The following is a 57,671-nucleotide window of genomic DNA, read 5'->3' as shown; positions in this document are numbered from 1 at the left end:
AGCGCATCGACAGCGATGGCAAACGACCAGGACCAGTCCAAGGGTTTTATCGAAGACAGCCACCTGAACATCGCCGCACGTAATGCCTACATCAGCCGTGACTACAAAAATGGCAAGCAAGACAAAGCCGAATGGGGCCAAGGTTTCATCGGCAAGCTCGAGTCCGGTTTCACCCAAGGCACCGTCGGTGTGGGTGTTGACGTGATCGGCCAATACGCTATCCGTCTGGACGGTGGCAAAGGTCGCGCCGGCGCGGGCGGTATCGACTTCTTCAAGCCGGGCAATGGCACCACTGACAACCCTGGCTCGGCACCACACGACCTGGCCAAGGGCGGCGCAGCCGTGAAGTTCCGCGTTTCCAACACCGTGCTCAAGTACGGTGATCAGTTCCCGGCCGTGCCTGTGCTGCAGTACGACAACTCTCGCCTGTTGTCGGAAACCTACACCGGTACGTCGATCGTTTCCAAAGAGATCGCCGGTCTGCAACTGGACGCGGGTCACTTCACCAAAGAAGCGCGCAAGAGCATGGAAGGCACCGACAGCGGCCGCCTGAAAAGCATCGACTACATCGGTGGTAGCTACAAATTCACCGAGAGCCTGTCGGCTGCCTTGTACGCCTCCGACATGCAGGACGTGCTGAAGAAGCAATACGTCAACGTCAACTACGTGCTGGCCCTGCCAGAGAAGCAGTCGCTGACGTTTGACTTCAACGGCTACAAAACCAAGCTGGACAAGAGCTTCGCCCTGGAAAACCAAAAGGACGAAAACGCTCGCGACAACAAAATCTGGAGCCTGGGCGCCACGTGGGCCGTTGGCCCGCACAGCTTCACTGTCGCTCACCAGCGCAGCACCGGTGACACTGGCTACCTGTACGGCGGCTATCGCAACGCTGGCGGCATCGGTGACGGCGGTAACACCATCCTGCTGGCCAACTCCTACTGGTCTGACTTCAACGGTAAGGACGAGCGTTCGTGGCAAGTGGGCTACGGCATCGATTTCGCCACCTTCGGCGTACCGGGCCTGACCTACAACGTTGCCTATGTGCGCGGTACCAACATCGACGACGGTACCAACCGCGGCGACGGCACCGAGCGTGAAATCTGGAACCAGTTCAAGTACGTGGTCCAGAGCGGTCCGGCCAAAGACCTGAGCCTGCGTGCTCGTGCTTCGTGGCTGCGCGTTTCCAGCAACGCTGACCAGTACAACGTAGGCGGTAACGAAATCCGTCTGTTCGCCGACTACCCGATCAACGTTTTCTAATTGATCGCAGGTCGCGCCTGATCCTGGGCGATAGAAACCCCGACTGGTTCGGGGTTTTTTTATGCCTGGGGTTTCTACTGATCAATTCCGTGGCCGCGGCTTGCGGTGTGAATACGTAGGGAAGGGCCGTGAACACCTGTTACACCACGGCATTAATGAAGTACCCCAGCCCGTCTTTATCCTCTGTCGATGAACTTCTAAATTGGCCCCACTGCCCGCCCATCATCCCGATGGCCGGCCGCTGGAGTCTTCGTCATGCCCTTCGTCAGCCTGCGCATCACCCGTGACGGCGTTACCCCCGAGCAAAAAGCCCAGGTTATTGCCGAGTTCACCGAAACCCTCGAACGCGTCCTGCACAAACGCCCGGACCTGACCCACGTCGTCATCGAAGAAGTCGACACCGATAACTGGGGCTACGCCGGCATCACCACCACCGAATACCGCAAATCCGAAGCCTGAATCCCTACCGGAGAATCCTCATGAAAAAAGTCGTCATCGTCACCGGCGCGTCCCAAGGTATCGGCGCCGCCGTGGTCCAGGCTTACCGTGCCCTCGATTATCGCGTGGTCGCCACTTCGCGCTCGATCCAGCCGTCCACCGACCCGGACATCCTTGCCGTCGCTGGCGATATCGCCGACCCGGCCACTGCCCAGCGTGTCGTCCGCGAAGCAATGGCCACCTTCGGGCGTATCGACAGCCTGATCAACAACGCCGGCATTTTCATTGCCAAACCATTCACGGCCTACACCCAGGAGGACTACGCCAACGTCCTCGCGGTGAACCTCAACGGTTTTTTCTACATCACCCAACTCGCCCTCGCCGAGATGGAAAAGAACAACGCTGGCCATATCGTCAACGTCACCACCAGCCTGGCGGACCACGCCATCGATGGGGTGCCGTCGGTGCTCGCCAACCTCACCAAAGGCGGGCTGAATTCGGCGACCAAGTCGTTGGCGATTGAATACGCCAAGCGCGGCATTCGGGTAAATGCGGTGAGCCCCGGGATCATCAAGACGCCGATGCACGGCGAGGAAAGTCACGCGGCGTTGGGGCAATTGCACCCAGTTGGGCATATGGGGGAGGTGAGCGATATTGCCCAGGCGATCATCTACCTGGAGCACGCTGGGTTTGTGACGGGTGAGATTCTGCATGTGGACGGGGGGCAAAGCGCGGGTCATTGATACACAAGCCCCGGCCTAACCCGGCCGGGCGCTAGCCCCTCGTAGCGAGCACCTTCCCGACAATGTCGTAGACGACGCCGTCCTGGCGACAATCCACTCCCATCGCCCTTCATCGACCACCGCTGAAAACCGCGTCCGAACTCCCAGCCACGGCCGCCCCATCGTCCTCCCTCGACCGCCCTGTTCACCCACGATGCAGTGCCTGCGCCTGCCGTTCAGGTGGCGTCAGCAAGGCCGAATTGCGCGCTCCCTGCTCTATTAATGTCGTCAATTAAATGACTTTTTTGGGTGCGAAGTGCCGTCTGGCGGCAAAAGAGACAATACGTTGACAGTTCACTTGGGATCCAACATTATTCGCGACGATTTTGATGGCTCTAAGCCATTAAAATGATATTAGCGGCGCACCTTCGTCCCATGCTGTGGTTCTCGAAAATATAGGAATGTGGCTGCTTCGACTCGGATGACCAAGCGACGTTGGTCAGGGTAGCCCTTAAACACTGTCACCGTATTAGCAGGCTCGTTTCTTCGCGCCTGCTCGCGAGTCTTAAGGAAGTGAACTTCATGGCTGTAGGACGAATTCTGGTTACCGGTGGTGCAGGGTTTATTGGCTCACATCTGGTGGATGCTCTGCTGGGTAAAGGCTACAAGATTCGCGTACTGGACGACTTGTCGACGGGCAAAACGACGAATCTGCCTGTCGGTAATCCTGACCTGGAACTGGTGGTCGGCGATGTCGCGGACAGCGCCGCCGTTGAGCTGGCCATGGCAGGTTGCAGCGCGGTCGTGCACCTGGCTGCAGTGGCTTCGGTGCAGGCTTCGGTTGATGATCCTGTGGCCACCCACCAGGCCAATTTCGTCGGCACACTCAATGTGTGCCAAAGCATGTTGAAGGCCGGTGTGACACGCGTGGTGTTTGCGTCCAGCGCGGCGACCTATGGCAACAACGGTGAAGGCACTGCCATCGTGGAAGACACCCCCAAGTCTCCACTGACGCCTTATGCCAGCGACAAATTGGCCAGTGAATACTACCTGGACTTCTACCGTCGCGAGCATGGCCTGGAGCCGGTGATTTTCCGCTTCTTCAATATCTTCGGCCCACGCCAGGACCCTTCTTCGCCTTACTCCGGTGTGATCAGCATCTTCACCGAGCGCGCACTGGCGCGTAAGCCGATCACCGTGTTTGGTGATGGCGAGCAAACGCGCGACTTCGTCTACGTGCAAGACCTGGTGAGCATCCTTGTACAGGCCGTCGAGACTCGCGAGCCGGCGCCTGAGGCGATCAACGTAGGGCTTAGCCGTTCGACCAGTCTCAACGACCTGATTGCTGAGCTGGGCCATGCCACAGGTGCTCCGTTGAATGTGACGTACCAGGCGCCACGCCAAGGCGATATACGCCATTCGCGCGCCAACAACACCCGACTGCTGGAGCGCTTTGCACTCCCGGAACCGACCTCGATCGGCCAGGGTTTAGCGCAGCTTTTACGCAGTTTGTAGTTCGCCGGTCCATTCGCCCGACGTTAACGCAGTATTGGCTCAGTCATCTTCTAGAGTGAATTATGGAAATCGTTTTCCGCAGGACGCGTGTTCGCGCGATCGCCGAGCGGCTGTTGGCTGCTCTTGCATTGTTCGTGGGTGTGCCGGTTGTCCACGCAGCTGCTTTACCCCAACCGTCCAGCGTGGCCTTCTGGTACGCCGAGCAACCACCACTGCCCGAGCTGGCGCAGTTCGACTGGGCCGTGGTCGAGCCGGGCCACATGACGCCGGGCGATGTGAAAACCTTGCGGGCGCTGGGCAGCCAGCCGTTTGCGTACCTGTCCATTGGCGAGTTCGATGGCAACAAGGCTGAGATCGAGAAAGCGGGCTTGGGCAAAGCTGTTTCGCCTGTACGCAACGACGCCTGGAACAGTCAGGTCATGGACCTCACTTCGACGGCTTGGCGTGAGCATTTGTTCGGTCGCGCCAAGGCCTTGGAAGCGCAAGGCTATACGGGTCTGTTCCTCGACACCCTCGACAGTTTCCAGCTGGTGCCCCAAGCCCAGCGCGAAGCCCAGCGTGTAGGCTTGGCCAGTCTGCTGCGTGAGTTGCATAAGCGTCAGCCCACGCTGAAGCTGTTTTTCAACCGCGGCTTCGAAGTATTGCCGGACCTGGACGGCGTCGCCGCCGCCGTGGCGGTCGAATCGATCCATGCCGGTTGGGATGCCTCCGCCAAGCGTTATCGCCCGGTGTCGGAGTCCGACCGCCAGTGGCTTGAAACGCACCTGCAGCCGCTGCGTGCCAAGGGTATCCCGCTGGTGGCGATTGACTACTTGCCCCCCGAGCGTCGTGAGGAAGCACGCAAGCTCGCCAAGCGACTGCGCGACGAAGGTTTTATCCCGTACATCAGCACCCCTGACCTCAACACCCTGGGCATCAGCAGCATCGAAGTCCAGCCGCGCCGAATCGCGATGATCTACGACCCGCGCGAAGGTGCGCTGGAAGATGCCGCCGGCCATAGCAACCTGGGTGGGTTGCTGGAGTACCTCGGCTACCGTGTCGATTATTTGCCGGCCAACAGTGACCTGCCGCTTTACGGTTTCAGTGGGTTGTACGCGGGTGTCGTGACCTGGATGACCAGTGGCCCGCCCCAGGACGCACCGGCGTTCAATCGCTTTCTCAATGCGCGCCTGGACGAACAGGTGCCGGTGGTGTTTTTCAGTGGCCTGCCGGTTGAAGACAAGCTGTTGCTCAAGCGCCTGGGCCTCAAGCGCGATGTGCCGCCCGCCACCCAAGTGTTGACCATCACTCACCAGGACAAGGCCTTGCTGGGTGCGTTCGAGGCGCCAGTGGTGCCTCGCTCCCGTGATCTGGCGGCGGTGTCGGTCCTGCCCAACGGCCCGACACCGGCCTTGTCCTTGAGCGGTGCCGGTGGTGCCGTGTTCAACCCGGTGGTAGTCGGCAAATGGGGCGGCCTTGCGCTGGCGCCTTACCTGCTGGAAATCAACAACGAGCGCAGCCGCTGGATTCTCGATCCTTTCGCGTTTCTCCAAGCCAGCCTGAAACTGCCGGCACAGCCGCGCCCAGACACCACCACCGAAAACGGCCGGCGCATCGCGACCGTGCATATCGATGGTGACGGTTTCCCGTCCCGGGCCGAAGTGCGCGGTACGCCGTATGCCGGTCGCCACACCCTGGACGACTACATCAAGCCCAACCCGTTCCTGACCTCGGTGTCGATCATTGAAGGCGAGATCTCGCCGCGTGGCGCATTCCCGTTCCTGGCGCGTGAGCTTGAGCCGATTGCCCGTGAAATCTTCGACAACCCTAAAGTCGAAGTGGCCACGCACACCTACAGCCACCCTTTTTTCATGCAGCCTGACAAAGCCAAGAAGCGCGAGAATTTCAACCCGGAATACGGCTTGAACATGAAGATCGCCGGCTACGACAAAATTGATTTTCGTCGCGAGATCTTTGGCTCGCGCGATTACATCAACCAGAACCTGACCACCCCGCAGAAGCCAGTCAAGATGGTGTTCTGGCCAGGCGACGCGCTGCCATCGTCCGACACCATCAAGCTGGCCTACGACGCCGGCCTGAAGAACGTCAATGGCGCCGAAACCATCATGACCAAGGCCAACCCGTCGTTGACGGGCTTGAACCCGTTGCTGCGGCCGACCCCAGGCGGGTTGCAGTACTACGCGCCCATCATCAACGAAAACCTGTACACCAACCTGTGGAAAGGCCCGTATTACGGCTTTCGCGAGTTGATCGAGACCTTTGAGCTGACCGACAGCCCACGCCGCCTGCGTGGCCTGCACCTCTATTACCACTTCTACTCCAGCACCAAGCAGGCCTCGATCAAGGCCATGCACGAGATCTACGGCTACATGCGCGAGCAACAGCCGATGTCGTTGTGGATGACTGACTACGTCGACCGACTGCACGGCCTGTACCAGGCGAGTCTGGCGCGTACCGCCGACGGGGCCTGGCAGATCCGCGGGATGGATGCGCTGCGCACCGTGCGACTCGATGCACAAATGGGCTGGCCTGACTTGCTGCAATCACAAGGCGTTGCTGGCGTGCGCGACTTGCCGCAAGGCCGCTACGTAGCACTGAGCAGCGACAAGGCGTTGCTTGTGCTGCGCGCGGACAGAGACCCCAGGCCTGCCCTGGAGGAAGCCAACCTGCCGTTGCTGGATTGGCGCTACCTGGATGATCGGCGTGTGAGTTTTTCCTTCGCCGGTCAGTTTGACCTGTCCTTCTCCGTACGCTCGGCAACAGCCTGTCGCGTGGAAGTGGATGGGCAGCGCTTCGCGGGCAAGGCTTCGGCCGGCCTTTGGACTTTTCAATTACCTATGAAGCAGGTGAGTAATGCCCAGCTCCTCTGCAACTAAGAATAGCCGCCTGCTCAATCCCTGGGCGCTGGCGGTGGTCGCGGTTGCCGTAGGCGGTTTGCTATGGGCGACCTTTCAGCGCGAATCCGTGTTCCAGCCCGACGGGCGCGAGCCCGATGCGGTGTCGGCCAACTACGCCGAGCTGTTGCTGACAGCGCACCCGGACGACGACCACCTGCGCTTGCAGTTGGTCGATCTGCTGATTCGCCTCGGTGACTACGCCAAGGCGCGCGAGCACATTGAAGCCTGGCCCACGCCGCAGCTGGAAACCCAGGCCTACTACCGGCTGGAGCTGGATGCGCTGGTTGCCGCCAGCGGCAACGACCTGATCGCGCAGCAGGCATTGGTTGAGCGCCTGGAAAGCTTCGATCACCGTAAATTGCCGGTGGCGCAGCTGCAGAACCTGGCGAAGCTGGCGCTGACATTGCAGGCCCCGGCATTTGCCGCGAGTGTATTCGAAGAGATCGCCGGGCGTGATCCTGCGCAAAAGAGCGACGCGCTCAAGTCGGCCGCGCAGTGGTACCTGGCGGGTGAACAACCGGCACGTGCGGCGGCTATCTATTTGCAGCTCAAGCGTGATGCGCAGGACCCTGGCGAGCAACGTGAGTACGCGCAGTTGGCGTTCAACAGTTTGCTCTCGGCCGGCCGTGACGAACAGGCCGCACAGGTGCTCGCCGACCAGTTGCCGACGCTCACGAACCCGCAGACCGACGTGGCGTGGCTGAAGCAGGGCGTCGATGTCGCCGTGGCAACCAAGCAGTTCGAGCTCGCACAGCGTGTGCTTGAGCAGTGGCATGCCTTGGAGCCCGACAACCCGAGTATTGCGTTGAAGCAGTTCCACGTTCGCCTGGCCATCAATGACCTGGCGGGTGCGTGGGACACCGGTCAACAACTGACGGTCGACTATCCGGATGATATCGAGTTGCTCGAGCAGATGGCCAAGCTCGGTGAATGGCGCGGTGATAACGAGGCGGCGCTGGGTTACTGGATCCGCGTGCTCAAGATCAAGGAAGACGCCCAAGTCCGCGAGCATGCTTGGCGCCTCGCCAGCCAGCAGTTCGACTTTGACCGCTCTATCCCGTTGCTCGCTGAGATCATGCAGCAACGAGCGCTGACGGACATCGAGTTGGACGCGCTGATCTACGGCCACGAATCGCGCGGTACGCCCGCCGAAGCCGAGGCCTGGTTGCGCAGTTACCTGCGCAAATACCCGTCACATCGCCTGGCCTGGACGCGCCTGCTGCAAAACCTGGAAAACACCGGGCAGTTCGCCGCCAAGGGCAAGCTCTACAAGGATTATGCAAAACGCTACAGGTTGACCACGGCTGAATTGGTTGATTGGGCCAGCACTGAGATGAAGCTGTTCAATGAGCAGGCTGCATGGGACGTGGTGAAGTCCGATGACGCCTCCATCGATGACCCGGAGTATTGGCGTACCCGTGCTGCCCTGGCCTGGGACTTGGAGCGCGACGAAGACTTGCGCGTCTCACTGGAAAAACTGCTGTCCATCAATGGCAAGTTGGTCAGTGGTGACGAGAGCCAGTTGATCACGCTGTACCGCACCCGCGACCCACAACGCGCCCTGGCGTTGATGGTTGCCAGTTGGCACCGTGCCCAGGACCCGCAGCGACTGGTCGAGGCGCTGCAGCTGGCTCAGGAGTTGGAGGAATGGGACCAGGTCACCGCCTTGCTGGAAGACGCCAAGAAGTACCCCGACGCCTACGAGCAAGCCCAGGTCCTGGCGGTGCGTGGCGCGCTGGCGATAGAGCAGGGTGACCCCGCTGAAGCCGAGCGTTTGTACCTGCTGGGCCTATCGCGTTACCCCGACGACAACCTGTTCCGCGAACGCTTGACCTGGCTCTACGTCGACCAGGCGGACACGGCCAAGCTCAAGCCATTGATGACCAAGTGGCGTGCCTATGCGCGCGAAGACCGCCTGCTGTGGTTGCCGTTCGCCAGTGCCAGCCAGCTCTTGGGGCGCGATGCCGAGGCGTTGGCCTGGTACCGCATGTACCTCAAGCTCTCCCCGAACGACTGGCTGGTGCAGGCGGCGTATGCCGACGCACTGGAGACCTCCGGCTACCAGGATGCCGCTCAGCGTCTGCGCTTGAAATTACTGCGCAACCCCGAGGCAGACAACCTGCAACCGTCGTCCCAGCGCTACGCGATCTGGCTGCGCTTGATGTCCAGCAGCTACTCGCCACGCAAGGCGCAGCAGGAGCTCCTGAAGTGGAAAGACGGTTCGCCGTCGATGAAGCAGCTGTGGTTCGAACGCCTGCTGGCCCGTCTGGATGCGACCAATCAACAGGCGCAGAAAGACGATTGGCTGGCCTGGGCGCGCTCCCAGGGCCTCAAGGTCGACCGTTATGAGCAAATCCAGGAAGCCCTGCGCAGCCGCAACAAAGCCCAGGTCGAAACCCTGCTGGCCAGCAGCGACCTGAACCCGGCGCAACGTTCCCAGGCCCTCAGCCGTTTGAACCGTAACAATGAAGCCTTGGAAACCAGCCTCTCCGCGTTGGGTGATGACCAGCCCGACTCGGTGAATGAGCAACTGCGGCGCCAGGCGGTAGAGATCCACGAATCCACGCCGCAAGGCGCCCTGCTGTCTTATCAGAAGCAAGACTTCGGTGGCCTTTCGTTTGACGCGCCGCGCCTGGAAATCGCCCATAACCTGGGTGACAAATGGTACGCCGACGTCGAGATGGAACATGGCAAGTACAAAGGCGACGACGTGATTTCATCGCGAATCGGCGAAGAGAGCAACGCGGCCCTGACCCTGATCCGTTCGGTGGAAAACGGCAGCTGGAAGCTGTTCGCCGATACCAGCCAACGCCAGGACGATGATCGCAACGGCTTGGGTCTGTCGCGCATGTGGCAGCTGGGTTCCAGCCATCAACTCGAGACCGGCCTGGACTGGCATCGCAAGAGCGACGACAGCGGCCTGATGCGCGCTTTCGGCCAGCAGGACCGGGCTTGGGTCGGCGGGCGTCATGGCCTGACCGCACGGGACCAGTTGAGCTGGGAAGTGGCGCAACGTTCGTTCTCGACCCGCGCCGGCGACTCACTGGGCAGCGGCCATGCGGTGAAGCTGGAGCTTAACCACACGCTGGAATTCGCCGGGCCTAACTGGACGGTGCGCAGCGGTGTGGATTATCAGAAAAACAGCGTGAAGGATCGCAACCTGGACTACCTGTCCAATGCCATTGATCCCAAGGGGCCTATTCGGGTGGTTAGCGATCCGGATGACCCGCAGTCGGTCCCTGCCAGTGACCTGCTGCAAAGCCGCTACGGCCAACTCTACGTCGGCAGCTCCTGGCGGCGTGGCATACCGGGCGCGCTGGTGCGCAGCAAGCCGCAATACACCTGGCTGGTGGACATGACGGCGGGTTGGCAGTGGACCGATCAAACCTTCAACTACGGCATCAACACCGGCGTCGGCTTCGAAGTCCTGGGTGACGACGAACTGGCCCTTACCTTCGGCTACCAATCCGCGCCACAAGGCGGGGATGGCAAGTCCGGCGGCACACTGGGCATGAGCTACGGCGTGCGTTTCGGGCGCTGATTACAGAATCTACGGGAGAAAAACCTATGCAAGCAATTCGTAACCTGAGCCTGGCCCTGACAGTGCTGTTCGTCGCCGGCTGCTCCAGCTTCACCAGTGAAAACAGCCCGAACCTGCCGCGCAATGCGCAGTGGGGCATCGTGCCGATGATCAACTACTCCCAGACCCCGCAGGCCGGTGAGCGCAGCGAGCAGATCCTGCTCAGCGTGCTCAGCAGCCACGGTCTGCAACCGCGGGTCTACCCAACCAGCACCCAGGGCGAACAGGCGTTGATGGATGACAACGAGCGCCTCACCGGTGCGCTGGAATGGGCGCGTGAGCAAAAGCTTGATTACGTCGTGTCCGGCAGCGTGGAAGAGTGGCAGTACAAGAACGGCCTGGACGGCGAGCCAGCGGTCGGCATCAGCCTGCGTGTGCTGGAAGCCAGCAGCGGTCGTGTGCTCTGGAGCAAAAGCGGCGCGCGCGCCGGCTGGTCCCGTGAAAGCCTGGCGGGCAATGCTCAGACGGTAATCGACAAACTTGTTGGCGCCCTTCGGTTCGAGTGAACGCAATGAATTCTCCACACATGGATTACAGCCTGGCGCCTCGCGCCAGCGGGCCGGTGTCTTGGCTGGAAACGCTGCTGGTGACGGGCTTGGCGATTGGCCTTGGCTTCTGGCTGACTCCCGAAGACCCGCTGCAGATGCACGGCGGTTTCCCCTGGCCGATTCTGGCGCCGCTGCTGTTGGGTGTGCGTTACGGTTTTGTGCGCGGGCTGTTCAGTGCCGCGCTGCTGGTGGCGGCGCTGTTTGCGCTGCGTTACACCGGCCATGAAGGTTATACCCAGCTTGAGCCATCGTTCATCGTGGGTGTGCTGGTCTGCGGGATGCTGGTGGGTGAGGTGCGCGATCTGTGGGTGCGCCGCCTGGAGCGTCTGCAGATGGCTAACGAATACCGTCAGTACCGTCTCGACGAATTTACGCGTGCCCACCAGATCCTGCGGGTGTCCCACGACCTGCTCGAGCAACGCGCGGCCGGCAGTGACCAGAGCCTGCGCAGCTCGCTGCTGGGCCTGCGCGAGAAACTGCGTGGCATGCCAGTCGAAGGCGATGCGTTGAGCGAACTGGCAGAGCCGATTGTGGCGATGCTGGGACAGTACGGGGCATTGCGCGTAGCAGGGCTGTACCGCGTCGACGAGGCCGAGAAAAACGTTCTGCCGCAAGCCCTGGCGATGATCGGCGTGATGGGCCCCCTGGGCACCGACGACGGTTTGATCAAGCTGTGCCTGGAGCGCGGCGAACTGGTCAGCGTGCGTCAGGAACTGATCGACTCGGGTAACTCCGCGCAGTTCTCATCGCTGCAGGCGTGTATCCCGTTGATCGATGCAGAAGGTCGGTTGCTGGCGATCCTGGCGGTCCGGCAGATGCCGTTCTTCGCGTTCCAGGATCGTACGCTGAGCCTCTTGTCACTGCTGGCCGGCCACATCGCCGACCTGTTGCGTCGCGACCCGCACGTACTGCAATTGCCCGACGCCGATTCCCAGCAATTCACCCTGCAGCTCAAGCGCTCGCTGGTGGATGTCGAGCAGCACACCCTGCCGGCCGGTCTGTTCGCGTTCGAGATGACGCGCGCCAACGACGAACTCTCGCGTCTGATGGAGCGCAGCCAGCGTGGCCTGGACTTGCACCTGTCGGTGCGGAACAACCGCGAGCATCACCTGTTGCTGGTGCTTTTGCCGCTGACAAGCCCGGACGGTACCGAAGGCTACCTGGCGCGCATTGGCATGCTGTTGCACGAGCACTTTGGTGTCGACACCGATTTTGACAGCTTGGGTGTGCGGGTCATGCCTTTCAACCTGGAGCCTGGCTGTGACCGCAACGGGCTGCGTAACTTCCTCTACAACGAGTGTGGCCTGAATGATCAGCAAGTGGCTGTTTAGCGGGGCCTTGGTGCTAGAGGCGGGCAGTTGGGCCAGTTTGTGGCTGGATGCGCCGCAGTTGCCTCAACTGCTGGTCTTCATGTTCAGCCACGGCCTTGCCTGCCTGATGCTGTGCGGCGCCGTATGGATGTTGCTGCCGGCGCGCTACCGCGCACCATTGCCTTGGAGCCCGCTGTTTATCTTCAGCCTGGCGTTCTTCGTGCCGGTCATCGGCGCCCTGGGCGTGGTTGCCTCGATCTTTCCTGCGCTTTACCTGCCACGCAAGCGTGACCGTCAGGCCTGGCAAGCCGTGGGTATCCCGGGTTTGCCCTTTCGTGCGCAAGCCCAGACACGCTCACCGATTTTTGCGGATGGTGGCTTGCAGGACGTACTGCGCCACGCGCCGGACCCGGACCAGCGCCTGGCCGCCTTGTTGGCGACCCGCCGCATGCCCGGCAAGGACGCTGTGCCAATCCTCAAGTTAGCCCTGGGCGACCCCAGCGATGACGTGCGCCTGCTGGCGTATTCGATGCTCGACAAGCAAGAAAGCGACATCAACCTGCACATCCAGATGGCCCTTGAGCAGTTGGCCGGTGTCAGCTCGCGAACCGCTGGCCCGGTACATGGCATGTTGGCGCGCTGGTACTGGGAGCTGGCCTACCTCGGCTTGGCCCAGGGCAGCGTGCTCGAGCACGTGCTGAGCCAGGCAAGCGAACACGCCGAGCAGGGCCTGGCGGCGGGCGAGGGTGGCGAACTGTTGCTGCTGGCCGGCCGTATTGCATTGGAGCGCGGCGAGAACGAACGCGCCGAAACGCTGTTGCACGAGGCTGAGAAGAACGGCCTGGGCGCGGCCCAACTGCTGCCGTTTCATGCTGAACTGGCGTTCGAGTCCGGTCGTTATCATGAAATCCCCGGGTTGCTCGCCAGCCTTCCCGAAGAAACCCGCCAGCGGCCACCTTTCGCTGAGCTGGTGAGGAGCTGGAATGAATCATAAGCAAACGCCACCGACTGCCGATATCTGCCTGTTGCTGGAAGGAACCTGGCCGTACGTGCGTGGCGGCGTGTCGAGCTGGATTCACCAGATGATCCTGGGCCTGCCGGAGCTGACCTTCTCGGTGATGTTCATTGGCGGCCAGCGTTCGGCCTACGCCTCGCGACGCTATGAGATACCGGCCAATGTGGTGCACATCGAAGAGGTGTTCTTGGAGGATGCGACGCACCCTACCAACACCCGGGGTACGCCGCGTGAAGCCGATCCGCAGCAGCTCGCCGACCTGTACCGGTTTTTGCACCACCCTGACCAGCCGGAACGCGAGCTGGGCGAGCGCTTGCTCAGTTGCATTGCCGATGGGCACATGACCCTCGATGACGTACTGCGCAGCCGCGCCAGCTGGGAGACTCTCAGCGAAGGCTATCGCCAGCATTGCGCCGACCCGTCGTTCGTCAACTATTTCTGGACCCTGCGTTCGTTGCAGTCACCGCTGCTGATGCTCGCTGAAGCCTCGCGCAAGATGCCGCCAGCACGGGTGCTGCACTCGATTTCGACCGGTTACGCCGGACTGCTGGGTTGCATCCTCAAGCACCGCTGGAAGTGTACCTACCTGTTGAGTGAGCACGGCATCTATACCAAGGAGCGCAAGATCGATCTGGCCCAGGCCACGTGGATCGCCGAAAGCTCCGGTCAGGCGCTCAACCGCAGCCTCGACGGTGGTTCGGGCTATATCCGTACCCTGTGGGTGCGCTACTTCGAGCGGATCGGCCAGTTGGCCTACAACAGCGCCGACAACATCATCGCCTTGTATGACGGCAACCGTCAGCGCCAGATCAAGGACGGTGCCGATCCGCGCCGCACCCAGTTGATTGCCAATGGCATCGACCTGTCGCAGTGGGCCAGCGCCATGGAAACCCGCGAGCCGGGCATTGCACCGGTGGTGGGGTTGATCGGGCGCGTGGTGCCGATCAAGGACGTGAAAACCTTCCTGCGCGCCATGCGTGGCGTGATCAGCGCCATGCCGAACGCCGAAGGCTGGATTGTCGGCCCTGAAGAGGAAGATCCGGAATACGTCAGCGAGTGCCGCAGCTTGATGGCGAGCCTGGGGCTCGAGGGCAAAGTGCACTTCCTGGGCTTCCAGCGTATCCAGGACATTCTGCCCAAACTTGGCCTGATGGTGCTGACGTCGATCAGCGAAGCGCAACCCTTGGTGATCCTGGAAGCCTGGGCCGCCGGTACGCCGGTGATCAGCAGCGACGTCGGCTCGTGCCGCGAATTGATCGAAGGCGGCAGCGCCGAAGACCGTGACCTTGGCCTCGCGGGCAAGGTGGTGGCGATCGCCGACCCACAGGCGACCTCCGCCGCCATCCTCGAGCTGTTGCGCAGCCCCGAGCGTTGGAAGGCTGCACAAGCCAGCGGCTTGCTGCGGGTCAACCGTTACTACACCGAAGCCTTGATGCTGCAGCGCTACCGCGACCTGTACCAGGCAGCCATGGAGAACAGTTAAATGGCCGGCATTGGCTTCGAACTGCGCAAGATCCTCTCGCGCGACTCATACACCGCCACCCTGCATGCCTATGTGTATGCGGGTTTGATCAGCTCCGGACCATGGGTGCTGTCGATCATCAGCGTGATGCTGGTGGGGATCATCAGCCTGGGCCTGCTGCTGCCTAACTCGCTGGTGGGACAATTCCTGGTCACGGTGACATACCTGATGGCCAGCTCGTTGATCCTGACGGGCGGCCTGCAGTTGTTCTTCACTCGCTTTGTGTCCGACCAGCTGTTCGAGCACAACTACGACCAGATCCTGCCCAACCTGCTGGGCATCCTGTTGATGGTCACGGTCGGCGCCGGCGTGCTGGGTGTCATCGTACTGGCGCTGCTGTTCGATCAGCCGCTGATCTACCGCGTGCTGGTGCTCTCGAACTTCGTGGTGCTGTGCAACCTGTGGTTGGTGATCATCTTCCTCTCGGGGATGAAGAAATATAACCGCATCCTGCTGGTGATGGTGGTGGGCTATTCGCTGATGGTCGCGAGCGCCTACCTGCTGAGCTTCCTGAAGATGCCCGGGCTGTTGCTCGCGTTGTTGATCGGGCACGGCAGCCTGTTGTTCCTGTACCTGTACGACATCCTGCGCGAGTATCGCGCCGAGAAAATGATTGCCTTCGATTTCCTCAATCGTCGCAACGTCTTCCTCAGCCTGCTGGTCACCGGGTTTTTCTACAACTTCGGCATCTGGGTCGACAAGATCCTGTTCTGGTTCAACCCGGGCACCTCCAACGCCGTGATCGGCCCGCTGCGTGCGTCGATCCTGTACGACATGCCGATCTTCATTGCCTACCTGGCGATCATCCCTGGCATGGCCGTGTTCCTGGTGCGCATCGAGACCGATTTTGCCGAGTGGTACGACCGCTTGTTCCGTGCCATCCGCGATGGCGAGACCTTGCAGCACATCGGTTCGCTGAAAACCGAAATGACCCTGTCCATTCGCCAGGGCCTGCTGGAAATCTGCAAAGTCCAGGGCCTTACGGTGGTGCTGCTGTTCCTCTTTGCGCCACGCCTGCTGGAGTGGATCGGCATCTCCAGCTACTACCTGCCGCTGTTCTACATCGACTTGATCGGCGTGAGCATCCAGGTGGTGTTCATGGCGTTGCTCAACGTGTTCTTCTACCTCGACAAACGCCGCGTGGTCCTGGAACTGTGCGTGCTGTTCGCCGTCCTCAACGCGGGCCTGACACTGCTCAGCATGCACCTGGGCCCGAGCTTCTTCGGCTACGGGTTCACGCTGTCGTTGCTGGTGTGTGTATTGCTGGGGCTGGCGCGCTTGTCGTCGACACTGGAAAACCTGGAGTACGAGACGTTTATGTTGGCGCGTTGATCGGGTTTCCACGGGCGTAAAAAAAGGCACTCGCCGTTAGCGGCAGTGCCTTTTTTTTGTGGGCGCGGGGACGGTCGTGGGCATTTTTCCCGCAGGCCGCACGTTGAGTGCGGGCTGTTTTGCAAACCCCAGAAACCACAAAGCCCCGCATTGCGGGGCTTCGAGATATGGTGCCGGCACCAGGAGTCGAACCCGGGACCTACTGATTACAAGTCAGTTGCTCTACCAACTGAGCTATACCGGCGTGTTAGGGCGACGATTATAGCGATTGGCAAGGTTCTGTAAACCCCTGAATTCTGACTATTTTTGCGAAAGTCGCTTCTGTCCCTTTTTCTCCTAGGAGAAGGTAGGATTCATCCGTTGCTGCCAGGTGCAGTCGCACCCATCCAAACCAAAGGAAGCCCCACGTGAAACGGACGCTCGCTCTCATTCTTCTCACTGCCACGCTCGGCGCGTGCTCCAGCCACAAGCCTGCCAACGATCCGGCTTTGGTGGGTACCTGGAAAGGCTTGCGCACGCAAACCGGCACCTGCCAATTCCTGTCGTGGACCAATCAGCTCAAGCCTGATGGTCGCTTCACTATTACCTTCTTCCGCGATGCACAGCAGACGCAGGTCATCCAGACCGAGCAGGGCTCGTGGCTGGCGGCTGATGGGAAGAGTGAGTTGCGCACCGACGGGGTGCGTACGCCGGATGTGTACACCTATAAGTTGGTGGACCCGGATACGGTGAATTATGTGAGTGTGGCGGCGAGTCCGGAGGCGGATTGCCAGGACGACTACGCATTTACGGAGCGGCGCGTTCGTTAATCGCGCTGAAATGCTCTAAAGGCGGGCATCCGCAGGTTCAGTTGCATCTACGTAGCCCGTTTGGCGTGCCACACGCGCCAGCGGGCGCCAGCTCCCTCGCCTAGAAAGCTGGGGGCTGCATGCACTCCGGCTGCTTTTTTGTCCTTTCCAATCCAGACACGTCATCCGCGCACTCACCCCGCGATTCTCCTCAGGGGTGGGTAACCCCTGCTGCACCGTCCGCCTGGGCTCCATATAGACGTGCGCCATCCACCGCAAAAGCCAGCAGGCTGACGACGATCAAGGTCTTGCAGTGCAGGGTGGGTATTCTCCAGCCCGACAGAAGGGTCTTGTCGAGCGTTCTGAAGGTATCGGCCTGTGTTGGACGGCGCGGGTTTTGCTTTGTCATGGGTAGCCCCAGGGCTGGAGACACGGTGACCCACCGGCCTTGGCGTCGGCGGCAATGTTGGTACGACCGTTGGGCTGGTTTCCCCTTGAATCGGGTCTGGGTTTGCGTATTCTGTCGCGCGATATAAAGCGTCAGTTTAATCGCGGAATCGTGTAGTAAAATTTTCGAGCTGTTTTAGGCGCCGGCCAGGTTGTCGATAAATGTGTCAGTTTTGTGCCGTCTATGTCCGATCGGTCAGTAATCTTGGCGCGAGAACAGCGCAAGTCGATGTTCTTACAGTGAATGTGTTTTCTGCGAGAAAATCGTCATAAAAATGGCGAATATCCGTTCGTCGGATAAGAATGAGCTGTAACAATCAAAATACTGACACTGTCATTGTGATATCACAGAATGCGCCCGACTTCACATAACTAGAAAAATTCAAGGTCAGCACATTGCTGGCCTTTTTATCGCCTTTAGAGCGCAAATCAGGGTGGGGGAGGGGCAATACGTGAGTCGAGCAGATGACATTTCAAAACTATTCAACAAGCTGGGCGTTAGCCCCAGCGGCTACCGGGAGATCAACGTCGTCCACGCGTACATTGAGGACGAAGTCGAGGTTCTGGAAACCGCTGCCGTTGTTGTCGACTCGCCTCTGGCTGCTCCAGCGCCCCAGCCGCGTGTGGTGGCCGCTGTCGTAGACGAAGCCCCGTCGGCGCCGCTGTTGCGCCTGCTGGAAGAGCTGAACCACGGTGAAGCCGACCACGTGCATCCCCCCGAAGTGGTGGAGGGGCCTGAAGGCGAGGTGTATTCGGAGCCGACCGCGCCGAAAATCGTGGTGGTGGTCTCGGTCAAGGGCGGCGTCGGCCGCAGTACCCTTGCCGCTGCGCTTGCCAGTGGTTTACAGCGTCAGGGCCGCCCGGCGCTCGCCCTGGACCTGGACCCGCAAAATGCTCTGCGGCATCACCTGTGCCTTGGCCTTGATATTCCCGGTGTCGGTGCCACCAGCCTGCTGAATGAAGGCTGGGGCAACCTGCCCGAGCGCGGTTTTGCCGGTTGCCGGTTGGTAGCGTTTGGCAGCACCGACCATGAGCAGCAAAAGAGTTTAAACCGCTGGCTGGGCCAGGATGCCGAGTGGCTGGGCAAGCGCTTGGGCGGGCTCAAGCTGAACGGCCAGGACACGGTGATCATCGACGTCCCGGCCGGCAACACCCCGTATTTGAGCCAGGCGATGTCGGTTGCCGACGCTGTGTTGGTCGTGGTGCAGCCGGACGTGGCTTCGTTCGGCGCCCTGGCGCAGATGGACGCGATGCTCGCGCCGTACCTGGCGCGCGAGAAACCGCCCCAACGTTTCTACGTGATCAACCAGCTGGATGCTGCCCACCGTTTCAGCCTGGACATGGCTGAAGTGTTCAAGACCCGCCTGGGCACTGCCTTGCTCGGCACGGTGCATCGCGACCCTTCGTTCAGCGAAGCCCAGGCCTATGGGCGTGACCCCCTCGACCCTACCGTCAACAGTATCGGCTGCCAGGACGTCCACGCCCTGTGCCGCGCGTTGCTCGAACGCCTCGACTCGGACCTTCCATGACCGACAATACGTCCTCCACGCCCTTCGTCGAGGGGCGCGCTGAACAGCGCCTGAACGGTGCCATCGCGCGTTTCAATCGCTGGCCTGCGATACTGCGCGGCCTGCTGGTGGTGGGCAGTTGCGTGCTCGGTGGCTTGCTGCTGCTGGCCATTATCTGCGCGCCACTGGACCTCGTGACTCAGTGCCTGTTTGCCGCGGTGTGTTTCGTGGCGGTGCTGGTGTTGCGCAAGATTCCCGGGCGCCTGGCGATCCTTGCGCTGGTGGTGTTGTCGCTGGTCGCGTCGTTGCGCTACATGTTCTGGCGACTCACTTCCACCCTCGGTTTTGAAACCTGGGTCGACATGTTCTTTGGCTACGGCCTGGTCGCGGCCGAGTTCTATGCCCTGGTCGTACTGATCTTCGGCTACGTGCAAACCGCCTGGCCGCTACGCCGCACCCCGGTGTGGCTCAAGACCGAGCCGGAAGAGTGGCCGACGGTCGACGTGTTTATCCCCACCTATAACGAAGCGCTGAGCATCGTGAAGCTGACCATCTTCGCCGCCCAGGCGATGGACTGGCCCAAGGACAAGCTGCGCGTCCATGTGCTGGACGACGGTCGTCGCGATGACTTCCGCGACTTCTGCCGCAAGATCGGCGTGAACTACATTCGCCGTGACAACAACGTCCACGCCAAGGCCGGTAACCTCAACGCAGCATTGAAGGTCACCGACGGCGAATACGTCGCCCTGTTCGATGCCGACCACGTACCGACGCGCTCCTTCTTGCAAGTAAGCCTGGGCTGGTTCCTGAAGGACCCGAAGCTGGCGATGCTGCAAACGCCGCACTTCTTCTTCTCGCCGGACCCGTTCGAAAAGAACCTCGACACTTTCCGCGCCGTGCCCAACGAGGGCGAGCTGTTCTACGGCCTGGTGCAGGACGGCAACGACTTGTGGAACGCTACCTTCTTCTGTGGTTCCTGTGCGGTGATCCGCCGTGAGCCGTTGCTGGCAATCGGCGGCGTAGCGGTCGAGACCGTGACTGAAGACGCCCACACCGCGCTCAAGCTCAACCGCCTGGGCTACAACACCGCGTACCTGGCCATCCCGCAAGCCGCGGGCCTGGCCACTGAAAGCCTGTCGCGCCATATCAACCAGCGCATTCGCTGGGCGCGGGGCATGGCGCAGATTTTCCGTACCGACAACCCGCTGCTGGGCAAGGGCCTGAAGTGGGGCCAGCGCATCTGCTACGCCAATGCCATGCTGCACTTCTTCTATGGCCTGCCGCGCCTGGTGTTCCTCACCGCGCCGTTGGCCTACCTGGTGTTCGGCGCCGAAATTTTCCATGCGTCGGCGTTGATGATCGTGGCCTACGTGCTGCCACACTTGGTGCACTCCAGCCTGACCAACTCGCGGATCCAGGGGCGTTTCCGTCACTCGTTCTGGAACGAGGTGTACGAGACCGTACTCGCCTGGTACATCCTGCCGCCGGTGCTGGTGGCGCTGGTCAATCCCAAGGCCGGCGGCTTCAACGTGACCGACAAGGGCGGCATCATCGACAAGCAGTTCTTCGACTGGAAACTGGCGCGCCCCTACCTGGTGCTGTTGCTGGTGAACCTGGTCGGTATCGGTTTCGGTGTGCACCAGTTGATCTGGGGTGATGAGTCCACCGCCGTGACAGTGGCGATCAACCTGACCTGGACCCTCTACAACCTGATCATCACCAGCGCCGCCGTGGCCGTGGCGTCCGAGACACGCCAAGTGCGTTCCGAGCCGCGAGTGAGTGCGAAACTGCCGGTCAGCGTGATCTGCGCCGACGGCCGGGTACTTGGCGGCGTGACCCAGGATTTCTCCCAGAACGGCTTTGGCCTGATCCTGAACGATGGCCATTCCATCGGCCAGGGCGAACGGGTGCAATTGGTGCTGTCGCGAAATGGCCAGGACAGCCTGTTCCAGGCGCGTGTTGCGTTCAGCAAAGGCTCGCAGATCGGGGCGCAATTTGAATCGCTGTCGCTGCGCGAGCAAAGCGAGCTGGTACGTCTGACGTTTTCCCGTGCCGACACCTGGGCTGCCAGTTGGGGCGCCGGCCAGCCCGACACGCCGCTGGCGGCCCTGCGTGAAGTGGGTGGCATTGGCATCGGCGGCCTGTTCACCCTGTGTCGCGCCACACTGCATGAATTGCGAATGGCCTTGCGCCGCACGCCCTCACAACCGCTCGACACGTTGATGGACAAGCCATGACTTCCACATTCCTTTTTGCGCGCACACACGTGCGTGCGGCACTCGCGTTGGTGACGGCCTCGCTGCTGGGCTTGAGCCCGCTGCTGCAGGCCGCCGAAAAACCGCCCGCCGCACCGGTCGCCAGTGACGGCTACAGCTTGACCCTCAAGCAATTGGGCCGTCGCGACACCATGAACTTGCAAGGTGTGGAGTCGTCCGACAGCGTTAACTTCGACATCCGCGCCGACCAGGTCGTGACCGGCGCGCAAGTGCTGCTCAACTACAGCTACTCACCGGCGCTGCTCGCGGACCTGTCGCAGATCAATGTGCTGGTCAACGATGAAGTGGCGGCCAGCATCCCGCTGACCAAAGAGGGCGCGGGCACTGCGCAACAGACACTGGTGCAGATCCCGCCGCACCTGATCACCGAGTTCAACCGCTTGCGGGTGCAGTTCATCGGTCACTACAGCATGTCCTGCGAAGACCCGTTGCACAGCAGCCTGTGGGCCAAGATCAGCAACAGCAGCGAGCTGAAACTGCAGGTCTCGCAGATCCCGTTGAAGGATGACCTGTCGATATTGCCGCTGCCGTTCTTCGACAAGCGCGATGCGCGCCAGGTCAGCCTGCCGTTCGTGTTTGCCACTGCGCCGGACAACGCCACGTTGGAAGCGGCGGCCACCTTGTCGTCGTGGTTCGGCGCGCTGGCCAGCTACCGTGGCGCGACATTCCCGACCACCTACGGCACGCTGCCGGCCAAGGGCAACGCGATTGTCCTGGTGCTGAGCCCGAGCGCGGTCGACGTCAACGGCGTCAAGGTGGCAAAGGCCACCGGGCCGACCCTGAGCCTCATCGCCAACCCCAACGACCCGCAGGGCAAACTGCTGGTCGTGTCGGGCCGCGATGGCGCCGAGCTCAAGCGTGCCGCCACCGCTGTGGTGCTGGGCAACTCGGTACTGGCTGGCAGCAGCGTGGTGATCGACAAGCTCGAAAGCCTGGCGCCGCGTCGCCCCTACGACGCGCCGAACTGGGTGCCGAGTGATCGCCCGGTGCGCCTCGGCGAGCTGGTCGAGCTGAACAAACTCAGCGTCGCCGGTTACAACCCAGGGCCCATCAACGTTGACTTCCGCCTGCCGCCCGACCTGTTCAACTGGCGTGAAGAAGGCGTGCCGCTGCACCTCAAATACCGCTACACGCCGCAGCAGGTGTCGACAAACTCGTCGTTGCTGGTGGGTATGGATGACCAGTTCATGAAGTCCATGCCGCTGCCCTCGATCACCAGCCTGGCAGACGGCAAGACCTTGCTGAGCATGCTGCAGAAAGACAACACGCTGCCGCGCGAGGCGACCGTGCTGCTGCCGATCAGCTCGGCGTCACCGATGTCCAAGCTGCAACTGCGCTTCATGTACGACTACATCAAGGAAGGTGAATGCCGCGACATCATCGTCGATAACATGCGCGGCACCATCGACCCGGATTCGAGCCTGGACATCAGCGGCTACCAGCACTTCATCGCCATGCCCAACCTGGGTGTGTTCAACGATGCCGGCTTCCCGTTCACGCGCCTGGCGGACCTTTCCGAGTCGGCCGTGGTTTTGCCGGACACCTTTGGCACCGAGGAGCTGAGCGCTTACCTCACCATCCTCGGTCGCTTCGGGGAGTCCACCGGCTACCCGGCCACCGCGGTCAAGGTGGTGCAGGCCAAGGACGTGCAAAGCGTTGCCGACAAGGACCTGCTGGTGATCGCCACCGGTGCCGACCAGCCGCTGTTCAAACAGTGGCAGCAGTACCTCCCGGCCAACGCCGACGGGCCTCGGCAGCACTTCAAACTGTCTGACCTGCCGCGTTATGTGAGCAACTGGGTCAGCCCCGACGCCGAGGCCAACAAGCACGCCGCCAACGCTGCGATCAGCTTCAATAGCTTGAGCACCAGCACCTGGTTTGCCGGCTTCGAGTCGCCGCTCAAGGCGGGGCGCAGTGTGGTGCTTATCTCCAGCACCAAGCCCGAGGGCCTGCAGGCCGCGACGGCTGTATTGATCGGCGGTGATCAGTTCAAGGACACCATCCAGGGCAGCCTCGCGGTGGTGCAAGGCACACAGGTCAGTTCGCTGGTGGCGGACCAGCAGTATTACGTCGGCAAGCTGGGGCTGTTCAAACAGGTGCAATGGCAACTGTCACAGAACCTGGGCTGGATGCTGCTGTTCACCTTCCTGGGCCTGGCAATTGTCACCTGCCTGATCTACCTGTCCCTTCGGGCACGTGCAAAACGGCGGTTGGCATGATGCGCAGAGCCGGTTGGGTTGCGTTGGGCGCCGCGCTCTTCGCCGGCGCAGCCCAGGCGCAGACGTGCGACGCGCAGTGGCCGCTGTGGCAGAACTACGCGACGCGCTTTGTGCAGGATGACGGGCGGGTGCTGAACTCGTCCCTGAACCCCAGCGAGAGCAATTCCGAAGGCCAGTCCTATGCGATGTTCTTTGCCTTGGTGGGCAACGACCGCGCGCGCTTCGACAAGCTCTGGACCTGGACCAAGGCCAACATGGCCGGCAACGACATCAGCCGTAACCTGCCCGGTTGGCTGTGGGGCAAGACCAAGGGTGGCGAGTGGGGCGTGATCGACGCCAACTCTGCCAGCGACGCTGACCTGTGGGTGGCTTACGCGCTGCTGGAAGCGGCGCGTGTGTGGAATGTGCCGCAGTACCGCGCTGACGCGCAGTTGATGTTGGCCAATGTCGAAAAGACCTTGATCGTACGCGTGCCGGGCCTGGGCAAGATGCTGTTGCCGGGGCCGGTGGGCTATAGCTACCCCGACGGCTTGTGGCGTTTCAACCCCAGCTACCAGGTACTGGCGCAACTGCGGCGCTTCCACAAGGAACGTCCCAACGGCGGCTGGAATGACGTGGCCGAGAGCAACGCCAAGATGCTCGCCGACACCAAGAGCAACCCCCACGGTATCGCTGCCAATTGGGTGGGCTACCGCGCGACAAGCGCGAATGCCGGGATGTTTGTGGTCGACCCGTATTCCGACGACCTCGGCAGCTACGATGCCATCCGCACGTACCTGTGGGCCGGCATGACCGCCAAGGCTGATCCGCTGGCGGCGCCGATGCTCAAGGCGTTGGGCGGTTTTTCGCGTGCGACGGCGGCGTCTCCCAGTGGCTTGCCGCCGGAGAAGATCCACGTGCTTACCGGCGCTGCCGAAAACAACAACGGCTTTTCGCCGCTGGGCTTCTCGGCCTCTGCCCTGGTGTTCTTCCAGGCGCGTGGCGAAACGGCCCTGATGCAACTGCAAAAGAACACGCTGGATGAAATGCTGGGCAAGGCCATGGCCCCGTCGGCGCCCGACGACGCGCAGCCGGTGTATTACGACTACATGCTCAGCCTGTTCAGCCAAGGCTTTACCGATCAAAAGTACCGCTTCGAACAGGACGGTACGGTGAAATTATTCTGGGAGGGCGCATGCGCCGTCACACGCTAGCCCTCGCGATCATGGCTACCCTGGCGTCCAGCGCCAGCCTGGCCGCAACCACCGACCCCCAAGCCTTGCTGGTCGAGCAGGGTTACTACTGGCAGTCGAAGAAAAACCCGGAGCGGGCCACTGAGTCCTGGAAGAAGCTGCTGGGCCTGAGCCCGGAACAACCGGACGCGTTATACGGCCTGGGGCTTATCCAGGTGCAACAGCAACACCCGGACGAGGCGCAACAGTACCTGGCTCGCCTGCGCGCGATTTCGCCGCTGCCACGCCAGGCGTTGCAGCTTGAGCAGGACATCCTGGTCAACGTACCCGCCAATGCCAAATTGCTGGAGCAGGCCCGTGAGCTGGGCGAGCCGGTCGAAGAACGCGAACAGGCTGTCGCCCTGTACCGCCAGATTTTCCAGGACCGCCCGCCTCAAGGCTTGATCGCCCGTGAGTATTACAACGCCCTGGCCTTCACCCCCAAGGGGACTGCCGAAGGCATCGCCGGCTTGCAGCGTGTGACGCGTGAGCGGCCGGATGACGCGATTGCCGCGCTGTTCCTGGCCCGGCACCTGGCGCGCAACCCTGGCACCCGTGTCGAAGGTATTCGCGCCATGGCGCGCCTGGCGCCCAACAACGAAGTGGGCGGCGCCGCTGACGAAGGCTGGCGCTTTGCGCTGGTCTGGCTCGGCGCACCCAACCGTGACCAGGTGCCGTTGTTCCAGGAATTCCTTGCCAAGCACCCGGACGACACTGAGATCCGCGCGCTGATGAACAAGGGCATTGCCCAGGGCAAGGGTGACGGTGGCTGGCAACGTGATCCGAAGCTGGTCAAGGCATTCAAGGCCCTCGATGAGGGCGACTTGAAAACCGCCGAGCCACTGCTGGCGGCGCGCCTGGCGGAAAAGTCCAACGATGTGGATGCGCTCGGCGGCATGGGCGTGCTGCGCCAACAGCAGCAGCGCTTCAGCGAGGCAGAAAACTACCTGGGCCAGGCCACCCGCTTGCCTGGCGGCGCGGCCTGGCAAAAAGCCCTGAATGACGTGCGTTACTGGAGCCTGCTGAGCCAGGCCCGTGACGCGCAGACTGCCGGTCGCAGCAGCCAGGCCCGCGACCTGGCCGCGCAGGCCGAGCGCCTGAACCCGAGCCGGGCGGATGCCACCGTGGCCCTCGCTGGTTTCCAGGCCCAGGACAATCAATTCGACGCCTCCGAAGCCAGCTACCGCAAGGTGCTGGCGCGCAACCCTGGCGACGCGGACGCGTTGAATGGCTTGATCGGTGTGCTGTCGCAATCGGGCCGTCCGGAAGAAGCCCTGAAGCTGATCGACTCGGTGTCTGCGGCGGATCGCACCAAGCTGTCTGCCAACGTGAAAATCAAGGCCCTGCGTGCTACCCAGATGGGCAAGGTCGCCGATCAGCGTGGCGACTTGAAGGCCGCGCAAGCCGCGTATCAGCAAGCGCTCGACGCCGACCCGGAAAACCCCTGGACGCGTTTCGCGCTGGCGCGTGTTTACCTGCGCGACGGGCAGATTCGCAATGCCCGCGCCCTGCTTGATGGCCTGCTCAAAAGCCAGCCCAACCAACCGGACGCGCTGTACACCAGTACCTTGCTGTCGGTGGAACTGGACGAGTGGAAAGCCGCCGATGCGACACTGTCGCGCATTCCAGCCGGCCAGCGCACCGCCGACATGAACGAGTTGGCGAGTGACATTGCCCTGCACAAGCAGACCGAAATCGCGATTGAAAGCGCTCGCCGTGGCCAGCGCCCGGAAGCCCTGGCATTGCTGGGGCGCAGCGCGACGCTGGCGGGTAAAAAGCCCGAGCGCCTGGCGGTGTTGGCGTCTGCCTATGTGGACGTCGGTGCGCCGGAAGAAGGCTTGCAGATCATGCAAGGTGTGCTGGACAGCACGCCTGATCCGACTGCCGACCAGAGGCTGCTCTACGCGGGCGTACTGCTCAAGGCCAACCACTACACCGAGGCCGGCGACATCCTGCGCGGCATGCAGGGCCAGCCGCTGAGTGATGCCGGGCGTCAACGCTACGAAGACCTGATCTTCCAATATCGGGTCAAGCAAGCCGATGCGTTGCGCGAGAAGAACGACCTGGTGGCAGCCTACGACATGCTCTCGCCGGCACTGGTGCAGCGGCCCCATGACACATCGGCCATTGCCGTGCTGGCTCGCATGTACGCCGACGGCGGCGACGGCAAGAAAGCCATGGCGCTTTACGAGCCGCTCGTGCAGCAAAACCCCAACAACGCTCGCCTGCAACTGGGCCTGGCGGGTATTGCCTTGAAGGGCGGTAACCGTAGCCTGGCCGAGTCGGCTACCGACAAGGCGCTGCGGCTGGACCCGACCAGCGCCGAGACGCTGACAGCGGCGGGGCAGATCTATCAAGGCCTGGGCCGCAACGCCGAAGCAGCGGAGTTGTTGCGTCGCGCCCTGGCCATTGAAAACACCCAGCGCGCCCAGGCCCGCTCGGCCTTGGCGGATGCGCAAGGCGTGGCGTACAACCCGTTCGTTGGCCTGCCGGGCCAGCGTCGTCAGATCACCGACCTGGCCGTTGACCGTGGCGCGGTTCCTCCACCGATCGATGCGCCGGCCAACGTCATGCCCGCCGCGGTATCGGCGCCCGGAAATACCGTGGGCGCTGCCGGCTTTGCCCCTTCCAACAGGCTGAGCGACCCGTTCGTGCCGCCTACGCGCATCGCCGCGCTGGACAACCCGACCCTGAGCCCGGCGCGCCGTGCCCTCGATGGTCTGCTGCGTGATCGCAGCGCCTACTTGGTGCAAGGTTTGAGCGTGCGCAGCAACAACGGTGAAAGTGGCTTGAGCAAAATCACCGACGTGCAGACGCCTTTCGAAGCGCGCATGCCGGTGGGTGACTACAACGTGGCGTTGCGTGCGACACCGGTGAGCTTGAGCTCTGGTACGGTCAAGGCCATCTCTGCGGCGCGTTTTGGCGCTGGCGCAGGTGAGGATGGCGCCAAGCGAGAAAACGGTGTGGGCCTGGCGGTCGCGGTGGAAGACCCGGCGCAAGGCGTCAAGGCTGACATCGGTGTGAGCCCGCTGGGCTTCACCTACAACACCGTGGTGGGTGGCGTGAGTGTGAATCGACCGTTCACCGAAGGCGGCAACCTGCGCTATGGCGTGAACGTTTCGCGGCGTCCGGTTACTGACAGCGTGACTTCGTTTGCCGGTTCGAAAGCCCGGATCACTACCGCCGACGGAGAGGTCATCGAGAAGAAGTGGGGCGGCGTCACCGCCAATGGCGGGCGAGCCGAGCTGAGCTACGACAACCAGGAAATGGGGGCCTATGGCTACGCGTCGTTGCACCAGCTTCTCGGCAATCACGTCGAAGACAACACCCGCATGGAGTTGGGCAGCGGCGTCTACTGGTACCTGCGCAATACGCCAACCGACACCCTCACACTGGGCATCAGCGGCATGGCCATGGGGTTCAAGGACAACCAGGGTAACTACACCTATGGCAATGGCGGTTACTTCAGCCCGCAACGTTTCTTCTCCCTCGCTGTGCCGATTCGCTGGGCGCAGAGTTTCGACCGCTTCAGCTACGAGTTGAAAAGCTCGGTGGGTGTGCAACATATCGCGCAAGATGGCGCCGATTACTTCCCGACGGAAAAGGATCTGCAGGAAGCGTTTGAAAACCCGAAATACAAAAGCAGCAGCAAGACCGGCATCGGCTACAGCCTCAACGCGGCCGCCGAATACCGTCTGACTTCACGCTTTTACCTGGGTGGCGAAGTCGGTGTCGACAACGCCCAGGATTATCGCCAGTACGTCGGCAACGCCTACCTGCGCTACCTGTTTGAGGACCTGAGCGGGCCTATGCCCTTGCCGGTCAGCCCTTACCGTTCCCCTTATTCGAATTGATTGATAGGAGTCATCCATGCCTGTTTCTGCAATTGCCGGCCTGACCCTGCTGGTACTCGGCGAGAGCCACTTGAGCTTCCCGGACCATTTGCTCGACCCGCTGCAAGCCAACCTCACCGCGCAAGGCGCCAAGGTTCACACCCTCGGTGCCTGCGGCGCTGGCGCGGCCGATTGGATCGTGCCGAAGAAAGTCGACTGTGGTGCCGAGCAACTGCCGGGTGGCAAGCCGCAGGTGTTCGGCAAGAACGCCATGAGCACCACGCCGGTCAAGGACCTGATCGCCAAGGACAAGCCGGACCTCGTGGTGATCATCATCGGCGACACCATGGCGTCCTATCCGGACCCGCAGTTCCCGAAAGTCTGGGCCTGGAAAAGCGTGACCTCGCTCACCAAGGCCATCAGCGAAACCGGTACCAAATGCGTCTGGGTCGGCCCGGCGTGGGGCAAGGTCGGCAGCATGTACAAGAAGGATGACGCGCGCACGAAGCTGATGTCGTCGTTCCTGGCGACCAACGTGGCGCCGTGCACCTACATCGACTCGCTGACCTTCTCCAAACCGGGCGAGTGGATCACCACTGACGGTCAGCATTTCACCATTGATGGCTACCAGAAGTGGGCCAAGGCCATCGGCGGCGCGCTGTCGGCATTGCCGGCCGACGCTGTGAAGGGAGCCAAGTGATGAAGCGCATCACCCTGGGCCTGGCGACTTTGCTCGCCAGCGTCAGCGCCTACAGTGCCGACATTCCGCTGTACCCCACCGGCCCGGAAAAGGACTCGGCGTTCCTGCGGTTTGCCAATGGCACGGCCGGCGAATTGAAACTGGTCGCCGACGGCTCCAAGGCCAGCCTGGTGTTGGCGGGCGACAAACGGGTTTCCGACTACCTGCCGGTATCGGGCGGCAGCACGCCCATCAAGGGTGTGTTGAGCCAGGGCGGCAAGACCGCTGACTTGGCCGTTACCGTGGCCCCGGGCGAGTTCGCCACCGTGGTGGCCGTGGCCGATGCCAAGGGCGGCATTCGCCAAGTGGTGATCCATGAGCAACCGGACGATTTCAACGCGCTGAAAGCCTCCCTGGCGTTCATCAACGCCGACGCCGCGTGCGCGGATGCCAGCCTCGAAGCGGTGGCGCAAAAGGCCGAGCTGTTCAAAAAGGTCGCCGAAGGTTCGGTGCAGCGCCGCATGATCAACCCGGTGCAATTGTCGGTGCAACTCAAGTGCGCCGGCGCGCCGGTCGGCCAGCCGCTGACCTTCGGCCTCAAGGCGGGCGAGCGCTACAGCGTATTGGCGTTGCCATCGGCGTCGGGTTCTCGGTTGTTGTTCGCACCTGATTCGCTCGCTAACTGATCGGGCCCGACACCACCATGGTCTTTGCCTCACTCGAATTCCTCACGCTGTTCCTGCCGGCCTTCCTGTTGATTTATGCGCTGGCTCGTCCGAGCTGGCGCAACGTCATCCTGTTGATCGGCAGCTGGTTGTTCTACGGCTGGTTGAGCCCGTTGTTCCTGTTCCTGCACATGGTGTTGACCGTGGTGGCATGGGTCGGTGGCTTGCTGGTGGACCGCTCCCGTGAGGACGGCAAAGGCCGGGTGCGCCTGTTGATCGCGTTGATCGTGTTCAACACGGCGGTGCTGTGTTGGTACAAGTACGCCAACATCGTCGCCGGCACCGTGAGTGAGGTGATCACATGGTACGGTGCGATGCCGTTGGACTGGCAGCGCGTGGCCTTGCCGGCCGGCTTGTCGTTCATCGTGCTGCAGGCGATTTCGTACCTGGTGGATGTGCACCGGCATACGGTGCCGGTGGAGCGTAGCTTCATCAACTACGCCACCTATATCTCGATGTTCGGGCACTCGATCGCGGGCCCGATCATCCGCTACGACTGGGTCCGCCGCGAGCTGAACCAGCGTTATTTCAACTGGGCGAATTTCTCCCTGGGCGCGCGGCGCTTCATGATCGGCATGGGCATGAAAGTGCTGGTGGCCGACACGCTGTCGCCGCTGGTGGACATTGCCTTCCACCTGGAAAACCCGAGCCTGGTGGACGCCTGGATCGGCTGCCTGGCGTATTCGCTGCAACTGTTTTTCGACTTCGCCGGCTACAGCGCCATGGCCATCGGCCTGGGCCTGATGCTGGGCTTCCACTTTCCGGAAAACTTCAACCGGCCGTACCTGGCCAGCAGCATCCAGGATTTCTGGCGGCGCTGGCACTTGTCGCTGTCCAGTTGGTTGCGCGACTACCTGTACATCGCCCTGGGCGGTAACCGCGACGGCGTGTGGCGCACCTATCGCAACCTGTTCCTGACCATGGCGATTGCCGGGTTGTGGCACGGTGGCGACAGCTGGAACTACCTGCTGTGGGGGGCGGCCCACGGCGTGGCGCTGTGTGTGGACCGGGCGTGGTCGCGGTCGAGCCTGCCGAGCATTCCGCCGTTGCTGTCGCACAGCCTCACGCTGTTGTTTGTGTGCCTGGCGTGGACCTTGTTCCGCGCGCCGGACTTCCATTCGGCGCTGACGATGTACGCCGGCCAGTTCGGTCTGCACGGCATGGCGCTCGGGGATGCGATGGCCGTGGCCATGCGCCCGGCCCATGGCATGGCGGCGTTGCTGGGCCTGGTGTGCATCATCGCGCCGATCTGGCAGGTGCGTTGCGAGCAGCGTTTCGGTGCCCAGCCCTGGTTCGTGGTGGCGGCCTCACTGTGGCCGGTGGCCGGGTTTGTATTGTCGTTCGCGCTGATTGCCAGCCGCGACGCCGTACCGTTTCTGTATTTTCAGTTCTAAGGACGCCCGACCATGCCCGCTCCGACTGCGCCGACTCCTCCGAGCGACTTGGCCGTACGCACCAGCCCCCTGGCGGCCTGGGTGCTGGTGATCTTTTTGGCAGCGGGGCTGTTGTCCTGCGCCTGGTTGATGGTGAAGGGGCCGATCAGCTATGTGCCGGCCAAGGTCGACGGCGACATGCTGCTGCACGGCGACCTGACTCACCGTTTTGCCAAGGAACTGGCCAAGGCACCGATGGCGATCCAGGCCGCCAACCTCGAGCGTGGCGGCAGTTGGCTGGCCTTTGGCGACACCGGTCCGCGCGTACGGCCGGGTTGCCCCGGCTGGCTGTTTATCAGCGATGAGTTGCGTATCAACCGCCATGCCGGAGCCAATGCCCAGACCAAGGCCCAGGCGGTGATCGACCTGCAAAAACAACTGGGCCAGAAAGGTATCGACCTGCAAGTGGTGGTGGTGCCGGACAAGAGCCGTATCGCCGCCGCCCAGCGCTGTGGCCTGTACCGCCCGGCGGTGCTCGATAATCGAATCCGCGATTGGACCGCGGCGTTGCAGGCTGCCGGTGTTTCCGCGCTGGATTTGACCGACACACTCAAGCCCCTGGGCGCCGAAGCCTACCTGCGCACTGACACCCACTGGAGTGAAATCGGCGCCAACGCCGGTGCCCAGGCCCTGGCGCAGCGTATCCGGCAGCGCGGCATCAAGGCCACGCCAGAGCAGGCCTTCGACATCACTCACGCAGCGCTTGCTGTGCGCCCAGGCGACTTGGTACGCCTGGCCGGTCTCGATTGGTTGCCGTCCAAGTTGCAGCCGCCAGGGGAGTCAGTCGCAGCCAGCACGGCCCATGAAACCGGTGGCGCAACCAGCAATGCCGACGACCTGTTTGGCGATGCCGGCCTGCCCAATGTGGCGTTGATCGGCACGTCGTTCTCACGTAACTCCAACTTCATCGGCTTCCTGCAAAAAGCCCTGAATGCGCCTGTCGGTAATTTCAGCAAGGACGGGGGCGAGTTCTCTGGTGCGGCCAAGGCTTACTTTGAAAGCCCTGCCTTCAGGCAAACTCCGCCTAAGCTATTGATTTGGGAGATTCCAGAGCGGGATCTGCAAACGCCCTACGATTCGATCAGCATGGGCCAGTAATTTGACGATTTACCGTTTGTCTAAAAAATAGACAGTGCCATCATCAAAATAATGACACTTATCCGCGCTTGAAGCAGACTGCCTGCATTAAGGCGACCACAAAAAGACTTGCGGTAAGCAGTCGTATCAGCTGACCTTCTCACGTCTTTGAGCTTCGCCGTGATGAGGAATGCGTTATGAGTTTCACTGATGGTCTTCTCGTTCTGCTAGGCAGAGATGTGAGCCGCGATCCGCAAGGGCTGAATGCGCGGCTGCATTTTTTTGGCAGCGTTCCCGTGGATGACGGCACTCCGTTTCCCCCTCACGTCCCCTCTGCTCATGCGCAGTCCCAACCGGTGGACAAGGCCGTGCGGCGTCCCTGCGTGGTGGCGTTGGTGTCGGTCAATGGTGGCGTGGGTCGCAGTACCCTGGCCACTGCGTTGAGCAGCGGTTTGCAGCGCCTGGGCGAATCGGTGGTGGCCGTGGACCTGGACCCGCAGAACGCCCTGCGCATGCACTTCGGGGTCAGCCCGGGTTCGGCGGGTATCGGCCCTACCAGCCTGCGCAATGCGCACTGGGACACGATCCAGCAGCCGGGCTTTGTCGGCAGCCGCGTGATCACCTTCGGCGACACCGATCTGCGCCAGCAGGACGACCTGCAACGTTGGCTCAAAGATGAGCCGGACTGGCTGGCACAGCGCCTGTCAGCCTTGGACTTGAGCCCCCGTCACACAGTGATCATCGATACCCCCGCGGGCAACAACGTCTACTTTCATCAAGCCTTGAGCGTCGCCGATGTGGTGCTGGTGGTCGCGCAGGCCGATGCCGCATCACTCGGCACTCTGGACCAACTCGACGGCCTGCTGGCGCCGCACCTTGAGCGCGAGCGACCACCGCATGTGCACTTTGTGCTCAACCAACTGGATGAGGACAATGCCTTCAGCCTGGACATGGTCGAGGCGTTCAAGCAGCGCCTGGGTACGAAAGAGCCCTTGGAAGTGCACCACGACATGGCAATCAGCGAGGCGCTGGCGTTCGGGACCGACCCGTTGGATAGCCAGGCATTGAGCTTGGCGGGGGACGATATCAACGAGCTTTGCCGGTTGTTGATCGCGCGCAAAAAACATCTGTAAATCGCGGTTTATACGCTTAACGCCAGATGCTTATGCACAATCGGTTGGATGGCGGTGTCACGAAACGGCCATTATGTGGAGACGTTCTCATCACGCCGCAACTGCCTGTTTTACGTGCGTTTTATTGTGTGAACAAAAAATGACCAACCTGGCTTTTGCCCTGAAGCGCAGATGGTGACAGGCTCTGTAAAGAATTCATCAACAGAGTTATCCACAGGCTGCACGGCGACAATGTTGCCCCTTAATCGCGCTCGGCGAGCACCATCAGGTTGCGCGGGGTCAATGCGGGTTCGCAGAAGCTGCCCACCTCGACCTTGTAGCCGTTTTCACCAAGAAACAATGCCCGATCCAGCACCAGCCACAACTCCAGCGGGCGCCGAAACAGACCACGCACCAATTCCAGGTTCCTGACCTGCGCCAAGCGGCGCCAGCCATGTGCTTCTAAGGCCGGCCAATCCTGTTCACCTGTGGATAACCCTTTGAGGGTGGCCAGGTCCCGGCAGTAGTCCGCGAAAGGTTTGTCCAGCCAATGGGCGGGCAGGGACGGTGTGGGCAAGTACTCGTCGCAGCCCCGCAGCTCGCGTTGCAACTGATCGAACGCCAGGCGCCGCGCCATGGACGTGTCCCGCTGCAAGCGCACGCGTCTGCCTGCTGTGACGGTTTCGCTCAGCGGCAAGCCAAGGTCATCGATCGACAGTTGCAGGCGTGAGGCGTGGCCTGCGCTGGACAGTGGCTGGTAGGTATCGGACTGGACGCGGTTGTAACAGCAGGGCGCGAACGCCAGTTGCTTGCAGCCGACGGCGCTGGCCAGTCGAAGCAGGCGTACATGCAGGTCGCCACAGGCGTGCAGGGCGACGGGCGTGTGTTCGGGACCGAGGGTGACGTCCGCCATGACGTCTTGCAGGCGATGGGTGACGGCCAAGCCGTGGTGATCGCTCAAGGCCTGGCCTGCAGCGATCAGCGCTGGATCGTATTCCAGGCAGGTCAGCGCTTGATCGTCTTGTAGCAGGCGACGACCCAGGTGGCCTTTGCCCGCGCACCAGTCCAGCCAGTGCGTGGGCGCCTGTGCAAACTGCAGCGCGGCGCCGAACGCTTCAATCTGTGCCCACTTGCGGCCCGGAACATCGACGTTCAGGCGAGGGCGTGCGGGAGCCAGGGGATGCGCCGGTAACTTATCCACAGCGCCGAGCTGCAGGGCCTGCGCAGCAAGCTGTGGAAAAGGTGCGGGGGCGGCCAAGTCATGGGGGCCGTTGTGACTGGCTTCGGCATCGGCCAACGAGCGTTGGCGCAGCCAATGGGCGAGGTCGGGATGCTCGGCTTCCCAAGGTAATTGGCGATGCGTAAAGGGCCGTGGTTTCCACAGCCCTTGGTGCTCGACCAGGAACGCGTCCAGCGCCTGGAAGCGTGCTTCAACGTCCTTGGCAGGCATCGACGCGTAGCCAGCGTTCCAGCAGTTTGAAGGCGCGTACCAGCACATACGCCATCAACAGGTAGAACAGGCCGGCGGCGAAGAAAATCTCTACCGGCAAATAGGTGCGGGCAATGATGGTCCGCGCCATGCCGGTCAATTCCAGCAGGGTGACGGTACTGGCCAGGGCACTGGCCTTGAGCATCAGGATGACTTCGTTGCTGTACGCCGGCAGGCCGATGCGCGAGGCGCGCGGCAGGATGATGTAGAACAGTGTCTTTGGCTTGGACATGCCCAGCGCGCGCGCCGCTTCGATCTCGCCCGGCGGGATGGCCTGGATCGCACCACGCAGGATCTCGGCAATGTAGGCGGCGGTGTGCAGGGTCATGGTCGCAGTGGCGCACCAGAACGGATCGCGCAGGTAGGGCCACATGAAGCTCTCGCGCACCGAGTCGAACTGCGCCAGGCCGTAGTAGACCAGGAACAATTGGACCAGCAGGGGTGTGCCACGGAAGAAGAAAATGTAGGCATAGGGCACGGCGCTGACGTACCAGCGCCGTGAGGAGCGCGCGATACCCAGGGGGATTGCCAGCAGCAGGCCGGCGATCACCGCAATGGCCACCAGCTCCAGGGTCAGGATGGCGCCCTGGGCCAACTTGGGCAGCCACTTGATGATCACGGCCCAGTTGAGGCCCAGGTCGAAATGCGCCAGCCAGCTGTAGTCGCCGCTCATTGGGTGCTCCTTGCAAAGCCGCGGGCGGCGCGTTTTTCCAGGAAGTGCATGCCGGTCATGGCCAGGACGGTCAGGCCCAGGTACATGAAGGCGGCGACCATGAAGAAGGTGAATGGCTGCTTGGTGACGGTCACGCCGATCTGCGCATGGCGCATGATTTCTTCTAGGCCGATCACCGATACCAGCGCGGTGTCCTTCATCAGGATCATGAACAGGTTGCCCAGGCCTGGCAGGGCGATGCGCCACATCTGCGGCATGATCAACCGGGTAAAGATCCGGAACTTCGACAGGCCCAGCGCTATACCGGCTTCACGGTGACCCTTGGGGATGGCGAGGATCGCGCCACGGAACACTTCCGTCGCGTAGGCGCCAAAGCACAAGCCCAGGGCGATTACCCCGGCGGCAAAGGCGCTGAGGGAAAGGTCGGGGTTTCCAAAGAACTCACCGAGGGCGCGCATCAGGTTGACCGTGCCGAAGTAAATCAGCAGCACCCACAGCAATTCGGGAATGCCGCGCACGATGGTGGAGTAAGCGCCGCCAAGCCATTGCAACGGCTTGTACGGCGACGTCTTGGCCAAGGCACCGGCCAGGCCAAGCACCAGCCCCAGGCACAGGGCCGTGAGCGCCAGTTTGACGGTCATCAGCGCGCCAGCCGCAAGGGCCGGGCCGAATCCGTAGAGATCGAAATTCATGGTGTTTTCATATCGCGGCAGGCATTGCTAAAAACCGACGCGCCCAAGTGGGCGCGCCGGTCAGGCCGTTCAGATCATTCGATGCTGAAAGGGAAGTACTTGTCGTTGATCTTCTTGTAGGTGCCGTCTGCCTTGATCTCTGCCAGGGCTTTGTTCAGGCGCTCGCGCAGTGGGTCGCCCTTGCGTACGGCGATACCGATCTTGTCGCTTTCTACAACCGGGTCGCCTTTGAACTCGTAGGCGGAACCGTCTTTGCTCTTGAGCCATTCGTACTGCACGTACTTGTCGGCGAGGATGCCGTCGAGGCGACCGGAGGTCAGGTCGAGATAGGCGTTTTCCTGGGTGTCGTACAGCTTGGCTTCGGTATCAGGCAGCTTGTCTTCCAGGTATGTACCGGCCAACGTGGCGCGTTGTGCACCGATGACCTTGCCTTTCAGGTAAGCGGCGTCGGTCTTGAAGTCCGCGGTGGCTTTAGGTGCGATGAACTGCAGCTTGTTGGAGTAGTACGGGTCTGTGAAGTCGACGGCCTCCTTGCGCTCGTCGGTGATCGAGAGCGAGGACACCAGGAAGTCGAACTTCTTGGCGTTGAGGGCCGGGATGATGCCGTCCCAGTCGGACACATACACTTCGCACGTCTCGACTTTCATCTTGGCGCACAGGGCGTCGCCGATGTCTTTGTCGAAGCCGACCACATTGCCGCTGGCGTCTTTATTGTTGAACGGCGGGTAGGCGGCTTCGATCCCCATTTTCAAGGTTTCTGCCATGGCCGTGGCGCTGAACGCCATCGAGACGGCCGCGGCCAGAAGGAATTTTTTGTAGTTCTGCATGCATGTTGCTCCGTTAGCGGTTGCTGGACATGAATTGTTTGCAGCGCGCCGAAAGCGGGTTTTCAAACACCTGCTGTGGCGATCCTTGCTCCTCGACCAGGCCCTGGTGCAGGAACACCACCTCACTGGACACTTGGCGGGCGAAGCCCATCTCATGGGTGACCAGCAGCATGGTGCGGCCTTCTTCGGCCAGTGCGCGGATCACATTAAGTACTTCCTGAACCATTTCCGGGTCAAGGGCCGAAGTGGGCTCGTCGAACAGGATGACCTTGGGCTGCATCGCCAGGGTGCGGGCGATAGCCGCCCGTTGTTGCTGGCCGCCGGACAATTGCGCGGGATAGGCGTGGCGCTTATCGCCGATACCAACCTTGGCCAGCAGGGCTTCGGCGACTTCGATGGCTTCGGCCTTGCTCTGGCCAAGCACACGGCGGGGGGCCTCGATGATGTTGTCGAGGATGCTCATGTGCGGCCACAGGTTAAAGTTTTGAAACACAAAACCGATTTCGCTGCGCAGGCGGTTGATCTGCTTGCCGTCCGCGGCCATCAACTCGCCGTTTTTCGCGGCCTTGAGCTTGAGCTCTTCACCGGCCACCAGGATCTGGCCCTGATGCGGGTTCTCCAGCAGATTGATGCAGCGCAGGAAGGTTGACTTGCCGGAACCTGACGAACCCAGGATCGAGATCACATCGCCGTCGCGAGCGGTCAGCGAGATACCCTTGAGTACCTCCAGCTCACCATAGCGTTTATGCAAGTTGCGGATTTCAAGCGCGGGCGTGGCCTCGGCCATGTGGGGTCCTCATTGTGTTCGTTGCGATCCTGCTGTTGGGCCGCCTTCCTGGCGAGGCGCCAAGCTAGCATAGCGTCTTGATGGCAGCCAACAGCGCGGCCGAGGGTAAACAGGTGGTGTGCGGCAGGGTGTCGCATCGGCACAGCAGCGTGTCGCGCCATCAACAACCGAACAACCGTTTGAACCCGAAAAACCACCGGTTTCGCGTAAAAAAGGGCGCGATGGTGCCAGCTTTGGCCGGGTGTTGGAAGGGTTAACCGGGCAAACGGTGCCTATCAGCCCCTTTATAGGGCGTCACGTACTTTTTGTGTGTGTTTATGGTGCGTTTATTCGTCTTCAATATGGGTCGCACGGTAACGCTATAGCGGAATGCCATTGTTCTCAATGACTTGCGATGGTTGTTGATCGCTCCTGCAGGCCGCGTCAATCAAGGCTCTGTAACATTTTGGCGCAAATCTTGCGTAAAAAATAAAGAACGCCCTGTTGGTTTCTTTTCACGAGAGAGATCCCGGGCCGGGCGGACCGTTTTCGCAATTCCTCGTATAGGTGTGTCAATGAGTAGTACGCAAAGCTCCAATGACCTCGAACAGGGGCTCAAACCGCGTCACGTCACCATGCTGTCGATTGCCGGTGTAATCGGCGCAGGTTTGTTTGTCGGCTCCGGCCACGCGATTGCTGCCGCCGGCCCGGCCGTACTGCTGGCCTATGCCGCGGCGGGTACGCTGGTGGTATTGGTGATGCGCATGCTGGCCGAAATGGCCGTGGCGTCACCGGACACCGGTTCGTTCTCCACGTATGCCGACCGCGCAATCGGTCACTGGGCCGGGTTTACCATTGGCTGGTTGTACTGGTGGTTCTGGGTGCTGGTGATTCCGCTGGAGGCCAACGCCGCCGCAACCATCCTGCACGCCTGGTTCCCGGATATCGCCATCTGGGCCTTTACCCTGATCATCACCTTGCTGTTGACGGCGACCAACCTGTTCAGCGTGAAGAACTACGGCGAGTTCGAGTTCTGGTTTGCGTTGATCAAGGTCGTGGCGATCGTGGGCTTTGTGATCCTTGGCCTGGCCGCGATATTCGGCTTCCTGCCGACCAGCCAGGTCAGCGGTGTTTCGCATCTGTTCGACACCCAGGGCTTTATGCCAAATGGCATGGGCGCAGTACTGGCCGCGATCCTGACCACCATGTTCTCGTTCATGGGCACCGAGATCGTCACCATCGCCGCCGCTGAATCCAAGAACCCAGGCCAGCAGATCACCAAGGCCACCAACTCGGTGATCTGGCGGATTGGTCTGTTCTACCTGCTGTCGATCTTCATCGTGGTGTCCCTGGTGCCTTGGAACGATCCGACCCTGGCGGCGGTAGGTTCCTACCAGACCGTGCTGGAGCGCATGGGCATCCCGAATGCCAAGCTGATCGTTGACCTGGTGGTACTGGTGGCCGTGACCAGTTGCTTGAACTCGGCGCTGTACACCGCTTCGCGCATGCTGTTCTCCCTGGGCCGTCGCGGTGATGCGCCGGCCGTGGCCAAGCGCACCAACAAGAGCGGCACGCCTTACTGGGCGGTGTTGTTGTCCACCGGTGCTGCGTTCCTGGCGGTGTTCGCCAACTACGTGGCCCCTGCGGCGGTGTTCGAGTTCCTGCTGGCCAGTTCCGGCGCCATTGCGTTGCTGGTGTACCTGGTGATCGCGGTGTCGCAACTGCGCATGCGCCAGAAACGCACGGCGGCGGGCGAGAAGATTGTCTTCAAGATGTGGCTGTTCCCAGGCCTGACCTACGCGGTGATGGTGTTCATCGTGGGTACGCTGACCATCATGCTGTTCCAGGAAGCGCATCGGGTCGAGATCATCGCGACTGGCGTGCTGAGCGTGCTGGTGGTGGCGGCGGGGCTGATCGTGGCGAGCCGTCGCAAGGCGCAGAGGGTCGGTGCTGCGGCACTTAACTGATGTGATGTAAGCCGGTGCCTGAGGGCGCCGCAATTGGAATGTGGGGGCGGGCTTGCTCGCGAAAGTGGTCGATCAGTCACTATTGCGGGCGACTGACACACCGAATTCGCGAGCAAGCCCGCTTCCATATCTGGTTCTTTATCAGGCCTGGGTGTTGGCCAGCGCCTGGGACGCCGCAACGTAATCTGCCTGGAACTGCGGCGACTCGATCCACGCCAGTGCGGTGGCTTCGTCGTCGGTGTCCGTGGCCCACTGCCGATACTCGATCAATGCCGCGAGAATGAAGTCGGTGGCTTCCTCTTCACCTTCCTGCTCCAGCACCAGTGCCAGCAATGGATGGGCCAGGAAGGCTGTGCACAGTGCCTGCTGGCTGGTCTCGCCCGCAGTGCGCATCTCTACGAACAGCTCGGTCAAATCCACTGACTCAAGGTCAATGCGACTGTCGTCGCCGGCGAACGCGTCCGGCTTGGTCGCAACGGCGCGCTGGGTGCGGTTTTGCTTGGCCTTGGCCTTTGCCCGGTGGGCGCGTTTTTGCTGCTTGTTCGGCGAGGCCATGGGCTCAACGTCCTGGGGGTCTGGATCTGGGTAGGGTATTGAAGCGCAGGTTGGGGGAAATCCCAAGGGTATCCGCAGTTAATTGGCCATTTTGAAGCCATGCCAATGCAATAGGCCACAGCCGGTCCTGATACTCGCTGCGAAAAAATGCGAAATGTCCGACTTCTTTTTCGCCTATGTCTTCAGGCGCGATGCGCAGATGAGTGCGCTCGCTGCGGTCGAAGTAACCCAGTAGCCGCTCGATGGCAGCGACCGTCCCGAACGGATCGTCAGTGATGCTGATGGCCAGTATCTGCGCCTTCACGCGACTGAATGGCAGCTTGCCCAACCCTCGCCCGCTGGGGCGCGTTTCATAGGTGGGCGTCGGCGTGCTCCAGTCCCGTACCACGCCCGCGGGCGTGTCTTCCAGCCAGCCCAGGCGTTTGCCGGGAAAGTGCCCGCACAGCGCGGTCACCAGCGGCATCGCGACGTGCCACTTGGCGAACATGCGCCAGCGCACGCTCGCTGCGTAATCGCGCCAGTAAGCAAACTGTGCGCCCACTGTCACCATCCGCCGGATGACTGCACCGGAAGCCCCGAGTCCTGCGGCGCAACCACCGAAACTATGGCCGACGACATCAATTGGCTGTCCTGGAAACTCCCGCTGCGCGCGCTGCAGCATCGCCTCGAAATCCAATGCACCCCAATCCGACCATGAGGCTTTAAAACCGCGCAACGAGCCACTGCGAGATTCGCCGATGCCACGGTAGTCGTAGGCGATGACATCGAAGCCGTTGGCGAACAGGTAGTCGGCAAAACGCGAGTAGTGACGGCAGCGCACGGAGGTGGCGGCGTTGATGATGACGACCGGGCGTTCCAGGTCGGTGCGCGGGTGGCGCCAGGTGAAGCCGCCCAGGGTGTAGCCGTCGGCGGCAGGCTCGTGGAAAGCTTCCAGGTTGGGGCGGGTTGGAAGGTTCATAGGGCTACTCGGTCCTTGCGCCTTGGGTGAGGGCATGCAGGCTCACGCGCTTTTTTTATAAGGGGTCGAACTTAACAAATTTCGCGCATCGTGATCGCGGAGATTGTCAGGGTGCTCGACCTTGCCGCCCTGGATGCTTAGGCTGTCGACCTGTTGATCCCTCTGAGCCAGCCTTATGACTCGCGACGCCCTCGAACACAACCAGATCCCGGTCTACTTCGCCGCCGTGGCGCTGGCCGCTGTCTTTGGCCTGCTCGCGCCCTCATTCGCCCACGGCCTCAGCCAAATGGTCACGCCCGCTATCGCGGTGTTGATGTACGCGATGTTCCTGCAAATCCCCTTCCTGGATCTGCGCCAGAGCGTGGGCAACAAGCGCTTCCTGTCGGCATTGCTGCTGGCCAACTTCATCTTCGTTCCCCTGCTGGTGTGGGCATTGACCCAAAGCCTGGTGGGGCGCCCTGCGTTGTTGGTGGGGGCGTTGCTGGTGTTGCTGACGCCGTGCATCGACTACGTGGTGGTGTTCACCCACATCGGCAAGGGCGATTCGCGATTGATGCTCGCGGCCACGCCAGTGCTGTTGTTGCTTCAGTTGGCGCTGTTGCCGATCTATCTGAGCCTGATGCTCGGCGCGCAATCCGACGGGGTGGTTGAGGCTCGGCCGTTTATCGAGGCGTTCCTCCTGTTGATCGTGGTGCCGATGATTCTGGCGGTGGTCACGACATCGCTGGCGCGGCGTTCATCGATTGCCAGCGTTTGGAATCGCGCCTGGGCGTGGTTGCCGGTGCCGGCGATGGCGTGGGTGCTGTTTGTGGTGATCGGCTCGCAAATCACGTCAGTGGTCCGGGACATCAGCCTAATGCTGCCGGTGGTCCCGGTGTACATCGGTTTCCTCTTGCTGGCGCCGTTGATGGGGGTGCTGGCGTCGCGGCTGCTTGCGTTGCCTGCGGTAACGGCGCGAGCGGTGACGTTCAGCGCGTCGACGCGCAACTCGCTGGTGGTGCTGCCCTTGGCGCTGGCATTGCCCGAGGATGTGCGCAGCCTGGCGGCGACGGCGGTTATCCTGCAAACCCTGGTCGAGCTCGTTGGCGAGTTGGTTTACGTTCGCCTGATCCCGAAGTGGGTTTGGCCCGCAGGTCGGTAAGCGCGGGAATATTCAGGTCTGTTCAGGCGCTATTCAGCAGGGCAGCCGGCACCATAAGTCGGCGCCCCTTACCTGACAGGTCAACCGATGGATCACCGCAGCCGTTTCCGCCTGGAATCACTGGGCATTTTCCTGTTCGCTCTTTTGCTGTTCACCCTGGGTATCTGGGATCAGCAGCCCCAAGGTTTTGACGGGCGCTGGGCGCTGTTCCTGCAAGAAATGTATCGCCATGGCGCGAGTCTTTTCCCGACCACCTATGGCCAGCCCTATGCAGATTACCCAGGCACTGCGACCTTCTTCAGCGTTGTGTTCGCCCGACTGTTTGGTGCGCCTAATCACTTGGCGAATGTGCTGCCCACCGCCCTGGCGTCCGCTGGGGTCGTGGCCGTGATCTATCGCTTGCTGGTCCCGATGAATCGCCAGTGGGCACTGCTCACGGTGTTGCTGACTTTGCTTACCACTCAACTGCTCGAAAAATCCCGCTCGGTGTGCCTGGATCAGATGGTGGCGTTGCTCTGTGTCGGCAGTTTCTACCTGCTGCACAGCGGTGGTCGCTGGAGGCAGCTTGCGGTGTTCCCGTTGTTCATCCTGGGCTTTGCGATACGTGGGCCATTGGGGTTGATCGAGGTCTGCGGCGTGGTGTGCGTCTACTGGGCGCTGGGCAAGCCTGGGGAGCGCGTGAAGCAGGTGCTGATTCACGGCGTAGTCGGACTGATGCTGCTGGCACTCTGTTGGTGGGGGTTGATGCAGTTGGCGCGTATCAGCGGAGGGGACGCGTTTGCCGATGAGGTGTTCAAGATGCAGGTGGGTGGGCGACTCGATGAAATCGGCGAGCCGTTCTATTTCTACTTCCAGCTCAGCATGTACCGCTACTTTCCGGTGGTACCGATGGCGCTGGCGACAATGATCGCGCTGCGTCACCGCTGGCCCGAGCGGTTCGCGGGCGACACGCAGTTAGTGGCGCGGCTCGGTGCCTGTGGCTTGATGATCCTCCTCGGGTTGTCGGTGCCGCATTTCAAGCGGGCTTACTACATTCTGCCAATGGTGCCGATGTTCGCCGCTGTCGCCGCCTATGGGCTGCTCCAGGCACACAGTTGGCTCGCTGGCGTGCGCCGGTGCTACGAATGGCTTGTCGCAGCACTACCGGCTTTGTGCGTGGTTGTAGTGTTTGTCTGCCGGCAGGCGTGGCAGAAGCATGGTTACTGGCCGAACGTTTCGTTGCCGCTGCTGCTTGGGGTCTTGGTGATTCTGCAGGTAGCGGCATGGGTTGCATGGCGTCGGGTTGGCCGATTGGTGTGGCTCAGCCTGATCGCCTTGGCGGCGCAATGGTTGTTGTTGGTGACCGTGGTGGAGCCCGCCAAAGACTTGCAATTCGATACCCGGCAGTTTGTCAGCCGGGTAGAAACCCTCCGCGCGGCAGCACCCGGCCCCTTGGTGTTTGTCGACCTTGGGCGTGACACCTGGGCGGTGCGTTACATGATGAACCTGGATCACGACGAGCAGCCGGTGTTTATCGGCCGTCATGAGCTTGAGCGCTTGGAGAGCGTGCCTCGGCCGGCCTGGGTGATTGTGGCGCGCAAGCAGGCCGCGCTGCTGCACGGAACGGTGCTTGAGCACCTGGCTCCAGCTTATGAAGGGCGCTTGAATGACAACCCGCTGATGGTGTTTTTGCTCAACTGAGCCAGCGTGCGTTCTGAAGCGATCCCGAATCGCTTCAGGTCGGGCCTATAAATTTCAGGCAACAAAAAACCCGCACTAGGCGGGTTTCTTGATTGCTTTCACGTGATGTTTACACCACCTGAAAGCTGAAGGTGGTGCCCAGAGACGGAATCGAACCGCCGACACGGGGATTTTCAATCCCCTGCTCTACCGACTGAGCTATCTGGGCAACGGGGCGCATTAAACGGGTTTTTCAGGGGGTCGTCAAGCAAGTTTTCAAAAAATATTTAATTATTACCGTCGCTTACGTGCCGACCCCGGTTTTTGATCAATTATTGAGCAGGCGGCACGTAGCCGTCGGCCTTGGCGTATTCCTCGCCGGAAAAGAACTTGTCCATCTCGCCCGCCAGGTATTTACGATCTTCGGCGTTCATCATGTTCAAGCGTTTTTCGTTGATCAGCAGCGTCTGGTGTTTCAGCCAGTCGCCCCAGGCCTGGGCAGAAATATGTTCGAAAATGTCCTGGCCCTTGGCGCCCGGGTACGGAGGGCGTTCCAGGCCTGGCAATTCTTCTTTGTACTTGCGGCATATTACGGTGCGGGTCATGACGACACTCCTGCATTCAATACGTCGGCCGCGCGCTTCAGCAGTTTTTTTACCGGGGCGGCAAGGCCCAGGCGCGGCGGGGTGGCGAGGTTATACCAGAGCCAGTCGGCCTCGGCCACGTGATGGGCGGATTCCTCGACCTGGACCAGCCAGGGTTCGATGGCGAGCTGGAAGTGGCTGAAGGTGTGGATCAATCCCGGTAGTTCCTGTTGCTTGCCCAGTTCCAGTGCGTGCTGGTTGGCCAGGTGCTCGAGGTCCTGCAGGTCATCCAGCTCCGGCAAGCTCCACAGGCCGCCCCACAGGCCCGTGGAAGGACGGCGGTAAAGCAGGATCGCGCCCTCGGCATTGGCCAGCAGCGGCATCAGCGTGCGCTTTTGCGGAATGGTCTTGCGCGGCTTGGGGATCGGGTAGCGCGTCTCCAGGCCGAGCATGTGCGCTTCGCAGCCTTTTTCCAGCGGGCACAGCAGGCAGCTGGGTTTGCTGCGGGTGCAGAGGGTGGCGCCCATGTCCATCATCGCCTGGGTGTAGGCGTTGACGCGGTCATGGGGGGTGAAGCGTTCTGCGGTCGCCCACAGCTGCTTGGCGACCTTGGGCTCGCCGGGGTAGCCCTCCTGCGCGGTAAAGCGCGCGAGTACGCGCTTGACGTTGCCGTCGAGGATCGGTGCACGCAAGCCCATGCTCAGGCTGGCAATCGCACCGGCGGTGGACAGGCCGATGCCAGGCAGCTCGGTGAGCTTCTCGACATCCTTGGGAAACTCGCCGCCGTACTCGGCCACGATAATCTTCGCGGTCTTTTGCAGGTTGCGCGCCCGAGTGTAGTAACCCAGGCCGGTCCACAAGTGCAGCACTTCGTCTTCCGGCGCGGCGGCCAAGGCCTCGACCGTTGGCAGCGACGCCATGAAACGGTCGAAGTAATTGAGCACGGTGCTCACCTGGGTCTGTTGCAGCATGATCTCCGAGACCCACACCCGATACGGCGTGATGCCCTGTTGCCAGGGCAAGTCATGGCGACCGTGGCGGTCGTACCAGTCCAGCACCGCCGTTGAAAACTGCTCGCTTCTCATCGCTTGAACAAGCCCTTCAATGCGTCTTTCAGTTGCGGATTAACCTTGTCGAGTTTCTCTTCCAGCTTCTCATTGAGGCGGTTGCCAGCCGCTTTGATCGCGACCTGGCCGAGCCCATCCTTGTCGAGGCGGCACGCCTTGGCGCCCAGTTCCAATGGGCCACGGCAGCGCAGCGGCACTTCGATGCCCTGGAAGTTGGAGCCCACCTGGCAGGCCGGGTCTGGCGTTGCGCGCTGGTCGCCTTCGACGATGATGCCCACGCGGTAGTCCATGCCCAGTACGCGCAGGTCGACGTCGCCGTTGCCATTGACCGTCAGGCCCGGGATGCGCACTTTCAGGTCAGGGTTGGTGGCGACACCGTTACGGAAGGTCAGGTTACCCTTCAGTTCCTGGAACGGCGTGTCCTTGCCTTGCGGCGTACTGCTCAGTGTTTTGCGGTTGAGCAGGGCAATGCCGGTGCACAGTTGCTGCTCAAGGTTTGCATTGAGCAGCACGCCGTTGTTGATCACAAAGCTGGCGGTACCGTTGAGGCTGTCGATGAGGGCCTTCTGGCTATTGCCGCGCCCCGTGAGGTTGCTGTCGAGGGTGATCTGGCCCTTCACCGGTGGGTTTTGCCCCTGGGCTTGCAGGATGCGCTCGACCGGCACCTGCTTGATCCGGCTCTGCAGTGCCAGCACGGGAATGTCCTGGCGCACATCAAGGGTGCCGTTGGCTTGGAAGGTGCCGTTGTAGAGACCGCCGCTCAGGGTGTCGAGCTTGAGCTGGCCGTCGAGGCCGGACGCCTTGAGTGCGGCATTCTGGATCGGCAGCTTGTTCAAGGTCAGTTGGCCAAACGCAAGGTCGGCGTCCACATCCAGCTTGCGCAGGCGGGTCAATGGCAGCAGTTTGTCAGTGCTCCAGGCACCCTTGGTCGGGGCGTCGGGCAACGGCGTGGTGCCGCCGGCGGCCATCGCGCCGGCTTCGCTGTTCTGCACTTCGGCCTGGCGTGCGGCGGCTGCACCCTTGGCGGATTCGGACTTGGCCGGCAGGTAGTTATCGGCGTTGAAGGTGTCGCCCTTGAGCTGGACGCGCAGGGATTGCTTGGCGAAATCCTCCACGGCGACGCGACCGGTGAAGGTGCTGCCGTCGAGTTTCAGGTTCAGGTCTTCCAGCGCCATGCTGCTCGGCGTGCCCTTGAGGCGGCTGACCAGCTCGACCTTGCTCAGGCTGCCGTCGGCCATCGGCGGCAACGGGTGGCCGACGCTGTCGAGGAACTTGGCCAGGTCAAACTGGGCAATGGAGAGGGCGCCGCTGAGCTGCGGGGTCTTGTCCAGGTCGTTGACCTTCAGTTCGCCCAGGGCGCGCAACTGGTTGGCCGAGAGCTTCATGTTGGTCCATTCGGCGATATTGGCCGCCTGGTCCACCAGCAGTTGGCCCTGGGTGGAGAATGTCACGGTCTTGCCCTGCAGCGGCTCGCCCGTGGCTTCGCCAGTGATCTTCATGTCTTCAAGCTGATAACGCTTGAGCGCACGCTGGATGCGCAGGTTGCCGTTGAGCTCGGTCTTGACGCGCATCACCGGCTGGTTGCTGCCGAAAAAGGCGGTGAGTTTCACCGGGATGCTGGCGCCTTCGTGCACGGCACCTGCACTCAGTTGAATGCTTTCGGCGCTGAACTGTTTGCCGGTCTGCTCATCGTTGTATTCAACGCGGGCGTTGTTGATGGTCAGGCTGTCGATGTCCAGGCGGATGGGTTTTGCCGGCTTTTCCGGTTCGGATTCGGCAGGTTGCTCGACCGAAGCAGGGCTGGTGGCGCTCGCTTCGGTCACGTTCTTGCCAATGTCTTCCCAGTTGCCATGGCCTTGCTTGTCACGGTTGAGACGCAGGTTCAAGCCTTCGACACGCACGTCGCTCATCTGCACTTCACGGCGCAGCAGCGGCAGCACACGTACAGACAGGCCGAGCATCTGCAGGTCGGCGAAAGGCTGGGTCGGGGCGGTCAGGGTCGCCACGCTGGCTTCGTGCAGTTCAAGGCCGAGCCAGGGGAACAGGCTCCAGCCGATATCGCCGTTGAGCGTCAGCTCGATGTGGGCCTTGTCGCGGGCAATCTGGCGAATCTCATCTTTATAGTCGTTGGGATCGAAGAGGTGGGTCAGGGCAAAGCCCAGAGCCACAATGATCAGCAACAGCCCGAGAAGTACCAGACCCAGGATTTTGCCGAACGCTTTCATGGGCGAGTCCTTGTATGTCGATTTCAAAATTTAGCCGCAGAGTATAACGCCCGATGGCCTGCGTCAGTGCTCCGATCGTTACATTGTATCCAGAGGCGGAAAACGGGTTTTTGACGTCAAACAAAACAGATTTCCTGAAAAAGGTGATATCAGTTTGGTTTTTCTGTCATCCACAGGTGCTAATCTGCGCAGGTTCGTCTGCCTTCTGCGACACAACGTCGCGCTTAAATGGAGCTTTACTCAACAACAACGGCCAACGCTTTGCGTGCAAGGCTGAGGGAGAGAGCGCCTGACGGACACATACTAACAACTGGGGGAAACACCAATGAGCACTAGCACTGCGGCGGGTTCAACTGCCGCACAGCCTTCGTTCCTGTCCAAGGAGCGCATTATCGCCAAGCCCGGCTTCAACCGCTGGCTCGTTCCGCCGGCCGCCCTGGCCATCCACCTGTGCATCGGCATGGCTTATGGCTTCTCGGTGTTCTGGCTGCCATTGTCCAAGGCGCTGGGTATCACCAAACCGCTCGCCTGCGCGCCGGACATGGGCTTCATCGCCCAAATTTTCTCGTCCCAATGCGATTGGCCCATCTCCATGCTGGGCTGGATCTACACGCTGTTCTTCATCTTCCTGGGCTGCTCGGCAGCGATCTGGGGTGGCTGGCTGGAGCATGCGGGCCCGCGCAAGGCTGGCGTTGTTTCGGCGCTGTGCTGGTGCGGCGGCCTGCTGATCTCGGCGTTGGGTATCTATACCCACCAGATCTGGCTGATGTGGATCGGTTCCGGGGTCATCGGCGGTATCGGCCTTGGCCTGGGCTATATCTCGCCTGTGTCGACCCTGATCAAGTGGTTCCCGGACAAACGCGGCATGGCCACCGGTATGGCGATCATGGGCTTTGGCGGCGGCGCGATGGTGGGTGCACCCCTGGCCGCAGCGCTGATGGGCCACTTCGCCACGCCAACCAGCGTGGGTGTATGGCAGAGCTTCGTGGTGATGGCGGCGATCTACTTTGTGTTCATGATCGGCGGCGCTTTGCTGTACCGCGTTCCGCCGACCGGCTGGAAGCCTGAGGGCTGGACTGCCCCGGCGAAAAAAGCCAGTAACGCGATGATCACCCACCGTCACGTCCATGTGAATGTGGCATGGAAAACCCCGCAATTCCGCCTGGTATGGCTGGTGCTGTGCCTGAACGTGTCTGCCGGTATCGGCATCCTGGGGATGGCTTCGCCACTGTTGCAGGAAGTCTTCGGCGGCAAATTGCTGGGTGTTGACGTGCCGTTCGGTCAACTGGACGCCGGCCAACTGGCTTCTATCGCAGCCATTGCTGCAGGTTTTACCGGCTTGTTGAGCCTGTTCAACATCGGTGGTCGCTTCTTCTGGGCATCGTTCTCCGACTACCTGGGTCGTAAAAACACCTACTTCGTGTTCTTCGCCCTGGGCTTTGCCCTGTACGCGCTGATCCCGAACCTGGGGCACCTGGGCAACGTGGCGCTGTTTGTAGCGGCGTTCTGCGTCATCCTGTCGATGTACGGCGGTGGTTTTGCGACCGTCCCGGCCTACCTGGCCGACCTGTTCGGCACCCAGATGGTCGGCGCGATCCACGGTCGCCTGCTGACCGCCTGGGCCGCCGCGGGCGTGCTGGGCCCGGTACTGGTGAACTACCTGCGTGAATATCAACTGAGCATCGGCGTTGAACGTGCTGCCGCCTACGACATCACGTTGTACATCCTCGCTGGCCTGCTGGTATTGGGTTTCGTTTGCAACCTGCTGGTTCGCCCGGTGGCTGACAAGTACTTCATGACCGACGCCGAACTGGCCGCCGAGCAGGCGCTGGGCCATGACAAAGGGGCTGATGCCACCACTTCCCTGGAGTGGAAAGCAGCCTCCGGCACCGTACCACTGGCCATCGCTGCGTGGCTGGTAGTGGGTATTCCGTTGGCGTGGGGTGTGTGGGTGACCCTGCAGAAAACCGCGGTACTGTTCCACTGATGCAATGCTTGCAGGGGCTGGCTTGCCGGCTCCTGCATGGCCATGTTGTGCCGGTCGGGGGTTGTACACACATGTCTATCCCCGACATTCCTCGCTTCAACTCGTCAGTCTTATCCCCTCCGATGTTTCTGTTTAGCGCCCGCGCCCCTATAATGGCTGCCTTTTTCGCCCAATGATTTTGCGGAGCTGGTGATGGCCGAACGTAAGGCGTCCGTCGAGCGCGACACTCTGGAAACCCAGATCAAAGCCTCGATCAACCTGGATGGCACCGGAAAGGCCCGATTTGATATCGGTGTACCTTTTCTTGAGCACATGCTGGACCAGATCGCCCGTCACGGGCTGATCGACCTGGATATCGTCAGCAAGGGCGACCTGCATATCGACGACCACCACACGGTGGAAGACGTCGGTATCACGTTGGGCCAGGCATTCGCCAAGGCCATCGGCGACAAAAAAGGCATCCGTCGCTATGGCCACGCCTATGTGCCGCTGGACGAAGCGCTGTCGCGCGTGGTCATCGACTTCTCCGGCCGACCAGGCCTGCAGATGCACGTGCCTTACACCCGCGCCACCGTCGGTGGCTTCGATGTCGACCTGTTCCAGGAATTCTTCCAGGGTTTCGTCAACCACGCACTTGTCAGCCTGCACATCGACAACCTGCGCGGCACCAACACCCACCACCAGATCGAAACCGTGTTCAAGGCATTCGGCCGCGCCCTGCGCATGGCTGTAGAGCTTGATGAGCGCATGGCCGGGCAAATGCCGTCGACCAAGGGCGTCCTGTAATGCAGACGGTCGCGGTTATCGATTACGGCATGGGTAACCTGCACTCGGTGGCCAAGGCCCTCGAACACGTAGGTGCCGGCAAGGTGCTGATCACCAGCGATGCCAACGTGATTCGCGAAGCCGACCGGGTGGTGTTTCCGGGCGTTGGCGCGATTCGCGACTGCATGGCCGAGATCCGCCGACTGGGCTTCGACAGCCTGGTACGCGAAGTCAGCCAGGACCGCCCGTTCCTCGGCATCTGCGTGGGCATGCAAGCCTTGCTCGACAGCAGTGAAGAAAACGACGGCGTCGACTGCATCGGCCTGTTCCCTGGCAGGGTGAAGTTCTTCGGCAAGGACCTGCACGAAGACGGCGATCACCTGAAAGTCCCGCACATGGGCTGGAACGAAGTCCGCCAGACCGTGGATCACCCGCTGTGGCACGAAGTGCCGGACATGGCGCGTTTCTACTTCGTGCACAGCTACTACATTGCCGCCGGTAAACCGGGCCAGGTGGTAGGTGGCGGGCACTACGGCGTTGATTTTGCCGCCGCGCTGGCCGAAGGTTCGCGGTTTGCCGTGCAGTTCCACCCGGAGAAGAGCCATACCCACGGCCTGCAATTGCTGCAGAACTTCGCCGCATGGGACGGGCGCTGGTAAATGGCCAGGAAGCCGAAGCCGCCGATCTTGAACCTCACGCCCGAGCAGGAGAGTGAGGCTACCCTCAAGATCAAGCGCTTCATGGAAGACCGCTTCGAGCTCAAGCTGGGGTCGTTTGAGGTCGCCGAGATTCTCGAACTGTTCACCACCGAAGTTGCTCCGCACTATTACAACAGGGCGATTTTCGACACGCAGACGCTCCTTAAAGAAAGGTTCGAAAGCATCGAAAGCGACCTGTGGTCGCTTGAGAAACCCTGATTTCCCAAGCATTGCTGAATATCGAATAAGGTTTGCCAGATGCTGATTATCCCCGCTATCGATCTCAAGGACGGCGCTTGTGTACGCCTGCGCCAAGGCCGCATGGAAGACTCCACTGTGTTCTCCGATGACCCGGTGAGCATGGCTGCCAAATGGGTGGAAGGGGGCTGCCGTCGTCTGCATCTGGTGGACTTGAACGGCGCCTTCGAAGGCCAGCCGGTCAACGGTGAGGTGGTCACCGCGATCGCCAAGCGCTACCCGAACCTGCCGATCCAGATCGGCGGCGGTATCCGCTCACTGGAAACCATCGAGCACTACGTCAAGGCCGGCGTAAGCTATGTGATCATCGGCACCAAGGCCGTGAAAGACCCGGCCTTCGTCGCCGAAGCCTGCCGCGCGTTCCCTGGCAAAGTGATCGTGGGCCTGGATGCCAAGGACGGTTTCGTCGCCACTGACGGTTGGGCCGAGATCAGCACCGTGCAAGTGATCGACCTGGCCAAGCAGTTCGAAGCCGACGGCGTCAGCGCCATTGTTTATACCGACATCGCCAAAGACGGCATGATGCAAGGCTGCAACGTGCCATTCACCGCTGCGCTGGCTGCGGCCACGAAGATTCCGGTGATCGCCTCCGGTGGTATCCACAACCTGGGCGACATCAAGTCGCTGCTGGACGCCAAGGCCCCTGGCATCATCGGCGCCATCACCGGTCGTGCGATCTACGAAGGTACCCTGGACGTTGCCGAAGCCCAGGCTTACTGCGATGCCTACAACGGCTGAGGACTGACCATGGCGCTGGCCAAACGCATCATCCCTTGCCTGGACGTCGACAACGGTCGTGTGGTCAAGGGCGTCAAGTTCGAGAACATCCGTGATGCCGGTGACCCGGTGGAAATCGCCCGTCGCTACGATGAGCAAGGTGCCGACGAGATTACCTTCCTCGACATCACCGCCAGCGTCGACGGCCGTGACACCACGCTGCATACCGTCGAGCGCATGGCCAGCCAGGTCTTCATCCCGTTGACCGTGGGTGGGGGGGTACGCACCGTGCAAGACATCCGCAACCTGCTCAATGCCGGCGCGGACAAGGTCTCGATCAACACAGCGGCGGTGTTCAACCCGGAGTTTGTCGGCGAAGCCGCGCAGCATTTCGGCTCGCAATGCATCGTGGTCGCCATCGACGCCAAGAAAGTCTCCGGCCCGGGCGAAACCCCGCGCTGGGAAATCTTCACCCACGGCGGTCGCAAGCCGACCGGCCTGGACGCGGTGGAGTGGGCGATGAAGATGGAAGGCCTGGGCGCCGGTGAGATCCTGCTGACCAGCATGGATCAGGACGGCATGAAAAACGGCTTCGACCTCGGTGTAACCCGCGCCATCAGCGACGCGCTGGGCATTCCGGTGATCGCCTCCGGCGGCGTCGGCAACCTGCAGCACTTGGCCGACGGCGTGATCGAAGGCCACGCCAGTGCGGTACTGGCGGCGAGTATTTTCCACTTTGGCGAATACACCGTTCCCGAGGCCAAGGCCTACATGGCAGCGCGCGGTATCGTCGTTCGCTAAACGCTGCTGGACACCATGGCAGGCCAGAGGCACTCTCTGCGCTTGCCATGGATTCCGGTAACCTTCATGTTCAAACACCTGCTGCTCGCTCTCGCCAGTACCTCCCTCCTTTTGGCTGGCCCGGCTCACGCCGATGAACCGTCTGATGCCTCCCTGGTGTTGCTGACGGAAAACTTCCCGCCCTACAACATGGCGAAAAACGGCAAGAATTTCGCCAAGGACGAGAACATCGAAGGCATCGCCGTGGACATCGTGCGCGAGACCTTCAAGCGTGCAGGCATCTCCTACAACCTTACCCTGCGTTTTCCTTGGGAGCGGATCTACAAGCTCGCCCTGGAGAAACCCGGCTATGGCGTATTCGTCATGGCCCGCCTGCCAGACCGCGAAGCACTGTTCAAATGGGTCGGCCCCATCGGCCCGGATGACTGGGTCTTGCTGGCCAAGGCTGACAGCAAGATCCAACTGAACGACCTTGAGCATGCCCGCCGCTACAAGATCGGCGCCTACAAGGGCGATGCCATCGCCGAGACCCTGGAGAAGCAGGGCCTCAAGCCGGTGGTGGTGCTGCGTGACCAGGACAACGCGCAAAAGCTCATGGAGGGACAGATCGACCTCTGGGCCACTGGCGACCCGGCGGGCCGCTACCTGGCGCGCCAGGTCGGGGTGACCGGGCTCAAGACCGTGCTGCGCTTCAACAGTGCCGAGCTGTACCTGGCACTGAACAAGAACGTGCCGGACGAGCTGGTGGCCAAGCTGCAGGCCGCCCTGGATCAACTACGAGACGAGGGTGTTATCGCCGACATCATGGGGCGCTATCTCTAGGGCGCTGCCAGCGGGGGCGCGCTCGGCAGGCTCATGGAAGTGCAGTTTCACCTCGCTGTAGTAGCCAAGCTCGGGGCCCGACTGGCTGCCATCCTTGCGCAACAGCGTGTAGTCGCTCCTGGTGATATAGCCATCGACATATTGGTGGGCGGGTACATGCACAATGACCTCGGCCATCGTCAGGTTCCCCCAGCCGCGAGCGGAAAGGCCATGGGCGAACTCGCCGTCGAGCCTGGCAGAGAAGCTCAGCAGCGACATTGGGATACTGGCTGCCCAACTACTGACCATCTCGATACCGGACACCGTTTTGAGTTGCGATGAATGCTCACCGCTTTCACCCCTTGGGCTGTTCCAGCTGACAAGCTTGCTACTGTCTGTTTCGTTGCGCTCGCTGGCGAATAAGGCATGCCGGTCGGTTCGCTCCAGCCTGTAGAGCGGGGAGCGTTGCAATTGCTCCACGGGGCTCAGTTCAGCGTCCTTGACCGTAAACCACGGCAACTCGTAGGTGCTGGGTGCGCTCGCCGGCCCTGGGCGCCAGTCTGCCTGCTGGGGAGCCAAGGGGGAAACGTGCAGTGCCAGCACCGTGCGCAGGGCGTAAGCCGTCAAGGGTGTGGCCGGTTTCGAATAGGCGGGAGCCCCGGCAAAGGTGCCGGGAGCCAGCAGCGCCTCTCCGGGAGAGGCCTGCGGAGGAGCGACCGTCCAGGCGCTGAAGGAGGTGTGGGCGCCGCTGCCTTTATCGTTCCAGATCAGGGCATCGAGCTGGGAAGCGACCACGAGGTCTTCGCGAATGCACCGAAGGGTGCTGCGTGGCGGCTTGTCATTGCCCACACCGCACACCAGGCCCATCGCCACGTAGCCGTTGGGTGCAATCGGCCGCCAGACCGAACAGGCGGTACGCACCCTTGGCCCTGAGTGCTTCCAGACCAGCTCGAAGTCATCGGGCATGCGCAGTGCCGTGCCGTTGGCCTTGTCCACTTCGCTGACCACCGCGACGATTTTGTGCTGGTTGATGTTCTGATAGTCACCCACCGCCACGTCGCCCAGGGAATAAAACGGGGTCAGGTTGTCGGCGCTGGTGCTCGGTCGCCAGAAGGTCACGGCCTGCCTGGCGCGAGTGCCTTTGTCATTCCAGAGTTGGGTGAATTCCGTGGTGAAGCTGATCAGCAGGTCTTTGTATTTAAGCGGTTCCATAGGTTTTCCCGATGCCAGAAGTGCACTGTCGTGACGTGGCGCTATCGCCACGCATGCAGGCACTATTCGGGAGTTTGGAAGGGCGCGAGTGGTAATTATCTAGCGATAGGTGCCGTCTTTGCCGTGACCGGCCATGGCGCGATTGCTGCGCACGCTGATCATCAACTTGATGTCGATCCATTCAACGCCCTGGGCCTTGAGCTTGGGCAGCTCACGCTCCAGCACCGCCAGGGTTTGCGGGTAGGGATGGCCGATCATCACCGCCGAGCCCTGCTTGTGGGCCAGCTTGATCGCCGTTTGCAGTTGGGTGGTGATCGCCGCCTCAGTGCGCTCGTCATCGAGGAACACATCCCGCGAGACACTGGCCAAGCCGATCTTCTGCGCTTCGGCCGCGGCGACGGTCTGCGCGCTGGTACGGCTGTCGACAAAGAACTTGTTGCGCCGTTGCAGTTCGGCCATCAACCAAGCCATGGCCTGCGGTTGCGCGGTCATGCGGCTGCCCATGTGGTTGTTGATGCCGGCGGTGTAGGGCACGGCCTGGAACGCGGCGTCGAGGCGCTTGCCGAGTTCTTCGATGGGCAGCTCGGGGTGCCAGGCGAACGGCCCGGTCGCCGGGTCCATGGGCATGTGCAGGATCACGATCTTGCCAGCCTTGTGCGCTTCGCGGGCGAATTCGGCAGCATGGGGCGTGTCGGGCATGATTGCCGTGGTGACCGGCCCGGGCAGGGCGAGCACGCGCCGATCCCTGGGCAGGTTTTGCCCAAGGTCGTCGATGATGAGGGTCAGGTAGGCTTTGTGGGGCTCGCCGGCAGGTGTCGCGTGGGCGACGCCTGCCAGGCTGCACAGCACAGCGATGATCAGGGCAAAACGCATATCAACGGCTGCGGGTGATGCTCAAGCCCTTGAGCAGGCTAAGCGCCTGGGCCAGCTGGTAGTCATCATCCTGCGGCATCGGCTTGGCTTTCTTGCCACTGCCGCTTGGCTGGTCGGCGCCGCCGTTGCCATTGCCCAGGTGACCCTGCAGGTCTGCCTCTTTGTAGTACTCGCTGTCGATCTCGTTGGTGATCTTGGCCTTGCGCACCTCGATGTCCGGCACGATGCCCTGGGCCTGGATCGAGCGCCCGTTCGGCGTGTAATACAGCGCAGTGGTGATCTTCAGCGCGCGCTCGTTGTTCAGCGGCAGTACGGTTTGCACCGAGCCTTTGCCGAAGCTGGTGGTGCCCATCAGCACGCCGCGCTTCTGGTCTTGCAGGGCGCCGGCGACGATCTCCGACGCCGAGGCACTGCCGCCGTTGATCAGCACGGCCAGGGGCACGTTTTCACTCAGGTCGTTGCCGGTGGCCGAGAAGCGCAGCTCGGAGTTGGCGATACGGCCCTTGGTGTACACGATCAGGCCCTTGGTGATGAAGTGGTCGACCACTTCAACCGCCGACTGCAGCACGCCGCCTGGGTTGTTACGCAGGTCGAGCACGATGCCGCTGAGTTTCTTGCCGTTGTCCTTGCGCAGCTTGGCCAGCGCCTTGGCCACTTCGTCGCCGGTCTTGACCTGGAACTGGGTAATGCGGATGTAGCCGTATCCGGACTCCAGCAGCTGGCTCTTCACGCTCTTGACCACGATGGTGGCGCGGGTCAGCGTTACGTCGAAGGGGTTGCCGCCGTCGCGTACCAGCGTCAGGGTGATTTTCTGGCCGATCTTGCCGCGCATCTTGTCGACGGCTTCGGTCATGGTCTGGCCACGGGTCGGCTGGCCGTTGATCTTCACAATGAAGTCACCCGCCTGGATGCCGGCCTTGGACGCCGGGGTGTCGTCGATCGGCGAGACCACCTTGATGTTGCCGTCTTCGGCGCCGACTTCAATGCCCAGGCCGCCGAACTCACCGCTGGTGCTTTCCTGCAGCTCGGCGAAATCTTCCGGGCCCAGGTAGGCGGAGTGCGGGTCGAGGTTGCTGAGCATGCCCTTGATGGCATTTTCCAGCAGGGTCTTGTCGTCTACGGGTTCGACATAAGCGGCCTTGATCCGGTCCATGACCTCGGCAAAGGTGCGCAGCTCGTCCAGCGGCAACGGCGCCTTGGTGGTCGCGGCCGTGGCGGCGGGTGCAGCCGGAGCGGCCTGGTCGGCGAATGCCAGAGGCGCGCCGATCACCAGGGCGATCGTCAGGGCCAGCGAAGTGAGGCGGGACAAATGCAGCATGTCGAACGAACTCCTAATGTAGATGCGACCCTTATCCTTGGGTTCTGCACCATTGTGCAGGGTCGCTTGGGCGGCCCTGCTGACGAATAGCGAAGTACAACGCCGGAGTGTCCTGGCCACCACTGTTACCGACAGTGGAGATGGATTCACCGGCTTTTACAACATCACCTGCCGACTTGAGTAAAGTCTGA

General features: G+C 61.7%; 47 protein-coding genes and 2 tRNA genes (2 of these 49 cut by a window edge). 32 read left to right on the top strand and 17 right to left on the bottom strand.

Going from position 1 to position 57,671, the window contains the following annotated elements; translation table 11 throughout:
* The 11 genes from CQ002_RS22775 to pelG all read left to right on the top strand — a co-directional run.
* A protein-coding gene (locus CQ002_RS22775) for an OprD family porin (protein ID WP_034108683.1) crosses the window boundary here: on the top strand, positions 1-1,260 show its 3' portion. The gene continues 42 nt to the left of window position 1, outside the view; the window shows 1,260 of its 1,302 coding nt (coding positions 43-1,302); its start codon lies off the left edge, out of view; it ends in the stop codon at positions 1,258-1,260.
* Positions 1,261-1,515: 255 nt separating this feature from the next.
* Positions 1,516-1,719 carry a 4-oxalocrotonate tautomerase family protein gene (locus CQ002_RS22770; protein ID WP_105161487.1) on the top strand — a complete coding sequence of 68 codons (204 nt, stop codon included), beginning with the start codon at positions 1,516-1,518 and terminating at the stop codon, positions 1,717-1,719.
* A gap of 20 nt (positions 1,720-1,739) precedes the next feature.
* Entirely contained in the window at positions 1,740-2,441 is a 702-nt protein-coding gene (locus CQ002_RS22765; RefSeq protein ID WP_034108688.1) for an SDR family NAD(P)-dependent oxidoreductase, read from the top strand.
* A gap of 561 nt (positions 2,442-3,002) precedes the next feature.
* Complete coding sequence (locus CQ002_RS22760) at positions 3,003-3,935, top strand: NAD-dependent epimerase/dehydratase family protein (protein WP_069021201.1); 933 nt, start codon at positions 3,003-3,005, stop codon at positions 3,933-3,935.
* Between the two features lie 62 nt (positions 3,936-3,997).
* Entirely contained in the window at positions 3,998-6,811 is a 2,814-nt protein-coding gene (locus tag CQ002_RS22755; RefSeq protein ID WP_105161488.1) for a bifunctional glycoside hydrolase 114/ polysaccharide deacetylase family protein, read from the top strand.
* Positions 6,789-10,373 carry a tetratricopeptide repeat protein gene (locus tag CQ002_RS22750; RefSeq protein WP_105161489.1) on the top strand — a complete coding sequence of 1,195 codons (3,585 nt, stop codon included), beginning with the start codon at positions 6,789-6,791 and terminating at the stop codon, positions 10,371-10,373. Before CQ002_RS22755 ends, CQ002_RS22750 begins: the two co-directional genes overlap by 23 nt.
* 26 nt (positions 10,374-10,399) lie before the next feature.
* Positions 10,400-10,918, top strand: a complete 519-nt coding sequence (locus CQ002_RS22745) for a hypothetical protein (RefSeq protein WP_034108695.1) — start codon at positions 10,400-10,402, stop codon at positions 10,916-10,918.
* A 5-nt stretch (positions 10,919-10,923) separates the two neighbouring features.
* Positions 10,924-12,291 carry a PelD GGDEF domain-containing protein gene (locus CQ002_RS22740; protein WP_034108697.1) on the top strand — a complete coding sequence of 456 codons (1,368 nt, stop codon included), beginning with the start codon at positions 10,924-10,926 and terminating at the stop codon, positions 12,289-12,291.
* Positions 12,269-13,264: a HEAT repeat domain-containing protein gene (locus tag CQ002_RS22735; protein ID WP_034108699.1), complete on the top strand. Its 996-nt coding sequence runs from the start codon at positions 12,269-12,271 to the stop codon at positions 13,262-13,264. The genes CQ002_RS22740 and CQ002_RS22735 overlap by 23 nt, the downstream gene beginning before the upstream one ends.
* A complete protein-coding gene (gene pelF / locus CQ002_RS22730; protein WP_105161491.1) occupies positions 13,254-14,768 on the top strand; it encodes a GT4 family glycosyltransferase PelF in 1,515 nt (504 codons plus the stop codon). Before CQ002_RS22735 ends, pelF begins: the two co-directional genes overlap by 11 nt.
* Complete coding sequence (pelG, locus tag CQ002_RS22725; RefSeq protein WP_034108704.1) at positions 14,769-16,139, top strand: exopolysaccharide Pel transporter PelG; 1,371 nt, start codon at positions 14,769-14,771, stop codon at positions 16,137-16,139.
* Between the two features lie 168 nt (positions 16,140-16,307).
* Here the strand turns inward: pelG and CQ002_RS22720 are convergent.
* A tRNA-Thr gene (locus CQ002_RS22720) sits at positions 16,308-16,383 on the bottom strand.
* A 163-nt stretch (positions 16,384-16,546) separates the two neighbouring features.
* On the opposite strand from CQ002_RS22720, the gene CQ002_RS22715 reads away from it, so the two are divergent.
* Positions 16,547-16,948: a hypothetical protein gene (locus CQ002_RS22715; protein ID WP_069021211.1), complete on the top strand. Its 402-nt coding sequence runs from the start codon at positions 16,547-16,549 to the stop codon at positions 16,946-16,948.
* A gap of 190 nt (positions 16,949-17,138) precedes the next feature.
* Here the strand turns inward: CQ002_RS22715 and CQ002_RS28200 are convergent, their stop codons facing one another.
* Positions 17,139-17,336, bottom strand: coding sequence for a hypothetical protein (locus CQ002_RS28200; protein WP_146117473.1), 198 nt, complete (start codon positions 17,334-17,336; stop codon positions 17,139-17,141).
* A 490-nt stretch (positions 17,337-17,826) separates the two neighbouring features.
* Here CQ002_RS28200 and bcsQ (CQ002_RS22710) point away from each other — a divergent pair, with 490 nt between their 5' ends.
* The 10 genes from bcsQ (CQ002_RS22710) to bcsQ (CQ002_RS22665) all read left to right on the top strand — a co-directional run bounded on the left by bcsQ (CQ002_RS22710) (position 17,827) and on the right by bcsQ (CQ002_RS22665) (position 33,468).
* Positions 17,827-18,903: a cellulose biosynthesis protein BcsQ gene (bcsQ, locus tag CQ002_RS22710; protein ID WP_234010378.1), complete on the top strand. Its 1,077-nt coding sequence runs from the start codon at positions 17,827-17,829 to the stop codon at positions 18,901-18,903.
* The gene (gene bcsA, locus CQ002_RS22705; protein WP_105161492.1) at positions 18,900-21,119 is read left to right on the top strand and encodes a UDP-forming cellulose synthase catalytic subunit; all 2,220 of its coding nucleotides are present in this window, start codon (positions 18,900-18,902) and stop codon (positions 21,117-21,119) included. The genes bcsQ (CQ002_RS22710) and bcsA overlap by 4 nt, the downstream gene beginning before the upstream one ends.
* Positions 21,116-23,377 carry a cellulose biosynthesis cyclic di-GMP-binding regulatory protein BcsB gene (gene bcsB / locus CQ002_RS22700; protein ID WP_105161493.1) on the top strand — a complete coding sequence of 754 codons (2,262 nt, stop codon included), beginning with the start codon at positions 21,116-21,118 and terminating at the stop codon, positions 23,375-23,377. The genes bcsA and bcsB overlap by 4 nt, the downstream gene beginning before the upstream one ends.
* Entirely contained in the window at positions 23,374-24,570 is a 1,197-nt protein-coding gene (gene bcsZ / locus CQ002_RS22695) for a cellulose synthase complex periplasmic endoglucanase BcsZ (protein ID WP_105161494.1), read from the top strand. Before bcsB ends, bcsZ begins: the two co-directional genes overlap by 4 nt.
* On the top strand, positions 24,552-28,442 hold the full coding sequence (locus tag CQ002_RS22690) for a cellulose biosynthesis protein BcsC (RefSeq protein ID WP_105161495.1): 3,891 nt from the start codon (positions 24,552-24,554) through the stop codon (positions 28,440-28,442). Before bcsZ ends, CQ002_RS22690 begins: the two co-directional genes overlap by 19 nt.
* Positions 28,443-28,458: 16 nt before the next feature.
* On the top strand, positions 28,459-29,121 hold the full coding sequence (locus tag CQ002_RS22685; RefSeq protein ID WP_034108715.1) for an SGNH/GDSL hydrolase family protein: 663 nt from the start codon (positions 28,459-28,461) through the stop codon (positions 29,119-29,121).
* Positions 29,121-29,786 carry an alginate O-acetyltransferase AlgF gene (locus tag CQ002_RS22680; protein WP_105161496.1) on the top strand — a complete coding sequence of 222 codons (666 nt, stop codon included), beginning with the start codon at positions 29,121-29,123 and terminating at the stop codon, positions 29,784-29,786. Before CQ002_RS22685 ends, CQ002_RS22680 begins: the two co-directional genes overlap by 1 nt.
* Before the next feature lie 17 nt (positions 29,787-29,803).
* Positions 29,804-31,219 (top strand): MBOAT family protein, encoded by a 1,416-nt coding sequence (locus CQ002_RS22675; protein ID WP_034108719.1) that lies wholly within the window; start codon positions 29,804-29,806, stop codon positions 31,217-31,219.
* Positions 31,220-31,231: 12 nt separating this feature from the next.
* Positions 31,232-32,356 (top strand): cell division protein FtsQ, encoded by a 1,125-nt coding sequence (locus tag CQ002_RS22670; RefSeq protein WP_105161497.1) that lies wholly within the window; start codon positions 31,232-31,234, stop codon positions 32,354-32,356.
* A 176-nt stretch (positions 32,357-32,532) separates the two neighbouring features.
* Positions 32,533-33,468, top strand: coding sequence for a cellulose biosynthesis protein BcsQ (bcsQ, locus tag CQ002_RS22665; protein WP_034108724.1), 936 nt, complete (start codon positions 32,533-32,535; stop codon positions 33,466-33,468).
* Positions 33,469-33,709: 241 nt separating this feature from the next.
* Here the strand turns inward: bcsQ (CQ002_RS22665) and CQ002_RS22660 are convergent, their stop codons facing one another.
* From CQ002_RS22660 to CQ002_RS22640, 5 genes are all read right to left on the bottom strand, one after another.
* The gene (locus CQ002_RS22660; RefSeq protein WP_105161498.1) at positions 33,710-34,897 is read right to left on the bottom strand and encodes a methyltransferase; all 1,188 of its coding nucleotides are present in this window, start codon (positions 34,895-34,897) and stop codon (positions 33,710-33,712) included.
* A complete protein-coding gene (locus CQ002_RS22655) occupies positions 34,878-35,609 on the bottom strand; it encodes an ABC transporter permease (RefSeq protein WP_105161499.1) in 732 nt (243 codons plus the stop codon). The genes CQ002_RS22660 and CQ002_RS22655 overlap by 20 nt, the downstream gene beginning before the upstream one ends.
* Positions 35,606-36,301, bottom strand: a complete 696-nt coding sequence (locus CQ002_RS22650; protein WP_010213911.1) for an ABC transporter permease — start codon at positions 36,299-36,301, stop codon at positions 35,606-35,608. Before CQ002_RS22650 ends, CQ002_RS22655 begins: the two co-directional genes overlap by 4 nt.
* A 74-nt stretch (positions 36,302-36,375) precedes the next feature.
* Positions 36,376-37,128, bottom strand: a complete 753-nt coding sequence (locus CQ002_RS22645; RefSeq protein WP_034108728.1) for an ABC transporter substrate-binding protein — start codon at positions 37,126-37,128, stop codon at positions 36,376-36,378.
* Positions 37,129-37,141: 13 nt separating this feature from the next.
* Positions 37,142-37,915, bottom strand: a complete 774-nt coding sequence (locus CQ002_RS22640; RefSeq protein ID WP_025859203.1) for an ABC transporter ATP-binding protein — start codon at positions 37,913-37,915, stop codon at positions 37,142-37,144.
* 554 nt (positions 37,916-38,469) lie between these two features.
* Here CQ002_RS22640 and gabP point away from each other — a divergent pair.
* On the top strand, positions 38,470-39,861 hold the full coding sequence (gene gabP / locus CQ002_RS22635; protein ID WP_034108730.1) for a GABA permease: 1,392 nt from the start codon (positions 38,470-38,472) through the stop codon (positions 39,859-39,861).
* Positions 39,862-40,002: 141 nt separating this feature from the next.
* On the opposite strand, the gene CQ002_RS22630 is transcribed toward gabP, so the two are convergent.
* On the bottom strand, positions 40,003-40,416 hold the full coding sequence (locus CQ002_RS22630) for a hypothetical protein (RefSeq protein ID WP_105161500.1): 414 nt from the start codon (positions 40,414-40,416) through the stop codon (positions 40,003-40,005).
* Between the two features lie 4 nt (positions 40,417-40,420).
* Positions 40,421-41,374, bottom strand: a complete 954-nt coding sequence (locus tag CQ002_RS22625; RefSeq protein ID WP_105161501.1) for an alpha/beta fold hydrolase — start codon at positions 41,372-41,374, stop codon at positions 40,421-40,423.
* Between the two features lie 175 nt (positions 41,375-41,549).
* Between CQ002_RS22625 and CQ002_RS22620 the strand changes: the two genes are divergently transcribed.
* A complete protein-coding gene (locus tag CQ002_RS22620) occupies positions 41,550-42,515 on the top strand; it encodes an arsenic resistance protein (RefSeq protein ID WP_105161502.1) in 966 nt (321 codons plus the stop codon).
* Between the two features lie 87 nt (positions 42,516-42,602).
* Positions 42,603-44,195: a hypothetical protein gene (locus CQ002_RS22615; protein WP_105161503.1), complete on the top strand. Its 1,593-nt coding sequence runs from the start codon at positions 42,603-42,605 to the stop codon at positions 44,193-44,195.
* Between the two features lie 132 nt (positions 44,196-44,327).
* On the opposite strand, the gene CQ002_RS22610 is transcribed toward CQ002_RS22615, so the two are convergent.
* The 4 genes from CQ002_RS22610 to CQ002_RS22595 all read right to left on the bottom strand — a co-directional run bounded on the left by CQ002_RS22610 (position 44,328) and on the right by CQ002_RS22595 (position 48,050).
* Positions 44,328-44,403 (bottom strand) — tRNA-Phe (locus tag CQ002_RS22610).
* 103 nt (positions 44,404-44,506) lie between these two features.
* The gene (locus CQ002_RS22605; RefSeq protein WP_105161504.1) at positions 44,507-44,779 is read right to left on the bottom strand and encodes an oxidative damage protection protein; all 273 of its coding nucleotides are present in this window, start codon (positions 44,777-44,779) and stop codon (positions 44,507-44,509) included.
* Positions 44,776-45,843, bottom strand: coding sequence for an A/G-specific adenine glycosylase (mutY, locus tag CQ002_RS22600; protein ID WP_034108741.1), 1,068 nt, complete (start codon positions 45,841-45,843; stop codon positions 44,776-44,778). The genes CQ002_RS22605 and mutY overlap by 4 nt, the downstream gene beginning before the upstream one ends.
* A complete protein-coding gene (locus CQ002_RS22595; protein WP_105161505.1) occupies positions 45,840-48,050 on the bottom strand; it encodes an AsmA family protein in 2,211 nt (736 codons plus the stop codon). The genes mutY and CQ002_RS22595 overlap by 4 nt, the downstream gene beginning before the upstream one ends.
* Before the next feature lie 325 nt (positions 48,051-48,375).
* Here CQ002_RS22595 and CQ002_RS22590 point away from each other — a divergent pair, with 325 nt between their 5' ends.
* The 7 genes from CQ002_RS22590 to CQ002_RS22560 all read left to right on the top strand — a co-directional run bounded on the left by CQ002_RS22590 (position 48,376) and on the right by CQ002_RS22560 (position 54,098).
* Positions 48,376-50,037: an OFA family MFS transporter gene (locus CQ002_RS22590; RefSeq protein ID WP_105161506.1), complete on the top strand. Its 1,662-nt coding sequence runs from the start codon at positions 48,376-48,378 to the stop codon at positions 50,035-50,037.
* 192 nt (positions 50,038-50,229) lie between these two features.
* Entirely contained in the window at positions 50,230-50,823 is a 594-nt protein-coding gene (hisB, locus tag CQ002_RS22585) for an imidazoleglycerol-phosphate dehydratase HisB (protein WP_017849940.1), read from the top strand.
* Positions 50,823-51,461, top strand: coding sequence for an imidazole glycerol phosphate synthase subunit HisH (hisH, locus tag CQ002_RS22580; RefSeq protein ID WP_105161507.1), 639 nt, complete (start codon positions 50,823-50,825; stop codon positions 51,459-51,461). Before hisB ends, hisH begins: the two co-directional genes overlap by 1 nt.
* Entirely contained in the window at positions 51,462-51,719 is a 258-nt protein-coding gene (locus tag CQ002_RS22575) for a DUF2164 domain-containing protein (protein ID WP_028615366.1), read from the top strand.
* A gap of 39 nt (positions 51,720-51,758) precedes the next feature.
* Positions 51,759-52,496 carry a 1-(5-phosphoribosyl)-5-[(5-phosphoribosylamino)methylideneamino]imidazole-4-carboxamide isomerase gene (gene hisA / locus CQ002_RS22570; RefSeq protein ID WP_003187784.1) on the top strand — a complete coding sequence of 246 codons (738 nt, stop codon included), beginning with the start codon at positions 51,759-51,761 and terminating at the stop codon, positions 52,494-52,496.
* 9 nt (positions 52,497-52,505) lie between these two features.
* Positions 52,506-53,276, top strand: coding sequence for an imidazole glycerol phosphate synthase subunit HisF (gene hisF, locus CQ002_RS22565; protein ID WP_003171107.1), 771 nt, complete (start codon positions 52,506-52,508; stop codon positions 53,274-53,276).
* A gap of 66 nt (positions 53,277-53,342) precedes the next feature.
* Complete coding sequence (locus CQ002_RS22560) at positions 53,343-54,098, top strand: ABC transporter substrate-binding protein (protein ID WP_069021242.1); 756 nt, start codon at positions 53,343-53,345, stop codon at positions 54,096-54,098.
* Here the strand turns inward: CQ002_RS22560 and CQ002_RS22555 are convergent.
* The 4 genes from CQ002_RS22555 to CQ002_RS22540 form a co-directional block, all read right to left on the bottom strand.
* Entirely contained in the window at positions 54,051-55,289 is a 1,239-nt protein-coding gene (locus CQ002_RS22555; protein ID WP_105161508.1) for a Vps62-related protein, read from the bottom strand. The genes CQ002_RS22560 and CQ002_RS22555 overlap by 48 nt on opposite strands.
* Positions 55,290-55,388: 99 nt before the next feature.
* A complete protein-coding gene (locus CQ002_RS22550; protein WP_034108751.1) occupies positions 55,389-56,162 on the bottom strand; it encodes a divergent polysaccharide deacetylase family protein in 774 nt (257 codons plus the stop codon).
* Between the two features lies 1 nt (position 56,163).
* Positions 56,164-57,480: a S41 family peptidase gene (locus CQ002_RS22545; protein ID WP_034108752.1), complete on the bottom strand. Its 1,317-nt coding sequence runs from the start codon at positions 57,478-57,480 to the stop codon at positions 56,164-56,166.
* 31 nt (positions 57,481-57,511) lie between these two features.
* On the bottom strand, positions 57,512-57,671 hold the 3' end of the coding sequence (locus tag CQ002_RS22540; protein ID WP_098465599.1) for a murein hydrolase activator EnvC. The gene runs 1,136 nt beyond the window's last position; the window shows 160 of its 1,296 coding nt (coding positions 1,137-1,296); the start codon falls outside the window, past its right edge; the stop codon is at positions 57,512-57,514.

It is taken from the genome of Pseudomonas sp. MYb13 (assembly GCF_002980075.1).
GTDB lineage: Bacteria > Pseudomonadota > Gammaproteobacteria > Pseudomonadales > Pseudomonadaceae > Aquipseudomonas > Aquipseudomonas lurida.
This window is presented reverse-complemented; position numbering and strand designations above follow the sequence as displayed.

Coding starts and splice junctions, on each gene's coding strand:
- CQ002_RS22645 (WP_034108728.1), bottom strand. CDS start 37,128: ATGCAGAACTACAAAAAATTCCTTCTGGCCGCGGCCGTCTCGATGGCG.
- CQ002_RS22660 (WP_105161498.1), bottom strand. CDS start 34,897: ATGCCTGCCAAGGACGTTGAAGCACGCTTCCAGGCGCTGGACGCGTTC.
- CQ002_RS22620 (WP_105161502.1), top strand. CDS start 41,550: ATGACTCGCGACGCCCTCGAACACAACCAGATCCCGGTCTACTTCGCC.
- CQ002_RS22685 (WP_034108715.1), top strand. CDS start 28,459: ATGCCTGTTTCTGCAATTGCCGGCCTGACCCTGCTGGTACTCGGCGAG.
- CQ002_RS22575 (WP_028615366.1), top strand. CDS start 51,462: ATGGCCAGGAAGCCGAAGCCGCCGATCTTGAACCTCACGCCCGAGCAG.
- CQ002_RS22650 (WP_010213911.1), bottom strand. CDS start 36,301: ATGAATTTCGATCTCTACGGATTCGGCCCGGCCCTTGCGGCTGGCGCG.
- CQ002_RS22690 (WP_105161495.1), top strand. CDS start 24,552: ATGCGCCGTCACACGCTAGCCCTCGCGATCATGGCTACCCTGGCGTCC.
- mutY (WP_034108741.1), bottom strand. CDS start 45,843: ATGAGAAGCGAGCAGTTTTCAACGGCGGTGCTGGACTGGTACGACCGC.
- CQ002_RS22555 (WP_105161508.1), bottom strand. CDS start 55,289: ATGGAACCGCTTAAATACAAAGACCTGCTGATCAGCTTCACCACGGAA.
- bcsA (WP_105161492.1), top strand. CDS start 18,900: ATGACCGACAATACGTCCTCCACGCCCTTCGTCGAGGGGCGCGCTGAA.
- CQ002_RS22680 (WP_105161496.1), top strand. CDS start 29,121: ATGAAGCGCATCACCCTGGGCCTGGCGACTTTGCTCGCCAGCGTCAGC.
- hisH (WP_105161507.1), top strand. CDS start 50,823: ATGCAGACGGTCGCGGTTATCGATTACGGCATGGGTAACCTGCACTCG.
- hisF (WP_003171107.1), top strand. CDS start 52,506: ATGGCGCTGGCCAAACGCATCATCCCTTGCCTGGACGTCGACAACGGT.
- gabP (WP_034108730.1), top strand. CDS start 38,470: ATGAGTAGTACGCAAAGCTCCAATGACCTCGAACAGGGGCTCAAACCG.
- CQ002_RS22640 (WP_025859203.1), bottom strand. CDS start 37,915: ATGGCCGAGGCCACGCCCGCGCTTGAAATCCGCAACTTGCATAAACGC.
- bcsZ (WP_105161494.1), top strand. CDS start 23,374: ATGATGCGCAGAGCCGGTTGGGTTGCGTTGGGCGCCGCGCTCTTCGCC.
- CQ002_RS22765 (WP_034108688.1), top strand. CDS start 1,740: ATGAAAAAAGTCGTCATCGTCACCGGCGCGTCCCAAGGTATCGGCGCC.
- CQ002_RS22750 (WP_105161489.1), top strand. CDS start 6,789: ATGCCCAGCTCCTCTGCAACTAAGAATAGCCGCCTGCTCAATCCCTGG.
- CQ002_RS28200 (WP_146117473.1), bottom strand. CDS start 17,336: ATGACAAAGCAAAACCCGCGCCGTCCAACACAGGCCGATACCTTCAGA.
- CQ002_RS22740 (WP_034108697.1), top strand. CDS start 10,924: ATGAATTCTCCACACATGGATTACAGCCTGGCGCCTCGCGCCAGCGGG.
- CQ002_RS22605 (WP_105161504.1), bottom strand. CDS start 44,779: ATGACCCGCACCGTAATATGCCGCAAGTACAAAGAAGAATTGCCAGGC.
- CQ002_RS22675 (WP_034108719.1), top strand. CDS start 29,804: ATGGTCTTTGCCTCACTCGAATTCCTCACGCTGTTCCTGCCGGCCTTC.
- CQ002_RS22615 (WP_105161503.1), top strand. CDS start 42,603: ATGGATCACCGCAGCCGTTTCCGCCTGGAATCACTGGGCATTTTCCTG.
- CQ002_RS22670 (WP_105161497.1), top strand. CDS start 31,232: ATGCCCGCTCCGACTGCGCCGACTCCTCCGAGCGACTTGGCCGTACGC.
- CQ002_RS22745 (WP_034108695.1), top strand. CDS start 10,400: ATGCAAGCAATTCGTAACCTGAGCCTGGCCCTGACAGTGCTGTTCGTC.
- hisA (WP_003187784.1), top strand. CDS start 51,759: ATGCTGATTATCCCCGCTATCGATCTCAAGGACGGCGCTTGTGTACGC.
- CQ002_RS22655 (WP_105161499.1), bottom strand. CDS start 35,609: ATGAGCGGCGACTACAGCTGGCTGGCGCATTTCGACCTGGGCCTCAAC.
- CQ002_RS22755 (WP_105161488.1), top strand. CDS start 3,998: ATGGAAATCGTTTTCCGCAGGACGCGTGTTCGCGCGATCGCCGAGCGG.
- bcsB (WP_105161493.1), top strand. CDS start 21,116: ATGACTTCCACATTCCTTTTTGCGCGCACACACGTGCGTGCGGCACTC.
- pelF (WP_105161491.1), top strand. CDS start 13,254: ATGAATCATAAGCAAACGCCACCGACTGCCGATATCTGCCTGTTGCTG.
- CQ002_RS22560 (WP_069021242.1), top strand. CDS start 53,343: ATGTTCAAACACCTGCTGCTCGCTCTCGCCAGTACCTCCCTCCTTTTG.
- CQ002_RS22770 (WP_105161487.1), top strand. CDS start 1,516: ATGCCCTTCGTCAGCCTGCGCATCACCCGTGACGGCGTTACCCCCGAG.
- CQ002_RS22760 (WP_069021201.1), top strand. CDS start 3,003: ATGGCTGTAGGACGAATTCTGGTTACCGGTGGTGCAGGGTTTATTGGC.
- pelG (WP_034108704.1), top strand. CDS start 14,769: ATGGCCGGCATTGGCTTCGAACTGCGCAAGATCCTCTCGCGCGACTCA.
- CQ002_RS22590 (WP_105161506.1), top strand. CDS start 48,376: ATGAGCACTAGCACTGCGGCGGGTTCAACTGCCGCACAGCCTTCGTTC.
- hisB (WP_017849940.1), top strand. CDS start 50,230: ATGGCCGAACGTAAGGCGTCCGTCGAGCGCGACACTCTGGAAACCCAG.
- CQ002_RS22595 (WP_105161505.1), bottom strand. CDS start 48,050: ATGAAAGCGTTCGGCAAAATCCTGGGTCTGGTACTTCTCGGGCTGTTG.
- CQ002_RS22625 (WP_105161501.1), bottom strand. CDS start 41,374: ATGAACCTTCCAACCCGCCCCAACCTGGAAGCTTTCCACGAGCCTGCC.
- bcsQ (WP_034108724.1), top strand. CDS start 32,533: ATGAGTTTCACTGATGGTCTTCTCGTTCTGCTAGGCAGAGATGTGAGC.
- CQ002_RS22630 (WP_105161500.1), bottom strand. CDS start 40,416: ATGGCCTCGCCGAACAAGCAGCAAAAACGCGCCCACCGGGCAAAGGCC.
- CQ002_RS22735 (WP_034108699.1), top strand. CDS start 12,269: ATGATCAGCAAGTGGCTGTTTAGCGGGGCCTTGGTGCTAGAGGCGGGC.
- CQ002_RS22550 (WP_034108751.1), bottom strand. CDS start 56,162: ATGCGTTTTGCCCTGATCATCGCTGTGCTGTGCAGCCTGGCAGGCGTC.
- CQ002_RS22545 (WP_034108752.1), bottom strand. CDS start 57,480: ATGCTGCATTTGTCCCGCCTCACTTCGCTGGCCCTGACGATCGCCCTG.